A 46,631-nucleotide genomic window follows, 5' to 3' on the forward strand; every position below is an offset into this window, starting at 1 on the left:
CCACCGCCCCACCCTGTGCTGGCTTCTCCCCTTCCGGCCAGCTTGACCGCGTTACGGCTAAACCACAAAAAGCACGACCGCACTGACATTTCAAATTAGCCAGCCGACTGACATCTAAAAACAGCCTAGACAACGAGGCACATTGATAGGCGTGCCCCGATTCGTCCAAGAAGTCCTCCATGGGTAATGCGTTGACGGCCATTGACCCGGAGGCTTCCTAAATCGAATGTCCTGCTGTAGGAAACCGGAATTCGCTGGACTAGCCGTGCGCCGCAGGGGTTCAATGCGCCCACGTAGGACCGTTGACGGCCAGTTCCGGCCGTCGGCCCGGTGGTCCATTCGGACGCTCGAGCGTCGCTTCAACACTAAACAACGGCCACTCGCGCGTCGGCGGCGCTTGTCGGTTCATCGGCCGTTGCGCACGGTCATGTTGCTTGCCCGATGATCGTGAAGGACCGCCAGAGTCAGCCAACTGCGGCCGTTGTCCGGCCCCATCCAATAGACATTCGAAACGTCCGCAGACAACGGATCTTCGCGCGCCGGGTACTCCAGATCGAGGACAAGGCCGGAATGATGCTTGGCGCGTGACGTCAATCCGGCTTCGCTGTCATAGTTGTGATTTCATGATCGACGCGAGGCGATCAGAGAGCTTTTCACGCCAGGGTCGACTCGACCAGGCAGCGAACGACGTCGGCTTGGACAGGGCAAGGTCTTCTTCGAATGTCCTTGTTTGCTCGGCGGCAAATTCACGATCCAGGATATTCAGCGTGGCCTCGTCGTTGAGATGGAACGAGCGATTGTCGAAATTCGTCGATCCGACCGAGACAAGCAAGCCATCGACGATCATCACTTTGCAGTGATACATCGTGGGACGGTACTCGACAATGATGGCGCCGGCCTCCAAAGGTTGGCCCCAGCGGGAGCGAGAAGCCGACCGCGCGGTCTCGGAGTCCATGTGTTCACCCGGCACGATAATGCGAACCCTGACCCGGCGTTTCAGCGCGGCAAGCAGTGCTTTCAGTGTCAGGTCGTCAGGCACAAAATAGGCGGATGATAGATCGATGGATCGGCTGGCGGCGGTGATAGCAAGCAGGTACATCAACGCCATGCTTTCACTGCCCCCGGTGGGCGAACTGCTGAAGATCTGCGCTCGCCCCTGGCCAACACGCGGCAGCACGGGGAAATAGGGTTCCGTCGCAGTAACGGTGCCGAAGTAGAATTTGCGGTCGCGAAACCCGAAGCCAGAAGATGAGCCATCACACGAAGCGCCCACGAAAGAGCCTGCCGGCAGGGATTGCCAAGGTGCTCAAGCGCCTGCACTACCCGCTGGACGTGATTCTGCTATGCGTGCGCTGGTACGTGGCGTACTCACTAAGTCTGCGGGATCTGGAGGAAATGATGGCCGAACGCGGTATCTCGGTGGACCATTCCACCGTGCATCGCTGGGTGATCAAGCTGCTACCGGTGTTCGAGCAGGCATTTCGCAGGCATCAGCGTCCGGTGGGCACCAGTTGGCGCATGGACGAAACCTACCTCCTGGTAAAGGGGCAATGGAAGTATCTCTACCGGGCTGTGGACAAGGCCGGCAAGACCATTGATTTCCTGTTGTGTGCACGCCGTGACACGGCCGCTGCCCGGCGCTTCTTCGAGAAGGCCATCGCCCAGAACGGGGCTCCGCAGACTGTCACGGTGGGCAAGAGCCGCGCCAATCTGGCAGCCCTGCAGGCCATCAACGCTAAAAGGGAAACTCCCATCAAGATCCGGCAAAACAAATACCTGAACAACCTCGTCGAGCAGGACCACCGGTCCATCAAACGCCGGGTCAGGCCGATGCTGGGATTCCAGAATTTTCGCTTCGCCCGCATTATCCTGGGTGGCATCGAGACCATGCGCATGATCTGCAAAAGGCAGATGGTCGCCCCAAAGGGGAGTAGTCCGTCCGCTGCTGAGCAATTTTACTCGCTGGCCGCATAAGCGCAGCACCCCGGCTACTCCTCGCTGGTACCACCTCCTTATCGCGACAAAACCCGGGGAAGTCAACAATGGCTGGACTATCCTGACATCGGCGCTTGCTACCGAGCGGATGATGATGGGTAGCTTCGTGGCCAATGCCCGCGCGGAATTCGAGCGCCTGGTTCGCTGCGTTCGCGGCGCGGCTGAACCTCATACGGTGCAAATGTAGACAAGCGCTGATCGACCATGGCGCCACCGACGGTAAAGTGATACAGGCTTTGCCAAGCGTGATCTTTGATTCCCAGCATGGCGTGCATTTCATCGTCGAAAAAACAGCCAATTCCCGTAGCGCGCTCTCCGGAGGCTTCTGCTTCAAGATAGAGCGCCTGGCCGAGAATTCCGCATTCCCAGAAAAGATGGCGATAACGCCATGGTTGCTTCAGGGCGATTTCGAAATTTGCGATCATTCCCAGCGCAAAGCAGGAATCAGCGGCGATGTCCTGGTGACAACAGATCAACTTTGCCACTGCGCGTAAATCGTAAGGTAGCAGAAAATAGAGCGGCAGATGGTCCGGTCCAGTCTTTTGCCACAGCCATTCCGGGCGCATAGCCTGCTTGAGGCTAGGCAGCGCCCCGGAATGTCTCACTAGCACATACAGGCCCGGCTCCAGATCGTCCACGCGGTGCACCAACAGCGCCGGATGCACCGCGACTGGAGACATCAGCGTATTCCACGGTGGCGTGTCGCTACGTACCAACAGACATGCCAGCATGGCGAAAAAAGCCGCGGCGGTGATGCGCGTCGTACCATCGAAACTCACAGCGCTGCGGCGCTGCCGAGCGATTCGGGCAAAGCTCAGATCAAGGGCGGGCGTCGCGGACCACCGGTGCGGCTCCGGATTTGGCGAGCTCGGTTCGCGAGTACGAGACTTGTGCGTGGCGCGATGGATCGAATCGATGTCGGGCCAACTCTCATGTCCCGCGCTTAGTTGATTCGCGTATCCGTACCAGTGCGCCTTATCCAAAGCAGCCTGCAGGCACCTAGGGTCCGGCTGTGCTTCAGGATTGCCGATCCAAAGCAGGGCATCTGGCACCTCTGGTTCGGCCGGTCCAAAATCCTCGCGGCGGTTCAATCCAAGCAATGCGGCCAACGCGTCATCCGCAGCCGCCTCCACCAGCCGCGTCTGCCAGCCGAGAGCTGCCGCGGCGTAACTCACTGCCGCGATAGCATGGCCGCAGTCATGCTGGCAGTAGCGCCATGCGCGCATTCCGTATTTCCACGCCTCGCGCCAGTGGATCGAGCTGATGCCGACCAGGATACCGCCGCCTGCAAACGCCTCGGTCCATCGAGGATCATCCAATTCAGCGCGATGTTCAAGTACATGGTTGCGGCTCAGGTAATGGTAGACCCCGCCAGCCAAGCCGGGCAGAGCCGGACACAGAAGATAGCCCTCGGTCGGATGCAGATTCCCGCTCGAAGGATTGCAGCGCAGTGACCACCGCTGAGCACCGTAGGATTTGCACGCTGACAGGCCGAGTGAAAGTTCAAACAGGATTGCCAGGGTACGAAGACTGAATCTTTGCGCGGGAGGCAGAGTGCCGCAGCGCAGCTCGTTGTAGCGTGCGGCCAAGGTGTCCGCGACCAATGGAAGAGCAATCCGCGGTGTGCCTTGAAACACCCGGAACGGGTCTGGCTGGGTTGCCCAGTCGAGCCCTTCGGGACCGGGAGCGTAGCTGTCGACACGGTGCTTGCTGCGTTCGTGATATTCAAGCAACACCTGCGTTAATCGGCTCATATGCCTTCAGCTCAGGAATGCTGATTTCGTATTATGGATCCTTTTCGGCCACCTGACGTCGCGGCGATAAGTGAACGCATCGAAGTACAGGGAGGGCCATTTTCTCGCCAGTGGGCGCAACTGGCAAGGGAGTTGGTCGGGCGCCCACCAGTTGAGTAACCCTTGTTGGGAATCTAGTCGCAAGAGCGTATTCTTAAGAAGTGACATGACAGCAGACCATAAGCAACGACAAGGCACTCATGAAGTACGCCCCCGTACCTCCGGCCCCGACAAAGCGCTCGACAACATCGAGAAAGCGCCAGAGTGAACAACCAGATGAAGGTCGCAAGACTGCGCAACCCGGTCAATTCGATCCGCAAAACAAGCAGATTGCAGATTTGAGCTAGTTCGCGTCGAAGCAGCAGTCCAATGCTGCATCAACATCACTTTTGGTGCTATCGCGCCTACAAACGGATTTCTGACGCTGCCATCGCGGATTTCCTGTCCGGCTGTACCAACCAACGTTGACACCATGGGTCTCAATCCTCCGAGCGCAGTTGTGCCCGGATAACCGAGGTGCTGCTATGCGTACCCTTCTCTATTTTCGTTTCGCAGATGCTGCTTCGGCCAGAAATGGCTGGACTCAGGTGCTTGCCCTATCAAGGGCGCCAACTTACGTAACGGGTCCGTGGTTCATGGGCAGAGGCCTCAAGCCTATCGAGGGCTTTCCGGCTGCCGATAGCAGCCATACCACATTCCGACCCGAAGTTTCGATGGCTGGATATGTTATCTGCGCGGTACTGGGTATAGCTCTCGCCGGATACTACGGCGACCATTCTGACCCGCTGAGTAGTCTCACCACCTATGGCCTTGGCTTTATGATCGGGGGCCTCGATTAGCCCGACATGCGGCCTTATTGTCGCAAGGCGAGCTTCTCATGATTGTGGGCTGCAAATCATCCGAGAAGGATAAGGTTATGACCTTGCTATATGGCAGAGGCGGAGTCGGCATAGAGGAGCACGGCGATTTTCTGCCGCATCTCCGCTGGATATAAAAATGGAATCTATTCCATTGCCACCGGACTAGGCTTACGTCTCGTCCGCGACTGCCGGTTCCTGAAAAGACGGCTTCCGCTGCTGGTAATGGCTTGCGAGGCGTGCCCAGACGCACCCGCAACGACGGTGGCGGATTCTTAGGAATCTCTGCCTTGAGCAACGGTCCGACAACGCGCCGGCAGAATCGGACTGCCCCAGTTGCCTGTCGCTATTGACGTCAGCCAACTCTCATATATCCGACCTATTATGATAGTTCGCCCCTGTGCATTCCAATGCAAGAGCGATTGAGTCACTAACCGGAGTCACATATGACCGTCAGGTTCAAATGTTGGTCCGAAGACGGCGAGGAAGTCATCAACGTACCAAAATCTCAGCTAATCTCGGAGTTCGCACCCCACACGACATTGCCCACAGTCCAGAAACAGGCAAAAGACGTCGAAGAAAAGGCCGTCAAATGGACGATGCCGGACGACCCAGATAGGTTTGGCGATTACGCGTAGCACTTACGCCGAGGTGCCCAGAGCAAACAGCCCGCGCAGCGAACTGCGCGGGCCCCGCAGTCTCCGGGCGACGCGTCCGCATTGACTACATCCCAGAAAATCCCTCATCCGACGTTCGCGGAATCGCCCTGCGCATTGCCGCCACTCAGCCAGCCAGCCAGCAAATAATGGTTCCCTGCCAAAGATCCGTGAAAGCCCTTTTGAGAGCCTTCCCGCAGCAGCCACAGCGGCAGGACTCCACAATGTTCAATTGCGCGACCTGGCCGTGGCCTAGCGACCTCGAGCAGCGGCCCCAGCTTGCCAATAGGATCACGTCAACCTTGCGGCAGGATACCTGCGAACGCCTCATTGGAAGCGCGAAGACATCTGCTGGGATAGCCGGCGAGGTCTATCGCATTTTGATGGCGGGGAGCGTGCTGCCGCAGTGAAACTCCGAGCTTTCGCCGCGGCGCCGAACGGTTCCACCGTATTCAGTCTGCTTGTGCCTCAATCTTTCATGGCGTGTGTCCCTAAAGGGAAGTATCGCGTGCGGGCGGCCACCTTAGTGCTTCGCCATGAGGGAGCGCGTTAACTATACTCACCTAAAGAACTTGCGGACGATGAAGATAGTAGCAAGTCCCCCTGTGGCGCCACTAAGGCGGCAATGACGTTCTTCAGTACGAAAAAACAGGCGTCACCGAACCCGCAGGCCCAAAGACAGTAAATCAGAGCGCTCATCCGCAACAGCGGCAAGCCAATCCATGACTGCAAAAGAAACCTTTCAGTCCCTTCGGTCGCACATCCTGTCCCTTGAAGAGGAATTCACTAAGTGCCGTATCGTTGCCGTAGCCATCGCCAACGAGAACAACTGCTTCGCTCTGCGTCGCGTTGTCCTTGACAAGCACGGCACCATTTGGCTCGTCGGTTCGCCTACTTCGAGCAGTCACACGATCTCTGCTGCATGGAGTCATACCACCTACCAATTTTGCGTCCAGCCATCCACCGATGAAGTCCAGAAGGTCCAGTTTCTTGATCAGTCTGGCGCTCCCAAAAGTATCCTATAGGCATAAGGATTCGCGGGTTACGGTCTGGCCCCTGGCTGTATAAGGATGTGGTATCCGGTCCCGAAATGGGAAAGGCTGGGGAGCCGGGTCGGGCGGGATTTCCATTAGCATCCCGAACACCTCGCTGCGAGATTCGCTGCCTGGCACGAACTCACCGACGTGGCCAAAAATCCGTCAACTGCTTTGTGAGCGGCGGTCCCGCGTGCCACTGCATTGGCTCGCTATCGGCAAGTTAACAGTGCCTTGTCGACTGTCCATTTTTGGTTATGTTGAAAAAGCCATAAGTGCTAGTTACACCGCTTCCCAAGGTCGTGGAAAGAACCGCGGAAGTCCGTTCTCCAACCGTTCTCGGCGCTTTACTCAACCGCCTGCGCAGCGTCGACACATGGCTAGACGATTCCGGCATCGCCACCGGGCGCATCGGCCGACAGCGGCTTCGTGGCCTGGGCATGCTGGCCGCGCTGACGTACAGATCCAGATGTCAGGCAGAGCGTCAGTGCCGCTGCCATCGGTACGCAGCTGTCACCGACACCTGGGAAGTCCGTCCGCTTCGGCATGGTGGGACCACGCGTTTCGTGACCCTGCGCCAGCGTATTCCATTTGAGACCTGTGCAGGCCGGATTGCAATGTCCTTCCTTTGACGACAACGCGGCACGCTCCTTTGACTTTCGAAACCCCCTATCCAATACTGGAACGGCGGTTTTCCCAACATTGTTGCTGGGGACAGGACGGCTGACGCCGTTTCCTCTCGAGGCGGCGCCACTTCATTCGTCCTCGCCATGCGAATCGATGGGGGAATTCGATCGACTGACTGAAGCTATATCAGGGGCGGCCTTTTGCGCGACAGTACCCGGTTTGCGCACTTGACGGATCCCATGAACGCGGGATGGACCATCACCAGGAGACAGCCATGGCGACGCACGCCCATCTCCACGCGGTGCGGCACGGCGATGGATAGGCCAGTCAGTACTGGCCATGACACGCAATCGCGGCGCGCATGCGAAACCTGCGGCCCGATCCGGGCGACCTGCCCGCGCGCCGCCAGTGTCGCCCCAGCCGCGTTCGAGGCGGCGAAGCAGGCCAGGCAGAAGGGGGCTGCGCATGCGGCCCCGGCTTTCCAGTGCGCTCAAGCTGACCCGCAGGCCATCAAGCGTACGCGGCAAGCATCTAGACGCTGATAGTGATCGCGAAGCAATGACGGAGACACTCATGGATAAGAACAATCACCCGAAGCCGTTCTACAGATCGCTCTACTTCCAGGTCATCACCGCGATCGTCGTCGGCGTCCTCCTGGGCCACTTCTATCCGCACACCGGCGAGGCGATGAAGCCACTGGGCGATGGCTTTATTAAGCTGATCAAGATGATCATCGCCCCGATCATCTTCTGCACGGTCGTGGTGGGCATCGCTGGCATGGAGGACATGAAGAAGGTCGGCAAGACCGGCGGGCTGGCGCTGCTGTACTTCGARRTCGTSAGCGGCRTYGCGCTGGTGGTGGGCYTGRTSATCATCAACATCGTCAAGCCSGGCGCCGGCATGAATGTSGACGTMASCACCCTCGACACGAAGRGCATCGCCGCCTAYACCGGGCCCGGAAAGATGCAGGGTACGGTGGATTTCCTGCTGAACGTGATCCCGAGTACCGTGGTGGATGCCTTCGCCAAGGGCGAGATTCTCCAGGTGCTGCTGTTTGCGGTGATGTTCGGCTTCGCGCTGCACAAGTTCGGCGGCCGCGGCACGCTGGTGTTCGATTTCATCGAGAAGTTCTCGCATGTGCTGTTTACCATCGTCGGCTACATCATGAAGGTCGCTCCCATCGGCGCGTTCGGCGCCATGGCGTTCACCATTGGGAAGTACGGCGTGGGTTCGCTGCTGCAGCTTGGCCAGCTGATGGCGACGTTTTATGCGACTTGCCTGCTGTTCATCTTTATCGTGCTTGGTACCATCGCACGCCTGCACGGCTTCTCGATCTGGAAGTTCATCAAGTACATCAAAGAGGAACTGCTGATCGTGCTGGGCACGTCGTCCTCCGAATCCGTGCTGCCGCGGATGATGGCCAAGCTGGAGAACCTCGGCGCCCGCAAGTCTGTCGTCGGCCTGGTAATCCCCACGGGATACTCGTTCAACCTGGATGGGACGTCCATCTACCTGACCATGGCGGCGGTATTCATCGCTCAGGCGACCAACACGGACATGACCCTGACGCAGCAGATCACGCTGCTGGCCGTGCTGCTGCTCACTTCGAAGGGCGCCGCCGGCGTCACCGGCAGTGGCTTTATCGTGCTCGCGGCCACGCTGTCGGCGGTGGGGCATGTGCCGGTCGCCGGTTTGGCCCTGATCCTCGGCATCGACCGCTTCATGTCCGAGGCCCGCGCGCTGACCAACCTGATCGGCAACGGCGTGGCCACGGTGGTGGTCGCGAAATGGACCGGCGACCTCGATGTCGAACGGATGCGTCGCAGGCTGGACAACGAATCGGACACCGAAGCCGACGAACCCGAGGTGGTGCTCGATCAGGTTGCGGCCCACATGCCGGTTGCTGTCCCCCGCACCGATATGCCTCGCTGACCTTCACGTTGCCGATGCACGCGCGCCCGAGCAAGCCTCCATGCCAATCAGACAATGTGGTAACTAATTCGATTACCCCTCGCCGCGCTGACTCGAAAGAGCTTGGCTTTGATGATCGGATCCAGGTCCAGATGGGCTTGCCGTTCCAAGGTATCACCCAACGTCGGGATCAATGTCTTCAGGCGCTTGCCGCAGACCCTGTCGGCCGCTTCCCACAACACCGTCAACACCTGGCGTACTGCCTCGTCGTACAGCCGATTGCATTCGCGTGTCGCCTTCGTCGCCGCGGAGGCCCCCCTGCTGCCGCAGCAGCTGGATGGCGTGCTTGCGGTGATTCCCAGTCAGGGCCGCGAACTCATCGAGAATCGTGATCTGTTCACCGAACGCCGCGCTGCGATACCCCACTCGCAGCGCTTCGAGCAACTCCTTGCGTATCGTCATGCTGATTTGCCTCGTCACGTTGCGCTGCTCCCGCCGGACAATCCGACTGGTAGCAAACTACGTGAGGCAACAGGTCAGCACGGGTTGCAGTTCTGATGAGTCAATGCGCCGGCCAAGATGTTTGTCGGTAAACCGGACATCCTGCTTGACGCTATCCATGCGCGGCCCGTTCGATGCGGACCGGCGCGCCGCACTGCTGTCCTGCCGAGCGCTGCCCGGCTTACCGGACGCAGCACTCGGAAGTGGTGGTCGAGACTTACAGCGTGCAAGAAAGCTGACAGGCGCCGGCTGCGTGTCGGCGCCGATGGCAACGCTGGTGGCGCTCAGGCACCGTCGAGGAAAGGATTGGCGCGTTCCGAGCGCATCGGGAGCCAGGCTCATGCTGGCGGGGTCCATTGACGGGTTGGGGCTGCGGGCCAGCGTGGGGTCGACTGGAGCGGGAGCCATGCCCGGTTGAGCCGACTGTCCGGCACCTTGCGCATCGGGATCGCGTACAGCTGACAGCGCCCCCTGGGCCGACGGCGCTGCCGCCGGCATTGCTTGCATAGGCTGGGCGGATGGCACCGCCTGGCTGGATTGCATCGGCTGAGTCGCTGGCATCGGCTGGGTCGGCTGAATGGGCTGGGCCTGCTGCGCGAACAGCGGGTAGGACGCGATCATCGCACCAGCCATCAACAGGGATTCGCCAGATGCTGCTTCATTCGTGTACCTCCTAAAACGCCTACCGGCATGGGGACGGCCACTGTAGCGCCGAGGCATCTGACATTCTGTTCGATTTTGCTTGCACCGAGGCCGGCTAACTGCGCGCGCGAAAGTATCCCGCGCCGCACTTTGTGGCTTTGTTAGTTCAGCGCCACCCTCAAGGGGTGCTACGACGCCACCCAGCGCCGTCAAACCCGATGACTCTGCCGGCTCACTCCGGAAAGCAGTGCAAGGACCTTGTATGCAGCCTGGATTCGGGACGCTCGGAAGGCGCGCGTGAATCTCAGCGGTCGGCTCCCCATTCCCCTGCACTGCGGAGTGCCTTCCTTGTTCTTGGGCCGCTGGCTGCGGTCTCACAATCGCTTACAAGCCGAATGCGTGTTCGGTGATAGGCTCACCACCATGACAGCCGACGGTTGCGCATGACCATCGCGCTGCTAAGTGAAGAAGACAAACATATGCCTTCTGAATAACTAGAGCGTGCAACAGGCTTCTCTTAGCCTAACGAAGCGCAAGTTGGAGTCACTTCCTATGTTGACCGACGTTCAACTACGTTCGGCCTCTCACTCAGATTGGCAGCAAGTCGTTACATTGCTTGAGAGTTGCAGGCTACCTGCCGCGGATGTTGTCGAAATTATCGAAGCCTTCCACATTGCGGTGTGTGATGGCCACATCGTTGGCTGCGCAGCGGCAGAGCACCATGGAGAGTCCATCCTCATCCGCTCGGTAGCAGTTGAGCCCGAATACCGCGACAGAGGCATTGCCAGCCGATTGGTTGAGGCGCTCTTGATGCGGGCTCGCGGCACGGAGGCGCGAGACGCCTATCTCCTGTCTACCGTAGCCCCAGCCTATTTCGCGCGCTGGGGATTCTCCCTTATCCCTGCTGAAGAAGCACCGCCAGAAGTCACGGCTTCAAGCGCATTTCAGCGGGCCGCGCAAACGTCTGCACTCTGCATGCGGTGTGAGTTGCGCTAACAGTAGATTCTCCTCTCAACGGGCAGGGTGGTCGCCCGAAGCAACCCAAAAGAAACAAACCCCCGGAAGACCGCAATCTTCCGGGCTTCCGCCGCCATTGCCGGCGAAGACGGAGGGATTCGAACCCCCAATAGCCTATTCCCTTGCCGTATCTACCTGGAAATGTTCCACGGTCTACCCGGCATTGACCGCCCGCTGCAGCCAGTCTGGCATGGCGCCGCGGTCGTCCCAGCCCTGCCCGTGCGCGTTGCGGTAGCGCACTGTCCCCGGCAATGGCGCCGGCGGCGACTCGGCAAAGCAGCCTGCGGCCTGCAAGTCCGCCAAGGTCAGGCCGTGCCTGGCCATCTGGATGCGGATCCAAGTAATCGCTTCGCCGCGCTCGATTTCGATCGACATCATTTTAGGTGCACAGATTCGAGGAGGCTGCGGAACAGGATCCTTGCGTTGTCGTCTTCAGAGACCGTTGGGCCTAACGCTTGTTCCGGCGGATCGCTGGTTTGTGGCAACACACTCCCCCGGAATCGCGTGCCCACCCTCGTCGCTCAAGAATAAATCAAACTCACGGAAACCGCCGGCCATCAGTCCCCGCTCGACTGGTCCACAGGCTTATCCCCTCGCGTGGTGGACAAATTTCACCCCGCCCTCGATCACTTCATCAAGCGGACCCGGAGTTGAACTTGGTGCGCGCCGGCGCCCGGCGCCTGGCTAGCACCAAGCGGCGTGTCGCGGTGGCTTCCGCCTGCGCGCGCTCGACCCGCCGCAGCGCCACCTCGAGTTCGGCCCGCAGGCGCTCGTGCGCCACCTGCCCATCTGCTAGCGCCTGCTGCGCCGCCCCCCACTGCCGGTTGATCGTGTCGCGCTCGGCCTGCAGTCGTGCCCGCTCCTCGGCGCCGGCCACGGCCGCGTCTTGCGTCCGCGCCTGCACCGCTGCCAGCTCAGTGCGCAGGTCCGCCACCGCCTGCTCGCCCTTCTGGCGCAGCGTGCGCTCCTGGTCGATCTCGCGCAGCGCTCGGTGGCGCTGGCGCGCTCCTGCGCGACGGCCACCTGCTCGCGGGTGTGTTCACTCGCGTCTCGCGCGCGGGTCGGCCTTGGCGTGTTCGATCGCCTTTAGTGTTTCTGAGTCGAGCACTGCCTGGGCGTCTGACGGAATGGCAAACAGTTTGCCGTCGATGTCATGGACGTGTAACTGCTCATGGGTGACAGCATCCGTCACCAGCGCGCGGCCAGTCAGGCGCAGGGCGGCTTGGAGATGTGATTGTCCCGAGACGATCCGGTAATTACGTCCTTCTGATCGTCTCACCACCGCGTCAGTGGGGATCTCGCCGAGCTCGATAGCGCCGAATCCGGGGAGCGACATTTCCTCGATGCGATTCTTGATGCAGGCGACCATCACGGCGGCGCTGGGGCGCTCGGTTGCCGCAAGCCGTTCATATTGACCGAGGAGGATATTGGCCTTCTCGATTGAGGGCGTCGTATAGACAAAGGACTGGATGGCGGTCGGCGGGCAAGTCAACCGGGTCGCCATGATTGCGAATGCCCAGTCCCTCTTGTAGTTGCAGTGTGGGCAAACCCAGCCGTACTTGGTGGCAATCAGGATGCCAGGGGCGCCACCTTCGACTCCGTGGCGATGATCGGCGCTGTTCCTGCAGGTGAAGGCGCGCAGAACCGGGCCGCCGAGGCCAACCTGGTTCTCGTTGAGCTTCTGGACCTGATCGTCGGTGAACGGTGCGCGGATGTAACTCATGGCATTTGAGAAAGCAGCTTCGGCGTGACGTGGCTATCGCCGCGCAGCCGGCACCCGCGACGCTCGGGAGTCTGCCCGGCGGCTAACAGAAACTCTGGGCGCCAGGACACACTGCGGCCGCCGCCTCCTTCCAGTTTATGCCCGGGCGAAGGGCTACGTTGCTTTGGCCGGGCCCGGACCTTTTGTGTGCTGCCCGACCTAAATCCATTCCGCTTCGTCGAAGCAGACAGGACAAATCTGCTCGTCCTGTTCGTGGCGGCGGGGAGGGGGGAACGGAAGCTGCCGTCCCCTTTACCTTGCCCAGGAATCCGGCCGGCGGACACGCGCCCGCAGACCACGCACCGAAGCAGGTCACCGGTGCACTGGGGCCCAGTGCCGCGTCAGCGGTCGCGACCTTTGGCATTGTCGATGGCCTCCCGGTCCCCGCGTCCAGCGCAGACTTCGAATCGTCGGATACGGCAAACTGCCGACCATCGACTTCGTGCACGTGCAGCATTTTACCGGTGACTACGCGACCACATGCTCGGCGGCCTCCTTGGCATATCATTCGCGCAGTTCGTTGTACTACCGTTTGTCCAGCAGCGTGCAAAGGTGGAACCGGGGCAGTTGTGCAGCAGCCTGCTGCACAACTGCCCCGCTCGGCCAAGCCTCGGCCAGCGCGCGCATGTACTTGAGGTTGTGCGGCGAAAAGCCTCTCATGTCCGGAAACGTCACCCGCAGATCGCGTGCGAGCCGGTCTATGACCCTGGCTCCCCATCCCTGCTGCTGCTGCTGCTGCTCGAGGATGTCACGTCCGATCTGCCAATAGAGCGCCATGAGTTCCCGGTGACCGAGCGGACCGCACGCTGGCGTGCCTGCTCGACCCAAGTTTTGAACCCAGCGAGCCAAGCGGTGTAATCGGGGGAGGGAGCGTTGCGTGCGGCATTCGGTTGGTTCCGTTTCGGATTGCGGGCCGGCGGCGCCGGTCGCCCCTCATTGTCCGGGTCGGTCAGCTGGCGAGCAATGCAAGGCCCAGGCCGTTCCATGGGACGGCACCGCCGCGAGAATACTACCCAACCTGGAAATGTTCCACGGCCTGCCCGGCGTTGATCGCCCGCTGTAGCCAGTCCGGCATGGCGCCTCGGCCGTCCCGCAACTGCCGCTCGAGCGTCTCGATCTGACGCGTGCCTTCCTCCTGACGCGCCTGAGAGGCCGCGAGGGCTTGGCGCGCGGCGTCCAGTTCCCCCTGTAGCGTCGCGCGCGCTTGCTGCGCAGCGTCGAGCCCGGCCTGCACGGCTGCCGTTTCCTGTTCCGCCACGACCACCGCGGCCCGCGCCAGGTCGCGCTGCGCCTCCGCCTCGCTCGCCGGCAGCCAAGCTTCGGCCCGCAAGGCGGCCAGTTCGCCGGCGGCCGCCTCGTTGGCGGCCGGCCAGATCGACTGCACCGCGTCGGCCGCGATCGACTTGAGCGCGTCCGGCAGCCCGGAGTGGCCAACGGTCGCGCGCATCTTGCTCCGCAGGTCCGCCCGGAACTGCGCCAGCACCTCGGTGGGCGTGCCCATGTTGCCCTTACGCACCTGGCCATATAGCTTGTTGAGGGATGGCCGGGATTCGTCAAAAATCCGCCGCATCTCCTACTAACCAACTGATTTAAAATAAGAATTGCCGCTTTTTTGCCTGGCGGCCGCGGCACGCGCACGCACTGCTACAAATCCGGACTGCCGTGCTCAATGACCAGCTCCGATCGCACGTTGAACGATGGTATCCCTCCATCGCCAGAGCAGAAAACCACCGCATTGCCGCTTAGTCAGCGCCCGCTTTGGTGCGGTCTCCTACTATCACATTTTTCCGGGGGTCAAAAAAAGACGCCATTTTTGGCGCCTCGAACTTGGGTCTCACCCCAAACTACCGGTAATCTAACCCTCGCGGCCGTTTTAGCCCGTTTCCAGCCGCCGTTCAGCAAACTGGCTCGGCCCGCAGCCCGCGGTGCATTCAGATTTCATTGTTCCGGTCTTTGCCGCGCGAAATCCGCGCCGGCTGGCCGGCTGCAGCCATCCTCGCTCTCCTCGTCATGACCCAGTCGGCGCCGCCGCACTGCGTCCGCTCTCGCCCAAGTCGAATCGGTTCGCCCGAACCAGGTCGGACTGCGCAGTCTGGCCCGGTTCGGACTGGCTTGCCACTTCCGTGGAAGCCGATCACGCCGTCCACTCCACAATCTCAGWGAGGCTGAGGATGGCACGCGCCCTATCACCGCGCGCACCGAGACGGTGGATTTTCAGTATAGCCCTCGAACGCCGCCCCACCAAGGCGGCTGGCCCGACTGCCCGCTGCAACCAGTCCGGCATGGCACCGCGGCCGTCCCAGCCCTGCCCGTGCGCGTTGCGGTAGCGCACCACACCAGGCGTTGGGGTCGGCGGCGGCTCGGCAAAGCAGCCGGCGGCCTGCGGGTCGGACAGGCTCAGCCCATGCTGGGCCATCTGGATGCGGATCCAGGTGATGGCTTCCGCGCGCTCGATTTCGATCAACATGATGCAGGTGAATAGATTTGAGCGCGGGATCGAGCGTCGCGCCGTCATTCGGGAACATTGAGGTTGTTCCGGGGATTGCTGCTGTGGAGATCCGCGCCGGCGGAAGGACAAGGTGGCCTATCTGCTTAAATTTTAATCAAATCCACAGATCGCGCGGTGGACACCCTGCCCCACCCACGTCCCTCAGGCTGGCCCGGGCTTGAACTTGGTGCGCGTCACCGGCGCCCGGCGCCTGGCCGCCACCAGCCGGCGGGTCGCGGCGGCTTCCGCATCTGCCCGCTCGGCACGGCGTACGGCCGTTTCCAGTTCCGCCCGCAGCCCTTTTGTGCCGCCTGCCCTCGCTCGAACGCCTGCTCTGCCTCCGCCAGTTGCCGGTGGAGCGTGTCGCGCGGCGTCCAGTTCCCCCTGCAGCCCCGAGTGGAGAAAGAGCCACCGTGCGTGACATCGTTGGCACGATGGCGATGATGATTGAAAACGCGGAGCATCATCGCGGGGCCAGAGAGCAATACCGCGCCGACGCCATCGATCGGCGGATACGGATATGGGTCACATCCAGCCGAATGGCTCACCCTCAGTAACTACAGCATTCTGGTGTTCGCGGCGTGCGTACCTGTCGCCTTGCATCATGACCTTCTGGCTTTCCTGCAGCGATTTGAAGCCTTCCCCACACACATCCAATATGTACCGTAACGCCCACATTTGCAATTTGCACCGGCACTGCCAGCCACTAACTACAGCAAATTCATTATGTTACGGCCTCCGGAGTCGAAATGAATTACAGAAGCCATTAAAATAATGGGAATCGATAACAAATAAATTGTGATAACAATTATTCATTAGTGTCAGTCATCCTGCTGGAATTGAGCTTGAATCATGATCACTTAATATTTAAGTCGTTTCACGTACGCATAAAGAATCGCAATTAATGATTTCGATCTAGACAATGACAGAAATGCCCCCAAATTTCCAGACAGACTTCTTCTTGGTCTAACCATTCGGTCACTCAGGTTTCACTCAATACCAGATTGATAAATGGCGCGGCATGGATGTGTTCGCACCGTCTTATACGTATATCGTGTCCGATTTGGCCCGCATTTCATGCTTATTTTCAATCTCAAAATTACATTTCGGCACTTAATGAAATGTTAATAACTATACATCCAAATAGACGTATTAAACGGCACACATATATTGATATACGGATCTTTCAATACGATATTCTTACGTAATAATGGCATCGAAAAGATCACGATGTTTCACGTCCACATTGAATCTCTTTGGTTGTATTTAATAAACTCTAATTATCAATCGAAAGAGTCAATTTTTTGGAAAAAAGTATCTTTTTACTTATTAAATTTAAATCACTCGCATCGCTTAGCAGAGAGTCAGATTACCTTCAGCAAGGATTCCATAAGCTCGCGTCCGACCGGATCGCGCCAAGCCTCGACCGCCTCGTCGTAAGCCTCATCGACATGCCGCCCATTTGCCTTGTTGACGCTTATCCTGGATTGATCTCAGCCCCCGCTTTGGCGTGCGCTCCCATTCGTCCCGCCGCCATCCAGAGTCGGTCGCTGCTCTCACCCCGCCCGCGGCACCGATCAACGTCGCACGTCTCGGCTGCGCCATAAGAGATAACTCCCACCTTGCCCCAGCCCAGACACTCAACCTAGCCGCCCTCTTCAGGGTGCTTATCCCTGCGCCCCCTTCGGCATGCAATCGTGTCCTCTCTGTGACAGAGGGCAGGACAATGGGATTAGATCGGCCTCCCACTTTCGGCTGGGCCCCCTAGTGCTTCTGGCGACTGTCTCGTTAGTGCTTGATCGCCGAATAATGCACTGCGCAAAGACGACGACACGGCACGCGATAACGCGTGAAGAAGCGAGCTCTGACATGGCCGGGAAGGACTGGGCGCCTCGGCGACGGTCGCGAGACAGAACGAATAAACGAGAAATATATGCATGAAGGCGGTTCGCGCCGCCGCAGCGCAAAGCGTTGCAGCGGCGCCGGCCTTGGACGGGAAGCACAGGGTGTAGCTGGTGACGATCCGGCGGCGCCTTGATATCTGGTTGATTTCAGTGCGGACAAGTTCCGGTGGACTGGATGAGCGCGTTGCGCTGCGACGAAGCCATCCGGCTCGCCGGATGACGGCCATCCCCTCGTTTCATCGCATCGACGCCGGCAAGGATATGCCGCCGCCAAGGGGGACGTTTCGTTTGTAGCAGCATCGCAATCCGGGGGAGACACAAAACGTGAATGCACCTCAGCAGAGCCGCAAGCGATTGCGGACCACGCTTAAGACCACAGCAGTCCTGTTCGCACTGTTCGCTCGCGAACATTGCGCCGCAGAGGCCACCAGGCCGACGGCGCCGCACGCCCACCCGGCACCCAGGGCGGAACAGCTAACGCTCGCAAACGAGAAGGACCGCCTTAGGGAGCGCATATTCGCCCTGGCCGAAGGCGGCTCGCCCAAGTTGGCCCTGGAACAGGCCGCCACACGCCCGGACGTATTTGCGCCTCGCGACCTCCTGCTACTGGAGCATCTTGTGGTTGCCCAGCAAATCAGGTGGGCCCGGCAGCAAGCCAGTGCTTCCAATGACCCCGATCGGCTGGCTCCGGCCGACAGCGCGCTGGCCGCGGCCGATGCGCTGCTAGCCCGGATTCCCGCAGACGACGAATACAGCGGGGTGAGGCGCGCGGTCCAGGCCGACCGCCTCACCGCGCTATCGGTACGTGGGCGCATGAAGGAAGCAACGGCACTCTACGAGCAGATTTCGCGGGCACCTGAGCCGATGCCGGCTTCCGTCTATGTCGCCGCAGGCGATGCCTACGCCTATCTCGACAAGCCCGACCTCGCAGCCGCCGCCTATGAACAGGCCTTGCAGACGGGGGTCGAGCCGCTAAGGGAGACCACCGAGCCCTATGCGCTATCGCTGCCGGACGTGCAGGAAAGCTTGTTCTTTGCCTACCTGGACCAGGGGCACTACGAAGCGGCGCGCGAGCTGGTCACCATGATGGCACGCAACACGCCGGCGCATAACGAGCTGTCAGAAGACGCCGACAAGACCAATCCGGAGTACGGCCGCGTCAAGAAGCTGCAGGCTCAATACCTGCTCTACACCAATCACGTGGAAGAGGGCCTGCAGGCGCTCGAGACCCTGCGCAAGGCGGCCCCGTTCGATCCTTCCTTCCTGACCGCCCGCGCGGACGGCTCCCTGGTACTGGAGCGCCCCTACGCCTCGCAGAGCATCTACCGTCAGGCGCAAGCCGACCACCCCGGCGACATCGAGAGCCTCGTGGGCATCGGCAAGACCGCACTGCAACTGCATCAGTACGACCAGGCCAAGGCGGTCGCGACAGTCTTCGACGGCAATTTTCCCGACAACAACAGCGTCAAGAATTTCCAGCGCGAGTACCGCGTCTACGAGCGTCCACAACTGATCATCGACGCCATTGGCGAGCGCGGCAACGCGGCGCTGGCGGATCATGCCTGGGGCGTTGACACACGCCTCTACTCGTCACCGATGGCCGATTACTGGCGTGTCTTCGCGCACCAATACTCGGGACGCGCCGACACCGGCGATGGCCAGAGCGTCAGCCGCATACGCAATGGCCTGGGCGGCGATTTCCGGCGCGACGGATGGGAAGCCGCTGCCGAGGTGCATCAGTCCACCGGTGGCCACGGCAAGACCGGCGGCACCGGCACGCTTGCCTTCCAGCCCAACGATCACTGGCGTTTTGGCGCCGGCGTCGATTCCGACGACAACGCGCTGCCGTGGAAAGCCTACCAGGCTGGCATCACCGGCCGCGCCGCCACGGCATCGGCCCGCTATTCGCAGGACGATGCCCGTTACTTCAACGTGATGTATGGCGCATCGCGCTACAGCGACACCAATTTTCACCAGCAGTGGCAGGGCACCTGGTACGAACGGCTGATGAACCAGCCACGCCACCAGGTCTCGATCTGGCTCGACGTGGGCTCCAGCAGCAACACCCTTGATGGCACTGCTTACTTCAATCCGCGGCGCGACTACGTCGCGCAACTGCGCTCGATGTATCAGTGGACGCCGTGGCGCTATGCGGAGAAGTTGTTCGCCCAGCGCGTATATGTCACTGCGGGCGGCTACAAGCAGGACGGCTTTGGCGACAGCATGCTGTGGGAGGCTCGCCTCGAACAGTTCTGGCAGCTTGGCCGCAAGGCTTCCCTCACCTACGGCATTGGCGTCGGCAGCAGGCGCTACGACTCGAATCGCGAAACGACCAAGCTGATCTACCTCAATCTCAACGTTCCCCTATAGGTCATCATGAACAAGCTTAATCGTCGAAAATTCATCGGGCTCGCCGGCGCGCTGTCGGTGAGCCACAGCGCGCACGCCGGCTACGGCCTGTCCTTGCTGCCGCCACCAGATCGCGACGATGGGCTGACTTTCCGCGTACTTGCGTTCCACGATATCCGCGACGACCTGCGTGCCGATGTGGGAACGGTGGCGGACACGTGCGCCATCAGCACCGCAACGCTCAACAATATCTTCGCCTGGCTCAAGGGCAATGACTTCCACCCGGTCAGCGTCGACCAGATCATCGCATCGCGCAACGGCGGACCGCGGCTGCCGCCGCGCGCCGTGCTGCTGACCTTCGACGACGCCTACAGGAGCCAGTACACCAAGGCTTTTCCCCTGCTGCGGCAGTACAACTATCCCGGCCTGGTGGCCGTGGTGTCGCGCTGGACCAGTACACCGCAAGATGAGCCGGTTCGCATCAGCCATAAGTCGGTGATGGCGCCTGGTTACTTCATGAGCTGGGACAACCTGCGCGAAATGGCCGAGTCCGGGCTCGTGGAAATCGCTTCGCACACGCACGATATGCACCATGGCGCGGTCGCAAATCCCCAGGGCAATGAACTTCCTGCGGCGAGCGCGCACATGTATTTTGCCGCCCTGAAGCGCTACGAAACCGAGCAGGAATACGAAAGCCGGGTCGGTGGAGACCTGAAGACGTGCTCCGAACTGATCCAGGCCAACACCGGCGTCAAGGTGCGCTCGATGGTCTGGCCCTATGGCATGTACAACGCGGCGCTGATCGGCGCATCGCACAAGCTTGGCATGAACGTCCACTTCACCCTCGACGACGGACCTAATACTCCCGAGGTGCCCCTGACCAAGGTCAGGCGCCTGCTGGTTTCCTACGACTGGGATGCCGGCGTCATGATGGGCCAGTTCCGCCAGCAATCGGCCTATCGCGGCGACAACCGGCCGGTCGAACGCGTGGTCAATGTCTCGCTCGACGACGTGTATGATCCCAATCCCGATCGCCAGGAAGCCAGGCTGTCGCGCCTCATCGACCGGATCAAGGATCTCGAGCCAAAATCGGTCTATCTGCAAGCCTATTACGATCCCGACGGCAGCGGCACCGCCCAGGCGCTGTACTTTCCCAATCGGCATATGCCCGTGCGTGCCGACCTGTTCTCGCGCACGGCGTGGCAACTGATTACCCGCGCCGGGGTACAGGTCTATGCGGCGCTACCTGTGCTTGCCTACAATCTGCCCACGGGCCATCCGGCCTCTGCGCGGCTGGTAACGGTGCTGCCGGGCGCACCGCTTACCCCCTTTGATCCGCGACAGCGGCAACGGCTCAGCCCCTTCGACCCGCTCGCTCGAGGCGTGATCCGCGATATCTACTACGACCTGGCCAGGTACACCAGCCTGAACGGCATCGTGTTCGGCGAGGACGCCAGCCTGAGCGATGTCGAGGATGCCAGCGAAGCCGCGCTTTCCGCCTATGCCGACTGGGGTCTGCCTCGCGATCTCGCAACAATCCGCGCCAACCCCGATCTGCTGCAGCGATGGTCGGGCGCCAAACTCCAGTACCTGATCGACTTCACACGTCAACTCGCGGACGTAGTCAAGGACTACCAGGGCGGCGGCAATGTGCTGACCGTGCGCAGCCTGCCCGCCAACGCGGTGTTGCACCCTGACGCGAGCATGCGACTGGCCCAGGACATTGATGCCTTCTCCGTGCAGTACGACTTCATCAACCTGATGGCTTACGCCGATGCCGACGGCGGTCCGCCATCCACGCCCTGGCTGGAGAGCCTGGCACGTGCCGTGGCCGCGCATCCAGGCGCGCTGCCGAAGACCATCTTCGCCCTGAAGACACTCGACGGCCGTACCCAGGCCCCGATCGCCAGCACCGCGCTACGCGAGCAGATGCAGCGCTTGCGCATGGCTGGCGTCAAACATCTCGGCTACCGCCCTGACCAGTTCATGGTGAACCAGCCTGACCTGGCGGTGCTGCGGGATGTCATGTCCATGCAGAACCTGGTTCGGCCGCGCAACGGCATGAAAGTCTAGACCAAGAGCAAATATAAATTAGGTGGGAGGACATCATGAAGAACGCGGCAAGCGTGATCTCGAATTTCGTCTTTTACTATCCATTGTTCATGTCGTACTTGTGGATGACCGGTGGCCTCCTTCACTACTTCCTCATCGAGAGAAAGGAACGCCATAAGAAGCGGGCTGACGTGGTGCTCGATTGCCCCAAGGTCTCGGTGATCGTGCCCTGCTTCAACGAGGAAGATAATGTGCGCGAGGTGATCGCGAACCTGGCTAACCTGCGCTATCCAAACTACAACATCATCGCTGTCAATGACGGTAGCCGCGATGCCACCGGAGACATCCTGAACGAACTGATCGATCAGTACCCGCAATTGCTGGTGATCCACCAGAACAACAACGAGGGCAAGGCCATTGGGCTGACCACCGCGGCCATGCTGACCGATGCCGAGTACCTGCTGTGTATCGACGGTGACTCGCTGCTGGACCCGGAGGCCATCGGCTGGATGCTGCGCCACTTCCTGCGCGACGCGGGAGTAGGCGCCGTCACCGGCAACCCGCGCATTCGCACCCGGACCTCGCTGCTGGGCCGCATGCAAGTCGGCGAATTCTCGTCCATCGTGGGCCTGATCAAACGGACCCAGGAAATGTACGGCCGCTTGCTTACCGTTTCGGGTGTGATCTGCATGTTCCGCAAAAGTGCGCTGCGTAACGTGGGCTACTGGAGCCCAGACATGCTGACCGAAGACATCGATATCAGCTGGAAGCTGCAGGTCAATGGCTGGCGCCTGCATTTCGAGCCGCGCGCCCTCAGCTGGATCCTGATGCCCGAGACGATCAGGGGCCTGTTCAAGCAGCGCCTGCGCTGGGCCCGGGGTGGTATCCAGGTGTTGCAGAAGTATGCGGCACCCATCATCACCAAGAGTAAGCCGATGATGTGGCCGATCTTCCTCGAGTATTCGATCAGTGTGATCTGGGCCTACTGCATGCTTTTCACCCTGGTGATGACGGCCGCGACCGCCTTGTTCGAGCTACCCGAGGCATGGCGCTTCGCGGGCATGCCTCGCGGCGCGGGTGTCTTTCTCTTTCTGACCTGCTGCGTGCAGATCCTGGTTGGCTGCGTCATAGATCGCCCCTACGACACCAAGCTGCTGCGCTACTTTCTAGACACGATCTGGTACCCGGTCGCGTTCTGGACCATCAGCATGGTCGCTTCGGTGATCGCCCTGCCCGGCGTGCTGTTTCATCAGCGCCGCACCCGGGCAAGGTGGACCAGCCCCGACCGAGGCATCCGCGAGGAGCCCACGCCGCCAAGGTCACCCGCGCCGGCATCCCACTATGTCGGGCAATTTGAAGAGCATTCTTGAGGAGGAGTGAGAAATGAAAGACCCAATCATCGACGCGTCCAGCGCCACCTTGCAACAATATCTGCAGCATCATGCACGGGGCAAGGCGGTTCGCCGCTATCTCTGGTACCGCGTGGTGCGCCCCTTGCTCGTCGCAGCGATCTGGGCAGCGGCGGCGTTCTACATCTACTGGTGTGTGGCTTCTGCTGGCAGCACTGAGTTCTCGCTAAGGGAAGTCATGCCCGATGTGTTGATCATCTTCGCCATGAGCATGACGCTGACGTTTTGGACACTGGCGCGCCGCCTCGACGAGCGAGTGTCGGGTTCCAAGCGGCCTGCCCGCGCAGCGCCGATATCATCCCTCGACCTGGCCCGGGATGTGGTGCTCTCGGTGGGCACCGGTCGCAGCCTGATGGCCTTTCACGATGAAGATGGGCTGATTTCGCACGTTGCACCATTGCACGAGCTGGCTTGACCAGCAGCGGAGCATCGGCCTCGCGCGGGCGGCTCACCGGCCGTCGCGCGAGGCCTTTTTAAAACAGCTTTATTCTTTTTCGGGGCATTTTCATGTGTGGCATTGTCGGCGCTGTTGCTCAACGTAATGTGACACCGGTCCTGCTGGAAGGATTGCGGCGTCTGGAATATCGCGGCTACGATTCCTGCGGCCTTGCCGTGCTGCAGGATGGTGAGCCACGACGGGTGCGCAGCGTGGCGCGCGTGGCGAACCTTGCTGAGCAGGTGGATCAAACGCTGCTGGAAGGTACCGTCGGCATCGCTCACACGAGGTGGGCGACGCACGGCGCGCCGCTCACACGAAATGCCCATCCGATCTTCTCCAGTGGCGAGATCGCTCTGGTGCACAACGGCATCATCGAAAATCACGAAGCCCTGCGCGAGCAACTGAGGGAATGTGGCTACGATTTCGAATCGCAGACCGACACAGAGGTGATCGCGCATTTGGTGCACCACTGTTTTCACCACGACGGCGGTGGGGACCTGTGCAAGGCGGTGCAGCTAGCGCTCCAGCAGTTGCACGGTGCCTATGCCATTGCCGTGTTCACGCGCGAGCAGCCGGACCTCGTGATCGGCGCCCGCTCCGGATCGCCGCTCGTGGTAGGCCTGGGAAGCGATGGTACTTACCTCGCTTCAGACACCATGGCACTGGCTGGAAGCGCAGGGCGCTTTATCTACCTCGAAGAGGGTGACCTGGTATCGCTGGCGCGCGGTGGGGTCTCGATCATCGACCGTAATGGCAATCCTGCCTTCCGCGAGATACGCGAGTTGGAGGCGAACGCAGCCGCGGCCGACCTCGGCCCGTACCAGCACTACATGCAAAAGGAGATCTTTGAGCAGCCAGCCGTCATCGCTGATGCGACTGAATACATCGAGGAGTTCTCACCGGCGCTGTTCGGTGCACAGGCGGCTGACGCATTCGCCGACATTGATTCGGTGCTGATCCTGGCCTGCGGCACCAGCTACCATGCCGGCCTGACCGCCAAATACTGGCTGGAGTCGATCGCGCGGATGCAAACCAGCGTGGAGATCGCCAGCGAATACCGCTATCGCGATTCCGTGCCGAATCCCCATACGCTCGTGCTAGTGATATCGCAGTCGGGCGAGACCGCAGACACACTGGCTGCCCTTAAGCACGCGCAAGCCCTTGGTCATCGCCATACACTGGCGATATGCAATGTGTCCGGCAGCGCCATCATGCGCCAGGCCAACCTGCACTTTCTGACCCGGGCCGGCGCCGAGATCGGTGTTGCCTCCACCAAGGCCTTCACCACCCAGTTGGTGGCGTTGTTCGTGTTGACGGCGACGCTGGCCAGGCAGCGCGGCCTGCTGCCTGCTCTGCAGGAGGCCCTGATACTCGAACAGTTGCGCCAACTGCCGGCAGCGCTGAACCGCGTGCTGGCGCTCGAGCCACAGATCGTTGCCTGGGCAGAATCGCTGTCGCGCAAGGAGAACGCGCTTTTTCTCGGGCGTGGAATACATTACCCAATCGCGCTCGAAGGCGCGCTGAAGCTGAAGGAAATCTCATATATCCACGCCGAAGCCTATGCTGCGGGCGAACTCAAGCACGGGCCGCTCGCGTTGGTGACCGACCAAATGCCGGTGGTAACAGTCGCGCCCAACGACACCCTGCTGGAGAAGCTTAAGTCCAACTTGCAGGAAGTACGGGCGCGCGGCGGGGAGCTCTACGTCTTTTCCGATGCCGGTAGTATGATCAGCAGCGCGCGTGGGCTGCACGTCATCCGCATGCCCGAGCACTACGGGATGCTGTCGCCGATCCTGCATGTGGTGCCTCTGCAGTTGCTGGCTTATCACACCGCGTGCGCGCGCGACACCGATGTGGACAAGCCCCGCAATCTCGCCAAGTCAGTCACGGTGGAGTGACGATGCGACCGTTCTCCATGATGCGCGGCGCCACGCTGCTGCTTGCCGGTGTACTGCTGTGGGCGCCGGCGGGCGCGCGCAACGACAGCCGCAGCAGTGGTGGCCGCACTGACGGGCAGGGAGCGCCTCCCAAGGCCCGCCCAGATGTCGATCAGCGCGCCTATATGCACGGCATTGGCGCAGCGACCGGCCCGGGGGATATCACCTACGTGTTCTTCAGCAGCTCCGGCCTGCCACCGCGCGGGCCGGACCGCAATCGCAACTGGTCGCATGACATCTACGTTGCCGAATGGAAGCCGGAACAGGCCAATCTCGGCAAGCCCCGGTTGCTTATAGCGCAGAAGGAAGCGCAGGAGCCGGTCTCGGTGGCGCAGAGTGCCGGTGGCCGCATCATGCTGACCTTCGAGGATGGTGCGAATACGGCCAACAGTGTCAGCCAGCGCTATCGCGTGTATGGCGCGGACCTGCAGCCGCAGCAGGCGAAATCGATCGACGTCTGGTCGGGGGGGCACTCCGGCCATGTCGCGGCAGTGGGGGATACGTTTGTGGTGTTCTACTCGGACGACTGGATCGACGGGGGCGGCGTGGATAACCTGGGCACCGGAAACGGTGTCTACCTCAAGACTTATGACGTCAAGGGGCAGTTGCTACGCAGCACCGATGTGGCGCGCGACAAGCGGGAGTGGTGGCCATTGATCGCCGGCTCGAAGGAGATAGCCTTGCTCGCTTGGCAGGAGTTCATTCCCGGCGAGAAGCACGCCAGGCTGAAGACGGCAATCTATCGGCCAGACGACTCGGCATTGACCGGCACTCAGGTGCTGAACGAGAAACTAAAGTACTACACGTATGGCACGGCCTATGTGCCGGCACTGAACAGCTTCCTGGTGGTCGGCACCAGCGATGGTGGCATGGGTTTCGCGCATTTGCTGGATACCGCCGGCAAAGTCACTGCCTCATTGCCTTGCATGCCGGCAAGTGTGCGCGAGGCCGGCATCACGGTCGTCGGCGACATGGCGTACACGCCCGGACAGGATGGCCGCCTGCTTCACCTCAAACTGTCCGCCGAGACGATTGCATTGCGCGGCAGCCAGCCATCCCCGATCCAATGGACCTATCAGGGCAGCCTCGGGCTGGTGCGCTCCCCATCGGTACTGCACTGGGTTTCACTGACGCCAGGGGGCCTGCGGGAGGCAAACTTTGACTTAAGCCAAGCCGTGCCGCCTTCGCCGGCCGACCTATGTCGATGAGGAACCCACGAAGACAGCGCAGACAGTCCCCGAGCCGACGGTGACGATGGCCCTCGCACAGTCGCTTCCGACTCCGGTGGAAGCCGCGTTGGTGGCATCTGACTTCACGGTCGAGGAGGATTCGGTTATGGCAATGGCGCAGATGATGTTGAACGCATTCGGAGCCCTTTATGCTATCGAGAGGCCGCAGCCGCACAATGCGTTGACAGACTGCCGGGCTCTGATTGCGGTATTGATGACACGCAGCGGTTCAGAGAAGCGGAGCAGCGCGCGACGGGGCGCTTGATGTGGAATGCCTGGGTGCCCGCCCCTTGATCGGGTTCGGCCACGGCCGCGAGTTCGAACGCGGCACAGGAAGAACTAGGTCGAGGTCCCTTACTGTCGCCTCACTTGGTCTAGCCCGAGTGCGGCACACATGATAGATGCGGTAATGCTCGCCACGCCACTAACGGATGGGACTTCTGGCGGATAGCTGTGGATGCAGCAACGGTTTAGTCTTATCGCACCAATATAAAGGGGGAGCTCCATGTCAATCTCACATACTGCCCGCCTGCCGGCCGTTGCGCGCCTTGTATTTACCGTCATGTCGGCAGCGCTCGCGTTTGGCACGCAAGCTCAATCGTCGCCCGAGACATCGCCTACGCTGCCGCAGGCCGCTACCTCGTTGCCGGAGGCCGCGACCAAGCCGGTGGAGATGGCACCGACGCAGGCGGTGGCATCGACCCAGCAACCTCACGCCGTGACTATGCTGCCGGAGATAGCAACCCCGGCCATGGCAATGCCACAAGCCGCAGACCCGCAGGCCTCAATTACACAAGCGCAGGCGGCAAAGCCGGAACCGCTGCTTGTCATCGTGCAGCCGGAGGCGGCGGCGTCGCAGGCGCAGCGGGCAGTCATGCGACCGCAGGCCTCGGGACCGCAACTGATGGCGCCGCGAACTGTGGGCAATGTCACCTATATCTGCGGCGGCACAGGCGTCGAGGAGCAGGACCACTTGAGCAATCTCGAACAGCAATACAACCTCGGCGTCATCTTCACAGAGGGTCCTCGAGGCGACTTACTGGCGGGAGTCGATGTCCGGCTGCGGCGGCATGGCAGAGTGCTGGCGGCGTTCCAAGCCACCGGTCCGCGCTGCCTGTTCAAGGTGCCGCCCGCCGATTATCGGGTGGAGGCCACCTACAAGCAACGAACGCAATATGTGATCTTTGAAACCGGATCCCTGGGAACCGGCATGCGCTGGTAGCAATGACCTGCGGCTGGCCCGCCTGGACAAGAAGTCGGGCGATTTCGGTAAGGACCGCGCAAATCCCCTCCGATGGGGTATCCGTACTTTTTACGCAAAATCTGGCGGTGATTGCCCGGAGGGCCGCTTGCAGCAAGGCTCCGCAGGCCCCCCTCTTTCGCGAGGCAGGCAATTTAGCAAGTACCCGCGTGAAGTCCCGGCCACACCCGCGCCAACCCCTCCTTCTCGCCGAGCGGCACGGGTACCTCGCCGATGCCGATACCGATACCGGCCTTGATGGTCGAACGCAGCATCAGGCTGGAATAGAGGCCGGACACGATACGTCCCGCGTGCAGTGGTTCGCCGACGAGCGTCGGTGGCCGGTGGCTTGTCAGATTGGGCTGGTACATGACGAGATGGCGGCGGGTCCTCCTTCCCGAGTACTTAGCGCTCGCGCAATTGCACAATGTCATCCAGGTAGTCATGGGCTGGACGGACGAACATCTGCACCAGTTCACCATTCGTGGCAGGCGTTACGGCGAAGCCCATGAGGACGTTCTGCAATTCTCCACAGTGGCAAACGAACTGACGCTGGCCGCGTTTCGTCTGCGCGAACACGAAGGCTTCGTCTATGTGTACGACTTCAACGCGTGGTGGCGCCCCGATATACGGGTGGAGCGGCGTATACTGCGGCAGCATCCTGGCTGGCCTTTGACGGAGCAGGCAGTCTGACTCGGCGCACGGCGGCGCCTGCTGCTCAGTCCACGGTGATCTGGCGCTGGCGGATCACGCCGGCCCAGCGGGCGCTATCCTGCTGGATCGTGGTGGCCAGCGCCTGCGGCGTGCCGCCGGCGGTTTCCATGCCCAGCGTGGCCAGCTTCTCCTTCACTACCGGATTCGCCAGCACCTCCAGCGTCTGGCGATGAACGCGGCCAATCACGTCCTTGGGCGTGCCCGCGGGAGCCATCAAGGCATACCAGGAAACCGCCTCGAACTTCGGGAAGCCCTGCTCCGCAATGGTGGGCACGTCGGGCATCAGCGGCGAGCGCTTCTGGCTGGCTACGCCGAGCGCATGGAGTTTGCCCGACTTGATATAGGGCAGCGCCGACGAGACCTGCGCGAACATCATGGTCACCTGGCCGCCGACCAGGTCGGTCATCGCCGGGCTCACCCCCTTGTAGGGGATGTGGTTGAGCCTGACCTTGGCGTCAAGCTGAAGCAGTTCTCCGGCCAGGTGCGCCTGGCTGCCGGCCCCGGGCGAGGCGAACGTCAGCTCGCCTGGCTTCTGTGCCGCCAGCTTGAGTAGCTCGGCGAGGGAAGTGGCGGGGACGTTGGCGCCAACCACGAGCACGTTTTCCGCGGTGGCCAGCATGGTGACCGGCACCAGGTCCGTGGGCTTGTACGGCAGGCTGCGGAACAGTGACGGATTGACGGCGATGTTGCCCACCGGCACCAGGGCCAGCGTATAACCGTCCGGCGCGGCCTTGGCCGCCTGGTCAACGCCGATAGTACCGGCCGCGCCCGCCTTGTTCTCCACCAGCACGCTCTGGCCCCAGGCCTTGGACAAGCCCTCGCCCACGACACGTCCCAGCACATCGGCCGGGCCGCCGGCCGGAAACGGCACGATCAGCCGCACGGGCTTGGACGGATAGGCCTGCGCGCTGGCCAGCATCGGCAGGCCGGCCATTAGCAGGGTCATCAGGAATCGCTTCATCATCGAACATTCTCCCCTTCAGTCAGACATTCACAAATTCGGAAACTCGAAGAATCTGTCCCGCGCCGTGGTCAGGCCACGCGAAAACCGTGCTCATTGCCGATCGCCCGCGCAATGACGATCTGCAGGATCTGGCTCGTCCCTTCGTACAGCCGCAGCAGGCGGGCGTCCCGGTACATCCGCTCGATCGGATAGTCCGCCACATAGCCCGCGCCGCCGAACACCTGCATCGCGCGGTCCGCAACGCGGCACAGCATCTCCGACGAGAAGTACTTGGCCGCCGCCGCGTCCTTCACCGCCGTGCCCGTCGCATCGATCCGCCTGGCCGCGGCGAGCGTCATCGCACGCGCGGCCTGGATCTCGGCTTCCGAGTCAGCCAGCATGGCTTGCACCAGCTGGAAGTCGATGATGGCACGCCCGAACTGCCGGCGCGTTCCCGCATAGGCCACCGCCTCGTCGAGCAGCCGCTGCGCCATCCCAACGCCCATGGCGGCGATATTGATGCGGCCATGGTCGAGCGTCTTCATCGCGGTGCGAAAGCCCTTGCCCTCCACTGCGCCGATCAGGCGCGAGGCCGGCACGACCACGTTATCGAAGACCACGTCCGCGATCTGCGAGCCGCGATGTCCCATCTTCTTCTCGGGCTTGCCGACGCTGAGCCCGGCGCTGGCCCGGTCGACGATAAACGCGCTGATGCCGGATGCGCCCGGACTCTGAGGATCCGTGCGCGCCATCACGGTAAAAACGTCGGCGCGCGTGGCATTGGTGATGAAGCGCTTCGCCCCGTTGAGCACGTAGTCGCCGCCCCTGCGCTCCGCGCGCGTGGTCAGGCTGCCGGCATCGGAGCCGGCGTCCGGCTCGGTCAGCGCAAAGGCGCCGACCAGCTCGCCGCTGGCCAGGCGCGGCAGGAACTCCGCCTTTTGCGCATCGGTGCCGTCCAGCGAGATCCCCCGCGAACCGATGCCCAGGTTGGAGCTGTAGACGTAGCGGAACGCCGGCGAACTCAGGCTCAGCGCCATCTGGAAGCGCGCCTGCTGTTCGGCGTTGAGGCCGCTGCCGCCGAATTCGGGCGCGATCGACAAGCCGAAGAAGCCCATCTCCTTCATCGCCCCGACGATCTCTTCGGGTACCTCGTCGCGCTCCTCCACCTGCGGCTCCAGCGGCATCAGGCGCTCGCGCACGAAGCGCGTGGTGGCGGCCAGCATGCCTTCGAAACTGTCGTCATCGACATACTGGTCCGCAGACTTGGCTTGCGCTTCCATCAGATCGCTCCTTGCTCGTGCATTTCCTCGATCGCTTCGGTCCCGAAGCCCAGTTCGCGCAGGATGGCCCGCGAATCGGCGCCCAAAGGCGGCGCCGGATCGGAGTGGCCGCGCGGCAATGCGCCGAACCGCACCGGCTGCTCCACGTGGCATTGCCGGCTGCCGCCGGCGCCTTCACGCGAGACGATCAATCCGCGCTCGCGTACGTGTTCGCTGGCTACGCTGGCGGCCACCGATTGCACCGGGGCAACCGGCACGCCGAACGCGGACAGGCGCCCTACCGCCTGCGCCACCGTCATGTCCCGGGCCCAGGCCTCGATCATCGCGGCCAGCGCGTCTTCGTTCTGCTTGCGCGCCCGGTTGGTGGCAAAGCGCGGATCACTTGCCAGCGCGGGCTGGGCCATCGCCTGCGCCAGCTTGTCGAACAGGCGGTTGTTGGCGACCGTCAGCACAAAGGGTCCGTCCGCGGCATGGAACACACCGAACGGCGCCGAATTGGCATGCCGGTTGCCCACCCGCACGGCGGCTGCGCCGCCGGCCACCACGCGCGATACCAGCGTCGGCATCATGCTGAGCAGGCAGTCGTACATCGCCACGTCGAGATGCCGGCCGCGCCCGGTGCGCGTGCGCTGCCACAGCGCCGCCATCACGCCCCACGAAGCGAACATGCCGGCGGCCACGTCGGCAATGGATTCGCCGATCATGGTGGGCTGGCCTTCCGGCGCGCCAGTGACATCCATCAGGCCACTGAGCGCCTGGATGATGGTGTCGTAGGCTGGCCGGTCCGACCACGGGCCGGCCTGGCCGAAGCCGGAGATGCTGCAATAGACCAGTGCCGGGTTGATCGCCGCCAGGCGCGCATAGCCGATGCCGAGCCGGTCGGCCACGCCCGGCTTGAAGTTTTCAATGGCTACGTCGGCCCAGCCCGCGAGACGTTCGGTCACGGCGTCCGCATGGGCATGCTTGAGGTCCAGCCGCAGGCTGCGCTTGCCCCGGTTGACGAAGGCAAAGTTGGCGCTTTGCCCGTCGACCTGCAGGCCCATGTGCCGATAGTCGTCGCCCTCGAACGGCTCGACCTTGATGACCTCGGCGCCCGCGTCGGCGAGCATCGCGGTGCAGAACGGGCCCGCCAGCACACGCGAGAAATCGAGTACCTTCAGGCCGTGCAGCGGCAGGTCGGCACCGGCCGGGTTCGTCGCCATCATTCGCGGTGCTCCTTGCTCGTGTCGGCCGGAGCGCCGGTCAGCTCGAAGCCAGCCTGGTCGGCCGCGCTGGCGTAGCGTGCCAGCACGGCGTAGTCCGGGGCTTCGACGGGCGCGAAGCGCGACAGCCTGAGTTGCGCCAGCCAGCCCGCGCACGCCGCGTCACGATGCAGGTCCAGCAACACCGGGCGCACCCGCGCCACGGTATCGGCACCGGCCTGCGGCGAGGCCACCAGCGGCGGGATCGGCGCGGCCGGGGTGACCGCAACGCTACGCACCCTGGCCATCAACGCGGGCTCGTGCAGGCGCAGCAGATCAAGCACATAGCTGTCCACCACGCCGACCGCCGCCTCTCCGCCGACCACGGCGTCGATCACCTGGCGCGGCGTTGGCGTGGGCGCCCGGGTCGGCCGGAACAGCGTGCCGGTGCCGGCGGCGGCCTCTGTCATCAGGTAGTGGCGCGGCGCGTTGTAGCCGGAGTTCGACTCCGGCAGCATGCAGGCCAGCCGGCCGCCGAAGGCTTGCTCCAGCGTGGCGAACGCCGCATCGTCGCGCACGATGAACTCGGTGAAGTACACCGGTCTGCCACCATAGCGCGGCAGCGACGGCACCGGCGCGGCCAGCAGCCGATGGCGGCTGCCGGCGCTGACATACGGGAAGCCGCACATGAACACGCAGCCGCAGTCCGGCCGCGCCCACARCTCGCTGACCGGCGCCGGCGCGGCATGCTCGATATATGTCCATGCCACGCCGGCTCGCTCGCCCACGTACGCGAACAGGTCCCGCCACGCCTGTGCCACGGGCGCGGCTACCGCATACATGCGCGCGTTGGCAATCATGCGTAGACGAGCCGCTGGCCAATGCCCATGCGCTCGGCCTTCTTCATGATGGCGTGCCCCAGCGCAATATCGCTGAGCGACAGGCCGCGATGCCAGAACAGGTTGGTCTCGTCGTCGCTCTGCCGTCCCGGCTTGCGGCCGGCGACGATTTCGCCAAGCTCGGCATGGAGCGTCTGCTCTGACAACTTGCCCGCTTCCACATGCGCGCGCAGCGAGCCGAACATGCCGCCTTTGCATTGGGTCCAGTCATCCACCACCAGCTTGTTCATGATGTCGGTCAGCGACAACTCGACGGCGCTCATGGTCCCGTACGGCACGACGAACGCGCCCGGCTTGATCCATTCGGTCTTTAGCAGTGGCGTGGGCTTCTCCAGCCGCGACGCCTCCACCACGATGTCGGCACCGCGCACGCACGATTCCCAGTCCTGGGTGACGATGATCTTCTTGCCGAGATCCTTCTCCAGCCTGGCGGCGAATGCATCGCGGCTCTCAGGGCGCCGCGAATGCACGCGGATCTCGTCGAAGTCGAAGATGCTGTCGAGCAGGCGCACGTTCCAGTACGACGTGCCGCGCGCGCCGATATGGCCAAGCACCTTGCTGTTGCGGCGCGCCAGGTGCCGGGCGCCGAGCGCGGTCACCGCGCCGGTACGCGCGTCCGTGATGAAGGTGGCATCGATCATCGCCACGGGCATGCCGGTGCGCGGATCGAACAGGTTGAGCATCGCCATCTCCGACGGCAGGCCGAGCTTGTAGTTGTCCACGTAGTCGCCCACGATCTTCACACCGGCCAGCCCGAGCGGCGCCACGTAGCCGCGCAGCACATTGAAGTGACCGTTGAATGCCGGGTCCGGGATCAGGTGCACGCGCGGCTCGATCACGGTCTCGTTGTTGCCCTGCGCCAGCAGCCCCTGCTCGACCGCGTCGAGGATTTCCTGGTCGGTCATCGCCAGCTTCGCGATGTCCTTGCCGTTGATGTAAGTCAGATGGATATCGCTCATGTCGTTTCCTTGTCTCCCGCTGTGAAAGTTGGATCGATGCACCGGCATGGAACAGGGCCGCGCGCATCGGGCTGCGCATCCCCATCGCAGTGCCCGCGCCGAGCGCGACTGTCGCTGCATTGGTGCACGATGCACCATGAGCGGTTCCGGGCCGGCCAGCACGCGTTGCAGTGCGCTGTCAGAACCAAGTGTAGGCAGCGGTGCCCTTACTGTCATATGCTTATATGTCCGTAGGACTTAACATCACGTTAATGGTATGAAATCATGAAAATGAACCTCCGGCAGATCGAAGTGTTCCGCGCCGTGATGCTCACCGGATCGATCAGCGCAGCCTCGAAACTCTTGTATGTGTCGCAGCCCGCCATCAGCCGGCTGATGTCGCACACCGAGCAGCGCCTGGGCCTGGAACTGTTCCGCCGCGTGAAGGGGCGCCTGTACCCGACGCCGGAAGCGCGCCGCCTGCTCGGCGAGGTCAATGCCGTGTATGAAGGGATCGAGCGCGTCAATGAAATCGCCGAGGACCTGGCCACCAATCGCACGGGCAGCCTGCGCATCTCGTGCAGCCCCAACCTCGGACAGACGGTACTGCCCCGCGCGATCGCCTCGTTCCGCGCCGTGCATCCGGCAGTGCGCATCGTCGTGCGCACGCAGATTCCGGGTAACATGCTGCGCGCCCTGCTCTCCGGCCAGGCCGAGCTGGCCGTGTCCAACATGCCACTGACGCACCCCAATCTGGAATCCCGCCTGCTGGTGAAGAACCCGATGGTCGCCCTCGTTCCCGCGGGGCACCGGCTGAGCGGGCGCAGCTATGTGCGTCCCGCAGAGCTCGCGGGCGAGCCCTTGATCGGCTATGGGGCGGACATGCCGTTCGGGTTGCTGGTGCGGGAGATGTTCGGCAGCGATAGCGATGACATCGACATGCGGATCGAGGTGGAGCAGGCGCACGTGGCGCGCGCGCTGGCGCAGGCGGGCGCCGGCATCGCGCTGGTTGATGCCATGACCGTGTTCGGGCAGGACTGGCCCAATATCGTGGCGATTCCCATCCGGACCAAGGTCAATGCCTCGGTCCAGATCTTCAACGTGCAGTCCGAACCGCTCTCGCGCCTGTCGCTGGAGTTTGCCGAGGTGTTGGTGGCGATGATGAAGGGCTGACCGGCGCGAGGCGCGGACGCTACTCCGGTGATGGCTCCGGCGCCGGGGTTGCCGTTGCCGCCGGCCACGCTGCGCAAGCCCTCGCGCACGCGATGGGGTAATCGTGCTTGCAAAATCTGGCGGTTTGCACAGAATTACCCTTTTTAATCAATCACTTGAGAGGTGGAAGTTTTCGCGTGCCCCCCCCTTTTGAATTGACCCAGCGGAAAATTCCCTGCAAATTTCCCCCAACTAAATGAGAATTCCATGGGGAGAAGTCCACCATTTCCAGTAACGTCCCGGCAGATGCGAATGTGTCGGCGACGCAAAGATCTAGCGGAATTTTTAGCCTACTGCCCTACTCTGAAGCTAGGTAGACTTACTCATGTCCAGCGGAGGGTGAAAAACTCGGCTTTCGTCGAGTAACATCGATTAGTCGCTGCGCCACCGCTTCGAAACTGTAAGGCAGTCCTTGCAGGAGACCTCGACATGCATCTCCGCCTTTCGCACCTTTAAATTTGTACCGTCCAATCGCCGCGAACGCATGCAAAGAAAATCGCCAGCGCTGCGCATCAGACGCCCATCGCGAAAGCCCTGTTTCAGCAAGATGTGAACATCGTTGGCCAAGCGCTGTTCTTCGTCGCTTTGCGTCCCGTGCAAAAGACTAGATTCAACGTCGATTGCACCTGGCACCCACCTGAAGGGAATCGCAAGGCTATCGTTAAACGCCTGCGCTCGAACGCGAAGGTCCTCTTCGCGCGCCCGTAGGACGGCTTGTTCTGCCGCTTCTCTCGCTGCTTTGGCAGCACGGACCCGGTCTACGTCATCCGCCCGTGCACACATGAACAATCCATTGATATCGCACCAGACTTCGACCAGGGTTCCCGACGCAAGTCCGATCGGTCCCGTTCGAACCCTTCCGCTTGCGGTACGACGACCATAGACCTCGAGCTGTTTCCCATCCAGGTTCACATGGTTGCCTTCGACAGGAACGCGGACTCTGTGTCCCTCAATAAGCCACGGGGGGGCAATGCCCGCGGAAACAAGATGCAGTTGGTAGATGTCCATAGCCAAGACAGCCCCAGCAGCAACGCCGGGTTAAGTGCTACTCATGGTTGGAAAGTGTAGGCCAAACATCGAGAAAATTCTCGCGCGCTATTGACCGAAAAGAAACCCGCGTCGCCGGGAAGCGATACGCGGGTGGCAGCAAGGACTACCCCATCAGTCTACGTGAAGTTAAAAATTCTTTACCTCAGATATAAGAAATTTTTTCGTGCCATTTCTTGGCATTGCGGTCCGCCCCCGATACCGGCTTTCTCACACGTTGAATTGACGTCACACGGCTTCGAGGTTAATCCTTATCTCTGCCGATATCATCCGTTTGGCCTACTAGACTGACACCAAATCGTCATGCGGATTGTGTCCAGCCAAAGGAGACCGAAGTGATCGCCTCGCTCAAATCAGCAGCGGCCCTTCTGTCCGCCTGGCCAGGCGGACAGAAGGACTCGTTCCCGTACTGGTCAACCCGGCAATTTCCTTTCTTAGCTTGCCCGGGAGGGCAGCCATTGCCTTGGCCGTCGCCGTAAGGAAGCACGGCGCAGCCGCTAAGTAAAGCGCCACAGGCGATCAGCAACAAAAGAATGGATTTCATGGCTATTTTTATCTGGGGACTAGCGCGGGAGTATATCGGTCGCAATCCCRCTCATTTGTAAGAAACAGTGAAAAACGGGATGCAAGACATATCAATCATCCTCAGCCATACCCCGAGCGCCCGGCCATTGTCCGTCATTGCCACTATCGCACCCCTGGTCCATGGCATCGCTGAAGCCGCCTATGTCACAGCGCTCCAGCCCGAACGCCCCTTCATAGGGTGACGCGAAGCAGAGCCTGAGAAATGCGCCGCAGGCTACGGCAATGGCGAGAACAGTGGTCATTGGTCGGCAGTTGGATGCAGGCGCTGGGGGCAAACAGGCTACCAGCACCGACCAACTTTAATTGCAAAGAATAGTCAGAAAAAAACCGAGGTGTTCGCATGATGATTCGCCGCGAATACACCACCTTCGGCATATGCTTGGGCCTAGGCGGCGGCGCCAAGGGCGCGCGTGGCCGGGCGTGGACGGCGCCGAAGTGTTCAGCTTCACGATGCTGACCATCAATTCGGACAAGCATCCACTGATGAACCGCTTCCATGCTCCGGGCAAGGAAAAGAGGATGATCGTCATCCTGCCGCGGGCGGAATGGGACAACTGGCTGACCTGCCGGGATCCGGAGCGGGCGCGCAGCTTCATGCGGCCCCACGCGCACCGAGGGCCAAAGCCGCCGAATAGCCTTGCGCATCCCATCGAGAGAGTTATGTTCTCTCGGACCTAACTCCACTAGAGTGACACGGGGCAAACGCGATTGCCCCGCATTCCCTTCAGCACCCGCTTCCTCCTGGCCGCGGGTGCTTTTTTATAGACGCCGCGCACGCAAGTCGGACGATGCCTATGGCGCCGTCCTGCCGGCACGCCTAAAACGGAAGTACCGCCCAACAGAACCAATCATGCCACCGAGCGCGCCGGCGCCGAAGTGCCCTCCGTCGCGCGCCCATCGCTAGTGGGTTACTAGTTGTTGATGCGACGCATTATCATTAACAGTGGCAGCAGATTGGACCCCCTTGTTGCTATTCCAGGGTCTAGGCGCCATCTCCCTGCGCCTACACCCCTTTATCCCTCTAAGGTGCCTACCACCAGGCATAGAACTCATTTCCCAACACGGCGGAAATTGAGAGTCGCGGCCTGCTAAAGTCATTCCAGCCGCAGTTCATATGCGGCGCGCTTGGCGCGACGACTGGCTGACCTGCCGGGATCCCGAGCGCGCGCGAAGTTTCATGTGGCCCTACCGGCCGAGTTGATGGATGTGGAGGCGGCACCGCGCGCGCCCCGGGCGAAGGTCGCTGAATAGTCCGGCCCCACCTGGAAGCTACCCGTGGAATAGCCATCGGAGATGCTCCGCAGGCTGTAGGACGCACCCTGATAGCGACGCCTTCATTCCTGACCTAAAACCGAGGCATCAGCATCAGCATGGAGTCCATCATGCAACCAGGCGTAGAGGCCACGCGAAACATAGAGGAGGAGTTAGAAGACCTGGACGAAACGGATAGTGCCATCGAACGCGCCGGGAAACGCATTGAGGCACAGGAGCAGCGCATTGCGCAGTTGAAGCGGGAGGGTACAGATAGCGAAAGCGCCGAGAAGCTCCTAGGCGACATGCGCGACAGCCTCAAGCAACTCATCATGCACCGCGCACTTATCGTCAAGACCATTGCGTGCCGGGAGTGAAGAACCCGCCGCTGGTCTGTTGATGTGCCCGCACTATCCACTCGCATCGGATCCGGCGTCTTACTTGTGAGTGCAATGTGCGAAACGTCCTGAACGCGAGTGACTTGCCACGTCGGAGCCGTCGTGGCCAATGCACTCGTGGTGCGATAGGGCCAACCGGAACATCAAGCCTAAAGCATGCAAATTTCAAGGGCAGGAGTTCGCGACCTGCCCTCCTTCAGCGCCCGTGTCTACACGACAGCGAGCGCTTTTTTTGGCGATGGAGCGCAGGATGTCGGACGGTCTAGAACTTCAAAAGCGGACCTGCGGGCCAGCCAGTTGGGATCCTTGTTCGACACGCTCGTACTAAGCACCGTGCGTCGGAGGGCCCAACTGCAGCCAACTGGGAGAGCGGGTATCGAACTCCTGCGGCGAAATATCCCCCAGATGCGAGCATGCCTCGTCCGGAAGTGCAATGCTCAGCTCTGAATGCCATAGGACCACACCGGCGAGCCGAACGACATGGACGCGCTCCTCTCTCGGTACGGGGTAGGTGGAAACGTGTCCGGGAACTGCTACCAAGGAAACACGCCGCCGCACCTCATGGCTGAGCCATCCAGACGCGTCGCGGCGAACCAACGCCATGGCCGCCACGTGCCAATGTAAGTAGACTGCCCGCGAGACGAGCAGAAACAGGATAAACACCGCGACCCAAAGCATGATGACGCTCCGTTATGGCGCCGCTACTATTGTGATGCGTGGCGGCTCGCCAACTCGCAAAGTGTGACAACTAATGAACTTTCCGTATATCCGGCTTTCTACCGGCCCCGCGTGAGGCAATTCACGGCCTAGCCGACACCAGCGCCCCGCAATCGCCAGGTAATACCGCACGCCGTGACCCGGTGGAGCCGCCAGTCGAGGAGCCGAACAGGTTCAACGCAGCGCCGATGGAATCGGCGCGTCCCAACTGTGGGCAGCTCTTGGTATTAGCGAGTCGCATGCGGGGCGGCGTGATTTAATGACTCCGCTGCCTCGCGAATGGATTTTCCACGGGACGCGCCACTAACCAGCGCTTTCCGAGGTTATTGGGTATCCACTCGGTACATACAGTCGCCGACGGCATTGATCGCCGGGTTTTTGCTGAACTTGATCTTGCGGCTCATGGCTTGCTGCGCGCGGTGCAGTGCCGCCTCGTGTCGCCTGAAGCTGTTGAGCGGGGTGAGGAAGGTGCCATCGCTCAAGGTGGCGAAGCGCACGATCCCCATGTCGATGCCGACCGCGCTGCCGGCCTGCGGCACAGGCTGGTCGACCTCGCGCTCGGTCTGGATGCTCACGAACCACTTGCCGGATGACAGGCTGACCGTGGCATTCTTCACCATGCCAAGCACGCTGCGGCTATTGCGGAAACGCGGCCAGCCCAGCTTAGGCAGGAAGATCCGGTTGTTTGCCTGGTCCAGCTTGATCTGCTTGGCATCGGGGTAGCGGAAGCTGTCGCGCTGGTCCTTTCTCTTGAAGCAAGGGAAATCCGCTCGCTTGGCGAAGAAATTGGTATAGGCGCGCTCCAAGTCCTTGAGCGTTTGTTGGAGTGGGTGCACTGGCGCATCCTTCAGCCACGACGTATCGGCGCTGTGTCGCCATCCGCAGTGAGTAGCTGACACAGCCCGGCATAGCCTAGCTTCTTCTCGCCTTGCTCGTAGCACTCCTTCTGCAACGCCAGGGCCTTGTTGAACACGAAGCGACACGAACCGGCGAAGCGGCGCATGTCGCGGTGCTGCTCGCCGTTAGGCATCAGTTCGAATTTGAAGGCTTGGAGTCGTTGCATAAATTGATCGTATCATCGATCAAGCGTTGTCAAGGACGCCTTCGGCATTCGCGCTATCCTTCCCCGGCCTGAAGAGGCTGTCGCAATAGGGTACACGGCCGAGCGCGCCGGCTTTTTTCGCCCTGACAATTCAAGCACTTACAAAGCTAAACTGTCTCGATTTGTACCTTTTGCGACAGCCTCTGAAGACCGGGGCTTGCCGCGCTTCCCGGTCAATTTGAATTGAGAGAGGTGTCTGCAGTTGAGTTGGAGGGCTTGGAGGAAAAGGCAACAAAGCTGGGGGACTACATTCTCGCGGGCGGCTAATGCAGGAGGAAGATGCAACATGGATGGAATAGGCCGTCGCCTCCACCCTCTACCCGTCAGCTTGGGACCGGTATCGCAAGGAAATGCGGGTGGCCTCGACTCAGCCGCAAGTCGCTGGGTAGCGCGCGGATAAAGCTGGTCGACGCCCCCCCCTGAAGCTGCTTGAATCGTTACCTTGTTACGTCGAGGCTAGCGAGGCAGACAGCGAAATGTGCCCATCCAAAGCACGGTCGCCCCAGACGGTCAATGCTGCACTGGCACATTTCCAACGGGGGGACGTCATGATCTGCCCCAAGCAGCGCAGAACTCGCCGCACCACACGTTCCTCAACTACACTTCGCTGTGTGTAGCCAGAAGCCGATGTGAGGAAACGGTATGGATATGACAGAGGCGCTTGTATTGGCTGCGGTCATCGGTGCCGCACTGCTCTCACTTCTTGTGGCCCTGCGAAACCGGTACAAGCTATGCGTCCAGGCCCATCTGCTACTCGACGATCTTGTGCTCACTCCCGTCTCCGGCCGTCAAGTTTCCCTTGTGGGACACCACAACGGCGTCGACGTTAGCGGAGTCGTGCCTGCTGCAGATATCCTATACAAGATTGAATCTCACCCTCTAGAATTGTCAGTCCATTCCCACGCCGACGGCCCTCTCGCTGCCAAGATGACCGACTGGGACGTCCCGCACTTTACGGTGCAACTGTTTCGCGGCGACGAAGAAATCTGGCGCCGAGATGTTCTCCGGAACGAAGCGCTTCGTATTCGCGACAACATCGAAACCTTACGCAAGTGGGCAGGTTCACGCAGGACAGGCGACAAGACGATTCACGACTTGGACCTTCTTCACATCTAGCACCGCCCCCCCGCCCCCCTCGGCTCTGCTTGCTACCGTTGTCGACGCTACCCAGTCAAGAAGGGGCATCAACTGGCCACTTGGGTCGGTGGTGCCGAAGCGGGCGAACTGCGGAGGCAATACGCGACTGGGCCGCATCACAAAACGAAGGCAGCGAGTAATATCTGCGCGCGTTGCTGTTTCAGGACGCGCGCTCTGTAGTCATAGCTACCAGCCAATAGCACGGGAATTGCCGCGCACTGCGAAAGCCGCCACTGCCAACTGATCGGCGAAGAGGTTCCCGCCGCCGGCGATTTTGATTCGCTTAGCGTGACCGCTCAAAAGTACTGGGCATCGGCGTCTTCCATGTGGGTGCCATCCGCCCTCATTGCGAGCTGGGAGGCTTTGGCCGCGTGGGTGGCGGCCTGCTCGAGCAGGGGCACGTGCGCCTTTGGGACAACGAGCATCGTCAAACCCAGTCCTTCCAGCGCGCGTAGTGCGTGCTCCAGATTCACCCCTTTGCCGTTCTCCAGCTTGGACAGCATGCCGACGGAAACGCCGCAATGCCTGGCCGCCTGGTCAATTGGCATCCCCTCGGCAACCCGCGTCGCCCGAATGCGATCACCCAGTTGGTCGATGGTGCGGATGGCAGCCCGCGATGGTGGCGCGGCATCGGCTAGCGGTCGTGGCATTGGGGGAGGTCCGGAGATTTGGGAGACTGGGAGATCCAGCACTGGGGCTGCTCTCCCGATTATTTCACTATCGTGAAAGTATATCAAACGCCGCGCCCTCGCCTGCACCGCCGCCAACTCAGCGCGCAATTTCCGCGAGCGCCTGCTCGGCATTCTGGCTGGTCGATCTCCCGCAGTGCGCGGCGCTCGGTAGCGCTGGCCCGCTCCTGCGCGATGGATACCGATCGCGGGTACACTCCAGCTCCGTCGAGAATTGGGTACGCAACTCCTGCAACTGCCGCTCGAGCACCCCTAGAGCTGGGGGACCCCCCGCGCGACGCGCGTGCGCGGACAAGTTGGCCTGGCCCTCGGCATCCAGTTCACAGCCTCACAGAACGACACGGTATCGGCCGCGTCGTTCTTATCAGTTCTGGCGCCTGGTGGGCGATCTGACCCGCGTGGACCTGCCGTCGCTGCGGAAAGGCTGTGCGCCTGGCAGGCATTGCAAGCGTGGCTGCCTGTAAAGCCGCGTCTGGCATAGCTCGTTCACGCTCCCACGTTACTTGGGCATCCCCTCATACATGCTGGTGACGTCATCCATCACCTGAAGAATACGCTCGCTGGTCGTGGCGATGTTTCTCAACTGTTCCGCGCGACTGACCCCGGTCTGATTGAGTGCCTCTTCAAAGAACAGCCACTGAGAGCCGGCAAGCTGCAGTTCGCGACGGATTGCCTCTGTGTTTTGCGGTGCCGCGGTGAGGAGTTCCTGCGCGGCTGCGAATTCCCTGGTAGCCGTGTCCAGATCCTGCGCCATCTGGGGGGAGTTAATGCCCCAGGCGCGGAACATGCTGATCTTGGCAATTCTCTGCGAGAGCATCCGCTGGCGGCCGGCAACGTTGATCAGCTTACCCATCATGGTGCCGGAATGTTTCTCGAGCAGGAGGGTTCCCTGTTGCGCAAGCTTCAGCATGTCCTCGCTCATTCTTGCGATTGCTTTCGCGCTATCGAGATTCGGATCGCCAGCGGACAGCAACTGCTTATAGGGAATCCATGTCTGCTCGAGCCTGGCGTAGGTGTCCTTGATCTCCGGCGTGGGCGCGGACGCCTTCAGCTCCATGAGCTGCTTGTCAAAGAGCGCCACGGACTGTTCGAGGACCTTCTTCGAACGTTCGACTTCAACACCGAGGCCAGCCTGGCAGTAAGCCTTGGCCATGCGCTGAGACAGCATGCGCTGGCGGCCCGCCTTGTTGATCGCCGCGTTGATCGTTAGCGTTTCGGCCGAAGCGGTCCCGGCCAAGGCCAGCGCCAGGACGCTGCAGGCAACCAAGCAGAAGGAACAGAGGTAACGTTTCAAGGGTGTCTCCGCGTTAAACTTTGATTGGACCTTTGGACGCATCGCTCGGGCCGACGACGTGTCGGATCAGCTGATCCATCTCTTTGATGATGTCCGCAAGCACCAGCGTGATCACCGCGAACTCCCTGCCGTACTCTCCCGCCCGTGCCGCCGAGATGCGCGCATTCATTGCAACGATATTCGCCTGCAAAGAAATACCGCTGAGGCGCTCGACGAGGTCGGTGTGGCGTTTGCGCACAGCGACCTCGCAACGGTGCATCTCCTCCTGGTAGGCCTGCGTGACGGTCTGCAGCAGTTCAAGCATTGGCGTGGCCTGCGCCACCAGCACGTCGAGGGATGGCGCTCGCCGGCTGGTGTCGGCCAGTGGTGCGTCTATCGCTGTTCTGACCTGGGCGATGAATTCACGGATACGCGCGTCAGCGCGTGGACTACCAAAGTACAGTTGCTGCAAAGCGCCGGAGAATGCGCCGGGAAAACGCTCATTGCCCGTTACGAGATCCGAATGCGCCGACTCGAACATTGACAGGCACTTGCGTGCGATATCGAGCGCGGCAGTGTCCCCCCGCGAAGCGAGCAATATCTGGAGGACGATCCGTTGCGACAGCATGCGCTGCCTTCCGGAAAGGTTGATCAATCCGCCGATGGTTTCGGCGGACACTTCGGCCTCGGGTGACTGAGTAGAGAAAGCGTTCATGCCATGCCTTGCAGGTAGTGTCGACGCAGACGCGCACCGCGCTGACCGGCAAAGAAAAAGCGCCCCGAAGCGAGATGCTTGCAAACCGGTTGTCCGATTCGTGAACATTTCGCTCCGGGGCGCCGTTGCCCGGGATGCTCCTTTTCGGAGCGTGTCATCGCGACTTGCCAGATTGTTTCAAGGCCGCCGTTGGCCTATGTGTCGCCCACGCAATATCTATGCCATAGCTCACGGAAGTTGCATCAGGCTGCGGGCGCAGGAAAATGGCACGGCGGGACCGACCCGCGCACCGATCCCGTGCCAGATGCCTCATCACGACGCGTGCGTAGGGGCATGGCCAACTGATCACGGGTAACTCTCGGCTTGACGAGAAGTGCTTTGCCTGCCGCATCGACCCCATGAACGGCAAACACGTCTTTGGCCAGATCGATACCCACGGTAACAATGGACATGGGGCTTCCCCTCCTGTGGTCGTGATGGCGTTTCGACACGCCATCATGGCACCTCAATGCCGACTTGCGGCTTCCGCCGCAGCCTCGGGACGGGGAAGCCCTTTCCATTCGATTACCCAAAATTCCGATCGGTCTGCCCATCGTGGAGGGGCCATGACCTCTCTCGGTAGCCCGCAGTCTATTGGTTTTCAAACCTATTTCTTGGCGACTACGAGAGCGCCCAAAGCGGGGGCTGACTAAGCGGCAATGCGGTGGCTTTCTGCTCTGGCGATGGAGGGATACCATCGTTCCACGTGCGATCGGAGCTGGTCATTGAGCACGGCAGTCCGGATTTGTAGCAGTGCGTGCGCGTGCCACTGCCTTGTCTCGCTATCGGCAAGTTGACAGCGCCGTCCATATATACCCGGCCCCCGAATTTCGGAGGACCGTAGCACGCAGTGTGGCTGACCAGAATGGTGCTACGGTGCGCGAATCAGTGAGCGCCTGGGTTCGCCCGGCCTTCGTCTATCAGCTTCTCTGCATAGTCGCGCGCATGCTGCCACGCCTCACCTTCGGAAAAGTACTGCCCAGGCACAGGCTCGTGCTCGAAGATCTTGATCGAGCTGCCGTCCGCCGCTTTTGCACAGATCGTCACCTGGCCCTGCCAGGGCCCACCGGTTGGGGACGTTGCGCATGCCTCATACCAGTGATCTTTGTAGTACGTGAAGCCTTGGAGATCCATAGCCTTCTCCAGTTGTTCAAAAGAATCGTAGCACGGCCAAGACTGGGCCGAGTGGGCTGCACACCGCTATATATTGCATCGACCGACGCGCTTGTTCAGCGCGATCTATAAACGGCATTGCGCGGTGCATCATCGCTTCTTCACACATCTGACGCTTGAGTACAAAGGCCAGAAGCGCTGGCGCGCCTTGTTGTTTCCGCCCTTTGCGCCGGTAGCCTTCGTGCTGGCGGCCGTGCCGTTCGCGCTGATGATCGGCGTGGTGTTCTCGAAGAACGCGGGCTATATCGCGCTGATGACGATGGCGGCGTACTACCTGATGTACGAGGGCCTGCATACGCTGTCGCACATCACGGATACCCGCATGGCGATGTGGAACCAATCGAGAACGTACTCACCGCGGTCACCAAAGCCGAGCCGGCCGGCCGGTGCTCAAGCTTGTGCAGGTAGGCAAAACTATGGCCGGCATCCTGATCGCGCATTGACTTCCCGACGATCACTTCAAACCAGCCATCCTGCCGGCACCGGTGGCCGGCCGGCCGAAGGTAGCCGCCGTCAATGCCGACGGCGCGGACCGGACTGGGCTCCGGGGTGTCGGACGAACCGACGCTCGCGGCCACGTCCGCGTGCCGTCGGGCGTCAGTGGCCTGTTCCGCTTCCAGCCGGCGACCGAGCCCGGTGACCTGGCGCCGGATCGAACTGGCTGCCAGCACATGATCGAGCGGCAACACTTCCTGCAGGACGTTGACGGTCAGGCCATAGGACATCAGCGCTGCAAACTTGACCTCGAGATACTGCAGTTCTGGACTGACCCGCTCGGGCAAATAGTTAGCGAACGGACTGAAGGTGGGGGCGTCGCCTTGGCACAGCCGACAGGGATACAGCCTGGGACTGTCAATCGACAGTCGCCCCAACGCGCTCCGGAAGACCAAGTGATGGTGGCCCTTGCAAACCAACTGCGCACCGCACGTGGGACAAACGCTGGTCCGGGCAACTACTTCAACAACCTGTGCCGCGACCATCGTGCGCTGCAGCCGACCCAGCAATGATTTCGCCTCCTCCAGATGCGGGCCCAGCGAGCCCACATCAAGCCCGTCTCTGTCGAACTGGGCTATTTCGGTGACGGTGGCTGGCACGCCTCCATCGTCCTGCACTACAAGTTGCAAGCTGATACGCATGGCCGCCCTCCTCCCTTGGAAGCTGCGGCGACCAGTCTACCCCTCGAGCTCTCGCAACCGATCATTGACGATCTGACGGTCAAAGCGACGATCCAGCCAAGTCAGCCACCCGCCGACCTCAACGCGTAAGTCTTCCAACACGATTGGCTCCTCGCGCAGCGACTCGAGCCAATCGAGGAACTCATACTCACTGCGTTCGCCACTGGCCTCCATATAGCTCCCGATCCCGCCCATGTCCTCTGGCGGGCAACGCCCGCAACCGGCCACGCAACGTGGCAGCCCGCCAGGATGTTGCCGCAGCCTACGCCGCTCCACCCGTATCTCGTGGCGCCACCACGCGTTGAAGTCATACACATAGAC

The 46,631-nt window shown here is 61.5% G+C and carries 36 protein-coding genes and 5 pseudogenes; 17 read left to right on the forward strand and 24 right to left on the reverse strand.

The genetic code is table 11. The features are described from left to right. Positions 1–607: 607 nt before the first annotated feature. Positions 608–1,210: pseudogene (locus tag AC1DN0_RS26585) on the reverse strand (phospholipase D-like domain-containing protein); the annotation flags it as partial. Between the two features lie 38 nt (positions 1,211–1,248). Here AC1DN0_RS26585 and AC1DN0_RS26590 point away from each other — a divergent pair. Further along, positions 1,249–1,974, forward strand: a complete 726-nt coding sequence (locus tag AC1DN0_RS26590) for an IS6 family transposase (protein ID WP_441632626.1) — start codon at positions 1,249–1,251, stop codon at positions 1,972–1,974. A 98-nt stretch (positions 1,975–2,072) separates the two neighbouring features. On the opposite strand, the gene AC1DN0_RS26595 is transcribed toward AC1DN0_RS26590, so the two are convergent. After that, positions 2,073–3,749, reverse strand: a complete 1,677-nt coding sequence (locus AC1DN0_RS26595; protein ID WP_441632628.1) for a SagB/ThcOx family dehydrogenase — start codon at positions 3,747–3,749, stop codon at positions 2,073–2,075. 3,786 nt (positions 3,750–7,535) lie between these two features. Here AC1DN0_RS26595 and AC1DN0_RS26600 point away from each other — a divergent pair. The 3 genes from AC1DN0_RS26600 (at position 7,536) to AC1DN0_RS26610 (ending at position 11,012) form a co-directional block, all read left to right on the forward strand. After that, complete coding sequence (locus AC1DN0_RS26600; RefSeq protein ID WP_477146134.1) at positions 7,536–8,894, forward strand: dicarboxylate/amino acid:cation symporter; 1,359 nt, start codon at positions 7,536–7,538, stop codon at positions 8,892–8,894. A gap of 102 nt (positions 8,895–8,996) precedes the next feature. Continuing rightward, on the forward strand, positions 8,997–9,431 hold the full coding sequence (locus tag AC1DN0_RS26605; RefSeq protein WP_441632632.1) for a hypothetical protein: 435 nt from the start codon (positions 8,997–8,999) through the stop codon (positions 9,429–9,431). Between the two features lie 1,137 nt (positions 9,432–10,568). Further along, entirely contained in the window at positions 10,569–11,012 is a 444-nt protein-coding gene (locus tag AC1DN0_RS26610; RefSeq protein WP_441632634.1) for a GNAT family N-acetyltransferase, read from the forward strand. A 174-nt stretch (positions 11,013–11,186) separates the two neighbouring features. On the opposite strand, the gene AC1DN0_RS26615 is transcribed toward AC1DN0_RS26610, so the two are convergent. From AC1DN0_RS26615 to AC1DN0_RS26640, 6 genes are all read right to left on the reverse strand, one after another. Further along, on the reverse strand, positions 11,187–11,411 hold the full coding sequence (locus AC1DN0_RS26615; RefSeq protein WP_441632636.1) for an H-NS histone family protein: 225 nt from the start codon (positions 11,409–11,411) through the stop codon (positions 11,187–11,189). A 256-nt stretch (positions 11,412–11,667) separates the two neighbouring features. Further along, on the reverse strand, positions 11,668–11,967 hold the full coding sequence (locus AC1DN0_RS26620) for a hypothetical protein (RefSeq protein ID WP_441632638.1): 300 nt from the start codon (positions 11,965–11,967) through the stop codon (positions 11,668–11,670). Between the two features lie 105 nt (positions 11,968–12,072). After that, positions 12,073–12,756, reverse strand: coding sequence for a hypothetical protein (locus AC1DN0_RS26625; RefSeq protein WP_441632640.1), 684 nt, complete (start codon positions 12,754–12,756; stop codon positions 12,073–12,075). 564 nt (positions 12,757–13,320) lie between these two features. Then, entirely contained in the window at positions 13,321–13,572 is a 252-nt protein-coding gene (locus tag AC1DN0_RS26630) for a DUF1016 N-terminal domain-containing protein (protein ID WP_441632641.1), read from the reverse strand. 232 nt (positions 13,573–13,804) lie between these two features. After that, the gene (locus AC1DN0_RS26635) at positions 13,805–14,365 is read right to left on the reverse strand and encodes a DNA-binding protein (RefSeq protein ID WP_441632643.1); all 561 of its coding nucleotides are present in this window, start codon (positions 14,363–14,365) and stop codon (positions 13,805–13,807) included. A 564-nt stretch (positions 14,366–14,929) separates the two neighbouring features. After that, the gene (locus AC1DN0_RS26640) at positions 14,930–15,262 is read right to left on the reverse strand and encodes a hypothetical protein (RefSeq protein WP_477146135.1); all 333 of its coding nucleotides are present in this window, start codon (positions 15,260–15,262) and stop codon (positions 14,930–14,932) included. A gap of 2,249 nt (positions 15,263–17,511) precedes the next feature. Here AC1DN0_RS26640 and pgaA point away from each other — a divergent pair. The 7 genes from pgaA (at position 17,512) to AC1DN0_RS26675 (ending at position 27,824) form a co-directional block, all read left to right on the forward strand. Then, positions 17,512–19,557 carry a poly-beta-1,6 N-acetyl-D-glucosamine export porin PgaA gene (pgaA, locus tag AC1DN0_RS26645; RefSeq protein ID WP_441632647.1) on the forward strand — a complete coding sequence of 682 codons (2,046 nt, stop codon included), beginning with the start codon at positions 17,512–17,514 and terminating at the stop codon, positions 19,555–19,557. Positions 19,558–19,563: 6 nt separating this feature from the next. Next, complete coding sequence (pgaB, locus tag AC1DN0_RS26650; protein ID WP_441632649.1) at positions 19,564–21,609, forward strand: poly-beta-1,6-N-acetyl-D-glucosamine N-deacetylase PgaB; 2,046 nt, start codon at positions 19,564–19,566, stop codon at positions 21,607–21,609. Positions 21,610–21,644: 35 nt separating this feature from the next. After that, a complete protein-coding gene (gene pgaC, locus AC1DN0_RS26655; RefSeq protein WP_441632651.1) occupies positions 21,645–22,958 on the forward strand; it encodes a poly-beta-1,6-N-acetyl-D-glucosamine synthase in 1,314 nt (437 codons plus the stop codon). 13 nt (positions 22,959–22,971) lie between these two features. Then, positions 22,972–23,412, forward strand: coding sequence for a hypothetical protein (locus tag AC1DN0_RS26660; RefSeq protein ID WP_441632653.1), 441 nt, complete (start codon positions 22,972–22,974; stop codon positions 23,410–23,412). A 92-nt stretch (positions 23,413–23,504) separates the two neighbouring features. Then, positions 23,505–25,334, forward strand: a complete 1,830-nt coding sequence (gene glmS / locus AC1DN0_RS26665; RefSeq protein ID WP_441632655.1) for a glutamine--fructose-6-phosphate transaminase (isomerizing) — start codon at positions 23,505–23,507, stop codon at positions 25,332–25,334. Between the two features lie 2 nt (positions 25,335–25,336). Then, a complete protein-coding gene (locus tag AC1DN0_RS26670) occupies positions 25,337–26,581 on the forward strand; it encodes a hypothetical protein (RefSeq protein ID WP_441632657.1) in 1,245 nt (414 codons plus the stop codon). Between the two features lie 526 nt (positions 26,582–27,107). Further along, positions 27,108–27,824: a hypothetical protein gene (locus AC1DN0_RS26675; protein WP_441632659.1), complete on the forward strand. Its 717-nt coding sequence runs from the start codon at positions 27,108–27,110 to the stop codon at positions 27,822–27,824. A 173-nt stretch (positions 27,825–27,997) separates the two neighbouring features. Here the strand turns inward: AC1DN0_RS26675 and AC1DN0_RS26680 are convergent, their stop codons facing one another. Next, a complete protein-coding gene (locus tag AC1DN0_RS26680; protein WP_441632661.1) occupies positions 27,998–28,213 on the reverse strand; it encodes a hypothetical protein in 216 nt (71 codons plus the stop codon). Here AC1DN0_RS26680 and AC1DN0_RS26685 point away from each other — a divergent pair. Next, complete coding sequence (locus AC1DN0_RS26685; RefSeq protein WP_441632663.1) at positions 28,212–28,535, forward strand: plasmid pRiA4b ORF-3 family protein; 324 nt, start codon at positions 28,212–28,214, stop codon at positions 28,533–28,535. The genes AC1DN0_RS26680 and AC1DN0_RS26685 overlap by 2 nt on opposite strands. A 25-nt stretch (positions 28,536–28,560) precedes the next feature. On the opposite strand, the gene AC1DN0_RS26690 is transcribed toward AC1DN0_RS26685, so the two are convergent. From AC1DN0_RS26690 to AC1DN0_RS26710, 5 genes are all read right to left on the reverse strand, one after another. Next, the gene (locus tag AC1DN0_RS26690) at positions 28,561–29,517 is read right to left on the reverse strand and encodes a Bug family tripartite tricarboxylate transporter substrate binding protein (RefSeq protein WP_441632693.1); all 957 of its coding nucleotides are present in this window, start codon (positions 29,515–29,517) and stop codon (positions 28,561–28,563) included. A 71-nt stretch (positions 29,518–29,588) separates the two neighbouring features. Further along, on the reverse strand, positions 29,589–30,779 hold the full coding sequence (locus AC1DN0_RS26695) for an acyl-CoA dehydrogenase family protein (protein ID WP_441632665.1): 1,191 nt from the start codon (positions 30,777–30,779) through the stop codon (positions 29,589–29,591). Beyond that, entirely contained in the window at positions 30,779–31,984 is a 1,206-nt protein-coding gene (locus tag AC1DN0_RS26700) for a CaiB/BaiF CoA transferase family protein (protein WP_441632667.1), read from the reverse strand. Before AC1DN0_RS26700 ends, AC1DN0_RS26695 begins: the two co-directional genes overlap by 1 nt. After that, positions 31,981–32,820 (reverse strand): phosphate/phosphite/phosphonate ABC transporter substrate-binding protein, encoded by an 840-nt coding sequence (locus AC1DN0_RS26705; RefSeq protein ID WP_441632669.1) that lies wholly within the window; start codon positions 32,818–32,820, stop codon positions 31,981–31,983. The genes AC1DN0_RS26700 and AC1DN0_RS26705 overlap by 4 nt, the downstream gene beginning before the upstream one ends. Continuing rightward, positions 32,817–33,818 carry an ornithine cyclodeaminase family protein gene (locus AC1DN0_RS26710; RefSeq protein ID WP_441632671.1) on the reverse strand — a complete coding sequence of 334 codons (1,002 nt, stop codon included), beginning with the start codon at positions 33,816–33,818 and terminating at the stop codon, positions 32,817–32,819. Before AC1DN0_RS26710 ends, AC1DN0_RS26705 begins: the two co-directional genes overlap by 4 nt. A gap of 264 nt (positions 33,819–34,082) precedes the next feature. On the opposite strand from AC1DN0_RS26710, the gene AC1DN0_RS26715 reads away from it, so the two are divergent. Then, on the forward strand, positions 34,083–34,970 hold the full coding sequence (locus AC1DN0_RS26715; protein ID WP_477111975.1) for a LysR family transcriptional regulator: 888 nt from the start codon (positions 34,083–34,085) through the stop codon (positions 34,968–34,970). A 411-nt stretch (positions 34,971–35,381) separates the two neighbouring features. Here the strand turns inward: AC1DN0_RS26715 and AC1DN0_RS26720 are convergent, their stop codons facing one another. Together AC1DN0_RS26720 and AC1DN0_RS26725 are read right to left on the reverse strand one after the other, a co-directional pair. Then, entirely contained in the window at positions 35,382–36,017 is a 636-nt protein-coding gene (locus tag AC1DN0_RS26720; RefSeq protein ID WP_441632675.1) for a hypothetical protein, read from the reverse strand. A gap of 340 nt (positions 36,018–36,357) precedes the next feature. Then, complete coding sequence (locus AC1DN0_RS26725; RefSeq protein WP_441632695.1) at positions 36,358–36,600, reverse strand: hypothetical protein; 243 nt, start codon at positions 36,598–36,600, stop codon at positions 36,358–36,360. A 461-nt stretch (positions 36,601–37,061) separates the two neighbouring features. On the opposite strand from AC1DN0_RS26725, the gene AC1DN0_RS26730 reads away from it, so the two are divergent. After that, positions 37,062–37,319, forward strand: coding sequence for an SOS response-associated peptidase family protein (locus tag AC1DN0_RS26730; protein WP_441632677.1), 258 nt, complete (start codon positions 37,062–37,064; stop codon positions 37,317–37,319). A gap of 704 nt (positions 37,320–38,023) precedes the next feature. Then, positions 38,024–38,269 (forward strand): hypothetical protein, encoded by a 246-nt coding sequence (locus AC1DN0_RS26735; protein WP_441632679.1) that lies wholly within the window; start codon positions 38,024–38,026, stop codon positions 38,267–38,269. Between the two features lie 1,112 nt (positions 38,270–39,381). On the opposite strand, the pseudogene AC1DN0_RS26740 reads toward AC1DN0_RS26735, so the two are convergent. Continuing rightward, positions 39,382–40,070: pseudogene (locus tag AC1DN0_RS26740) on the reverse strand (RNA-guided endonuclease InsQ/TnpB family protein); the annotation flags it as partial. Positions 40,071–40,751: 681 nt separating this feature from the next. On the opposite strand from AC1DN0_RS26740, the gene AC1DN0_RS26745 reads away from it, so the two are divergent. Then, entirely contained in the window at positions 40,752–41,225 is a 474-nt protein-coding gene (locus tag AC1DN0_RS26745; RefSeq protein ID WP_441632681.1) for a hypothetical protein, read from the forward strand. Between the two features lie 317 nt (positions 41,226–41,542). Here AC1DN0_RS26745 and AC1DN0_RS26750 read toward each other — a convergent pair whose 3' ends face one another. From AC1DN0_RS26750 to AC1DN0_RS26770, 5 genes and pseudogenes are all read right to left on the reverse strand, one after another. After that, a complete protein-coding gene (locus AC1DN0_RS26750) occupies positions 41,543–41,896 on the reverse strand; it encodes a helix-turn-helix domain-containing protein (RefSeq protein WP_441632683.1) in 354 nt (117 codons plus the stop codon). A gap of 538 nt (positions 41,897–42,434) precedes the next feature. Beyond that, the gene (locus AC1DN0_RS26755) at positions 42,435–43,229 is read right to left on the reverse strand and encodes a type IV pili methyl-accepting chemotaxis transducer N-terminal domain-containing protein (protein ID WP_441632685.1); all 795 of its coding nucleotides are present in this window, start codon (positions 43,227–43,229) and stop codon (positions 42,435–42,437) included. A gap of 13 nt (positions 43,230–43,242) precedes the next feature. Beyond that, on the reverse strand, positions 43,243–43,923 hold the full coding sequence (locus AC1DN0_RS26760) for a methyl-accepting chemotaxis protein (protein ID WP_477111974.1): 681 nt from the start codon (positions 43,921–43,923) through the stop codon (positions 43,243–43,245). 338 nt (positions 43,924–44,261) lie between these two features. Beyond that, positions 44,262–44,375, reverse strand: a pseudogene (locus AC1DN0_RS26765) (IS110 family transposase); the annotation flags it as partial. Between the two features lie 472 nt (positions 44,376–44,847). Then, positions 44,848–45,096, reverse strand: coding sequence for a hypothetical protein (locus tag AC1DN0_RS26770; protein WP_441632689.1), 249 nt, complete (start codon positions 45,094–45,096; stop codon positions 44,848–44,850). 40 nt (positions 45,097–45,136) lie between these two features. On the opposite strand from AC1DN0_RS26770, the pseudogene AC1DN0_RS26775 reads away from it, so the two are divergent. Next, a pseudogene (locus AC1DN0_RS26775) lies at positions 45,137–45,454 on the forward strand (sterol desaturase family protein); the annotation flags it as partial. On the opposite strand, the pseudogene AC1DN0_RS26780 reads toward AC1DN0_RS26775, so the two are convergent. Then, positions 45,451–46,271 (reverse strand): annotated as a pseudogene (locus AC1DN0_RS26780) (ISKra4-like element ISBte1 family transposase); the annotation flags it as partial. The pseudogenes AC1DN0_RS26775 and AC1DN0_RS26780 sit on opposite strands and share 4 nt — an antisense overlap. A 36-nt stretch (positions 46,272–46,307) precedes the next feature. After that, positions 46,308–46,631: IS1096 element passenger TnpR family protein (locus AC1DN0_RS26785; RefSeq protein ID WP_477146136.1), on the reverse strand; the 324-nt coding region annotated here is incomplete at its 5' end.

It is taken from the genome of Cupriavidus sp. 05N39 (genome assembly GCF_056397325.1).

Bases quoted from the DNA above. Each gene is read 5' to 3' on its own strand.
- AC1DN0_RS26610 (WP_441632634.1), top strand. From the start codon at position 10,569: ATGTTGACCGACGTTCAACTACGTTCGGCCTCTCACTCAGATTGGCAG.
- AC1DN0_RS26625 (WP_441632640.1), bottom strand. From the start codon at position 12,756: ATGAGTTACATCCGCGCACCGTTCACCGACGATCAGGTCCAGAAGCTC.
- AC1DN0_RS26590 (WP_441632626.1), top strand. From the start codon at position 1,249: ATGAGCCATCACACGAAGCGCCCACGAAAGAGCCTGCCGGCAGGGATT.
- AC1DN0_RS26700 (WP_441632667.1), bottom strand. From the start codon at position 31,984: ATGATGGCGACGAACCCGGCCGGTGCCGACCTGCCGCTGCACGGCCTG.
- AC1DN0_RS26690 (WP_441632693.1), bottom strand. From the start codon at position 29,517: ATGAAGCGATTCCTGATGACCCTGCTAATGGCCGGCCTGCCGATGCTG.
- AC1DN0_RS26680 (WP_441632661.1), bottom strand. From the start codon at position 28,213: ATGTACCAGCCCAATCTGACAAGCCACCGGCCACCGACGCTCGTCGGC.
- AC1DN0_RS26685 (WP_441632663.1), top strand. From the start codon at position 28,212: ATGACGAGATGGCGGCGGGTCCTCCTTCCCGAGTACTTAGCGCTCGCG.
- AC1DN0_RS26615 (WP_441632636.1), bottom strand. From the start codon at position 11,411: ATGATGTCGATCGAAATCGAGCGCGGCGAAGCGATTACTTGGATCCGC.
- AC1DN0_RS26670 (WP_441632657.1), top strand. From the start codon at position 25,337: ATGCGACCGTTCTCCATGATGCGCGGCGCCACGCTGCTGCTTGCCGGT.
- AC1DN0_RS26735 (WP_441632679.1), top strand. From the start codon at position 38,024: ATGCAACCAGGCGTAGAGGCCACGCGAAACATAGAGGAGGAGTTAGAA.
- AC1DN0_RS26750 (WP_441632683.1), bottom strand. From the start codon at position 41,896: ATGCCACGACCGCTAGCCGATGCCGCGCCACCATCGCGGGCTGCCATC.
- AC1DN0_RS26725 (WP_441632695.1), bottom strand. From the start codon at position 36,600: ATGAAATCCATTCTTTTGTTGCTGATCGCCTGTGGCGCTTTACTTAGC.
- AC1DN0_RS26745 (WP_441632681.1), top strand. From the start codon at position 40,752: ATGGATATGACAGAGGCGCTTGTATTGGCTGCGGTCATCGGTGCCGCA.
- AC1DN0_RS26635 (WP_441632643.1), bottom strand. From the start codon at position 14,365: ATGCGGCGGATTTTTGACGAATCCCGGCCATCCCTCAACAAGCTATAT.
- AC1DN0_RS26760 (WP_477111974.1), bottom strand. From the start codon at position 43,923: ATGAACGCTTTCTCTACTCAGTCACCCGAGGCCGAAGTGTCCGCCGAA.
- AC1DN0_RS26710 (WP_441632671.1), bottom strand. From the start codon at position 33,818: ATGAGCGATATCCATCTGACTTACATCAACGGCAAGGACATCGCGAAG.
- glmS (WP_441632655.1), top strand. From the start codon at position 23,505: ATGTGTGGCATTGTCGGCGCTGTTGCTCAACGTAATGTGACACCGGTC.
- AC1DN0_RS26720 (WP_441632675.1), bottom strand. From the start codon at position 36,017: ATGGACATCTACCAACTGCATCTTGTTTCCGCGGGCATTGCCCCCCCG.
- AC1DN0_RS26715 (WP_477111975.1), top strand. From the start codon at position 34,083: ATGAAAATGAACCTCCGGCAGATCGAAGTGTTCCGCGCCGTGATGCTC.
- pgaC (WP_441632651.1), top strand. From the start codon at position 21,645: ATGAAGAACGCGGCAAGCGTGATCTCGAATTTCGTCTTTTACTATCCA.
- AC1DN0_RS26660 (WP_441632653.1), top strand. From the start codon at position 22,972: ATGAAAGACCCAATCATCGACGCGTCCAGCGCCACCTTGCAACAATAT.
- AC1DN0_RS26630 (WP_441632641.1), bottom strand. From the start codon at position 13,572: ATGGCGCTCTATTGGCAGATCGGACGTGACATCCTCGAGCAGCAGCAG.
- pgaB (WP_441632649.1), top strand. From the start codon at position 19,564: ATGAACAAGCTTAATCGTCGAAAATTCATCGGGCTCGCCGGCGCGCTG.
- AC1DN0_RS26595 (WP_441632628.1), bottom strand. From the start codon at position 3,749: ATGAGCCGATTAACGCAGGTGTTGCTTGAATATCACGAACGCAGCAAG.
- AC1DN0_RS26675 (WP_441632659.1), top strand. From the start codon at position 27,108: ATGTCAATCTCACATACTGCCCGCCTGCCGGCCGTTGCGCGCCTTGTA.
- AC1DN0_RS26695 (WP_441632665.1), bottom strand. From the start codon at position 30,779: ATGGAAGCGCAAGCCAAGTCTGCGGACCAGTATGTCGATGACGACAGT.
- AC1DN0_RS26770 (WP_441632689.1), bottom strand. From the start codon at position 45,096: ATGGATCTCCAAGGCTTCACGTACTACAAAGATCACTGGTATGAGGCA.